This is a genomic window from Variovorax boronicumulans, from assembly GCF_029892485.1.
Lineage (GTDB): Bacteria > Pseudomonadota > Gammaproteobacteria > Burkholderiales > Burkholderiaceae_C > Variovorax > Variovorax boronicumulans_B.
In genome coordinates this window covers 1-57,671 of the sequence record NZ_JARXVG010000001.1, presented here as the reverse complement: position 1 = coordinate 57,671, position 57,671 = coordinate 1, and the positions used below count along the sequence as shown (strand labels likewise).

Here is a 57,671-nt window from a genome sequence, read left to right as displayed (position 1 = left end):
ATTCCGATGATGCAGCCCCATCGCATCGGCGTGGTGCAGGCGCGTGCGGCCGACTTTGCCGCCAAGCACGGCATGAGTCCGGCGTTCCTGCGTGCCCTCTACGAGCTGATCATCACGGAGACATGCCGGCTTGAGGATGAGATCATCGGTGCGCCCTCGACGTCTGCATGAGTCGCTCGTTTTGCGCTCGAGCAAGCGCGCTGGTTCCGGCTCTGCCGGCGCTCGCGCATGCCGCGAACCCCATCAGGTGGCCGTCGAGGCCGAGCCGCTGGTCATGCGGCACCGCCAAGGCGAACATATGCTGATCTTTTCAACGCTGGGCCATAAGGGCAGCAACCATCACTTCGTTCTCCAGCAGTACCTGGGCGCGCATGGCATTGCGCCAGCCTGCCGCATCGTGTTGTTCGATGACTTCCACAGCGGTGCGCGCGCGCTGATCGCCGGCGAGGCGGACTACCTGCTTCAATGCGCCGTGCATCCGGCCGCCGCCGAGATCACAGGCACCTATCGCACGGGCATGGTGGTGGTCGACGCCTTCATTTCTCCCAGTCAGCCCATGGCGCTGGTGCGGTCCATGGGAAGCGGGGAGGGAGCTGGCAAGGTGGGCGTGCAGACTGCGACGCAGAGCTATGCCGACCTTTCCGCCTGGCCGACCACCGTCCACGAGCCGACGGTGCTCGCGGTCCAGTCCGGTCTGACAGAAGGGCGCTACAGCGCGGGCATCGTCTTCACTTCCTTCGCGATGGCACATGCAGAGCGCTTCGAGGTGGTCCAGTCCATCGGCACCGTCTGCGATGCATGGATCGTCTACGGACGCCAGGCCGTCGACGATGGCAGGGCCGTCGTCTGGGACGACAGTCCGGTCGCACGGCAGTTCCGGACGCGGATCAAGCGATCGTCGGAGCCAGGCGGCAGTTGAAGCCGTGGTCCACTGTCGCGGCGGGGCGTAGCTCCGTCGATAGCTAGATCATGGGCTTCCAGCAGATGACGAAACCGGAGGATGCGACGAGGGGTCACGTCCACTCTACGGATCGAGGTCCCCGCCAGGGTTGGCGGAGCCCTGTTAGCCAGCAGGCTTGCTGCGCTTGAGAAGTGACCACATAGGCCAAGTCTCCTTTATCGCGCCCTTGGCAACTTCGGTTGCGGAAGACCGTTCGTATCCCTCCGGACGGTCAATCACGACCACGACGGCGGTGCCTTCGTCGCGTAGGAGCTCCCACGGCCAATCCTGATGCATCGCATCTTCCACGACCAACTCGGCATGGACGTCCTCGTATCCGGGTGGCCGCTTCAACGCAACAAATACTCGGTGATCGGGCGTCATGGTCTGTTCATTCCAATGTGGCGGTGCATCTCATCATTGAAGAATACAGCGACCGTCGTCTGCGCAGATCCGCATCCTCGGCACCTGAATCGTCAAAGATGAGGTGACTGGACGGTTATCCTTCGTCGTCACACGACCCCAATCACGCCGGGCAGTGCCCGTTCGGGCGCGCATCTTGGCCGGCTCGATCCCAGCCGTCTTCCCGCGACGCGATTGGTCGAACAGCTGTGCACCTCGGCCCTGGTGTGTCCCCGAGCGAAATACGCCTTCTAGCGTCGCAAAGGCGTCGCGACCCCCTTTGCGCTCATCAGGTGGCCGAGCGGCAGCGCCACCTCCGACTTGATCTCGCGCAGCACGATGCTCGAGCGCACGTGCGTCACGCCCGGCAGGCTGAAGAGCACCTCGTGCAGAAAGCGCTCGTAGTGCTTCATGTCGGGCACCGTCACGTGGAGGATGTAGTCCGCCGGCCCGGTGGCCGACACGCAGCGGATGATCTGCGGGCTCGCGGCCACCACCTCCTCGAAGCGCTGCACCATCGCCTCGCTGTGGCGATCGAGGTTGACCTCGGCCACGGCCGAGACATGCAGGCCCACCAGTTCAGGATCGATCATGGCCGTGTAGCCGCGGATCACACCGGCCGCCTCCATGTCCTTGATGCGCTTCCAGCAAGGCGTGGGCGAGAGCCCGACGGCCTCTGAAATCTGCTGCACCGTCTGCCGGCCGTCGTGCTGCAGCGCAGAAAGGATCTTGAGGCAATGCTCGTCAAGAGAAACAGAATCGACGTTCATAGCGGTTTCCGAGAGGATTCTTCTTCAAACAAGGGTCTGCGCCAGTGTATTGAAGAAACACTTACTCGGGGTGCGGCAGAACAATTCCGGGCATGAACGCCCCACACAAGACGACCGCGCTTCGACGGCCCGACTACCAGCTCTCCGACAACCTCTGGGCCGATGCCGGCTCGGTCTTCATCACCGGCACGCAGGCGCTGATCCGCATCCTGGCGATGCAGAAACAGCGCGACGCGGCACGCGGCCTCAACACGCAGGGCTTCGTGAGCGGCTACCGCGGCTCGCCGCTGGGCATGGTCGACCAGGCCATCTGGAAGGCGGGCGAGCGCTTCAAGCAGACCGGCATCCGCTTCGTGCCGGCCGTGAACGAGGAGCTTGCCGCCACGCAGGTACTGGGCACGCAGCGCGTGGAGTCCGACCCCGAGCGCACCGTTGAGGGCGTCTTTGCCATGTGGTACGGCAAGGGCCCGGGCGTGGACCGCGCGGGGGATGCGCTCAAGCACGGCAACGCCTACGGTTCGTCGCCGCACGGCGGCGTGCTGGTGGTGGCGGGCGACGACCACGGCTGCGTGTCGTCGTCGATGCCGCACCAGAGCGACCACGCCTTCATGGCCTGGCGCATGCCGGTGATGCAGCCCGCGAGCGTGGCCGAATACCTGGAGTTCGGCCTGTACGGCTACGAGCTCTCGCGCTATTCGGGCGCGTGGGTCGGCATGGCGGCGCTGTCCGAGATCGTCGAGAGCGCGGGCACCGTGGACCTCGACGCCGTGAATGCGCGCGTGGCCGCCTGGGAAGACGCCGACGCCGTGCGCGCCGCCACCGGCCACGCCGCGCCGCCCGACGGCCTGCACTACCGCTGGCCCGACCTGCCCTCGCTGCGCATCGAGTCGCGGCTGGAGGACAAGCTCGCCGCCGTGGCCGCATTCACGAAACGCAACAGCATCGACCGCCACGTCATCGTGAGCCCGCATGCGAAGGTGGGCATCGTCACCTGCGGCAAGGCGCACCACGATTTGATGGAGGTGCTGCGGCGCCTGGAGCTCTCGCCCGAGCAGCTCGCGCGCGCCGGCGTGCGGCTCTACAAGGTAGGGCTGAGCTTTCCACTCGAGCAGACGCGGCTGAAGGAATTCGCGCAGGGGCTCGAGGAGATCCTGGTGGTGGAAGAGAAGGGCGCGGTGGTCGAGACGCAACTGCGTGACATCTTCTACAACGCGCCGCCCGATGCGCGCCCCGTGCTCGTGGGCAAGCACGACCGCGAAGGGCAACCGCTGGTGTCCGCGCTCGGCGAGCTGCGCCCGTCGCGCCTCATCGAGCTGGTCGCGCACTGGCTGGCCGTGCACTTCCCCGACAACCACGACCTCGGCGACCACCTGCAGCATGTGCGCGACTTCACGCCGCCCGATCTGCTGGGCAATGCGAGCGACAGCGTCAAGCGCGTGCCTTACTTCTGCGCCGGCTGCCCGCACAACACCAGCACCAAGGTGCCCGAAGGCTCAACCGCGCGCGCGGGCATCGGCTGCCACTTCATGGCCAACTGGATGGACCGCAGCACCGCGGGCCTCATCCAGATGGGCGGCGAGGGCGTCGACTGGATCTCGCACGCCATGTTCACCAAGACGCCGCACGTGTTCCAGAACCTGGGCGACGGCACCTACTACCACTCGGGCTACCTCGCGATCCGCCAGGCCGTCGCGGCCAAGGCCACGCTCACCTACAAGATCCTGTTCAACGACGCGGTCGCGATGACCGGCGGGCAGCCGGTGGACGGCGTCATCAGCGTGGACGCGATCGCGCGGCAGGTGGAATCGGAAGGCGTTACCAAGGTGGTGGTGGTGAGCGATGCCATCGGCAACTACGACGCCATCAAGAACAAGTTTCCGGCGGGCACCGAGTTCCACGACCGCGCCGCGCTCGACGAGGTGCAGCGGCGCCTGCGCGAAATGCCCGGCGTGACCGTGCTCATCTACGAGCAGACCTGCGCCGCCGAGAAGCGCCGCCGCCGCAAGAAGGGCGAGCTGGCCGACCCGCCGAAGCGCCTCTACATCAACGAGGCGGTGTGCGAAGGCTGCGGCGACTGCACCGTGCAGAGCAACTGCGTGGCCGTGCTGCCGCAGGAAACGCCGATGGGCCGCAAGCGCAAGATCGACCAGACCAGCTGCAACAAGGACTATTCCTGCGCCAAGGGCTTCTGCCCCAGCTTCGTGGGCGTTACCGGCGGCAAGCTGCGCCGCAAGAGCGGGGCGCTTGCGGCCGGGCGCGATGCCTTTCTGCATCGCGTGGCGGCGCTCGCGCATCCCGCGCCGCATGCATGGACCGCCCCCTACGACCTGCTCGTGACCGGCGTGGGCGGTACCGGGGTGGTGACGGTGGGTGCGGTCATCGCGATGGCCGCGCACCTGGAGGGCAAGTCCGCCAGCGTGCTCGACTTCATGGGCTTCGCGCAGAAGGGCGGCTCGGTGCTAAGCTTCGTGCGGCTGGCCGACACGCCCGAGCGGCTGAACCAGGTGCGCATCGACACGCAGCAGGCCGACGCCATCCTCGCGTGCGATGTGGTGGTGGGCGCTTCGCCCGACGCGCTGCAGACCGTGCGGCACGGGCGCACGCGCGTGCTGGCGAACGTCCACGAGATCCCGGTGGCCGAATCGCTGCGCAACCCCGATGCCGACCTGCACGTCGACCTGCTGCTGGAGAAGATGCGATTCGTCGCGGGCGAGGAACAGGTCGAGACCTTCGATGCGCAGAGCCTGGCCGAGGAGTTCCTGGGCGACACGCTGGCCGCGAACATCGTGGCGACCGGCTATGCGTGGCAGCGCGGCCTGGTGCCGCTGAGCCTCGAGGCGCTGATGCATGCGATCGAGCTCAACGGCGTGGCGGTGGCGGCCAACCAATCGGCGTTCTCATTGGGGCGGCTTGCCGCAGGCGACCCTGCCGCGCTCGACCAGCTGCGGGCGGCGCCCCTGCAAGCGCAGGCGCAGCAAGCAGACCAGCGCCCGCTGGACGCGTTGCTAGCCGATGCGCGCCGCCAACTCACCGGCTACCAGAACGCTGCGTGGGCCGCGCGCTTCGAGGCACGAATCCGCGCACTGCAGGCGGCCGAGTCCGCGCTGACGGGCGGCGATGCGGGCCTGCCCTTCACGCGCAACGCGGCGCGCAGCCTGTTGAAGCTCATGAGCTACAAGGACGAGTACGAAGTCGCGCGTCTGTACACGGACGGCACTTTTCTGCAGAAGCTCAAGGACCAGTTCGAGGGTGAACTGAAGCTCGAATTTCACATGGCTCCGCCGTTGCTCTCGCGTCCCGTGCACGGAAGGGCTCCCACGAAGATTCGCCTTGGCGCTTGGATGCTCCCGGCCATGAGGTGGCTGGCGCACGGCAAGCGGCTGCGCGGCACGGTCTTCGACCTGTTCGGCCATACGACGGAGCGGCGCATGGAGCGTGAGTTGATCAATCACTTCGATGGACTGCTGCAGGACATGGTTGGTGAGCTGACTGCCGGCAATCAGACGATTGCCGCGCGTGTGGCTGCCTTGCCAATGTCGGTGCGCGGTTTTGGCCACGTGAAACTTGCGAACCTCGAATCTGCGCGCCTCCGCGAAGCGGAGTTGCTGCATCGCTTCGCGCCGACGCGATATGCAAAGCCGGTGGCCGGTGCACCGGGGGCGGGCCAGATCCGCGGCATAGCGATCGTGACGGGCGCAAGATCCTGAGGGGCCAAGCGGAGTCTGGCAATTCGCCGCTGCAGACAGCCTTGTGTGGAAAGAGGCGCTGTGACGCTCGGACGCCGGTACATTTCCGAGCTCACACGTGGTACGGCCAGTTGCTTGCTCGCTGCGCCGGCAGGCGTCACAGGCAATCTCCGGGCAATGCCGCAAGCGCACGGCTGGCGGTAAAGAAGAAGATCAGGGCCGGCGCACCTTCGGTGCAATCGATCTCGAATACTCCGCGGCGGCGCCAGACAATGAACCACTTGGACGCATCGCGGGGAATCCCAATGAAGTCTCATTGACCGTCTTTCACTTCAAATCGGGCTCAGTCGCAACGAGCGCGGCAGACAAGATCGGGGTCTTGTCTTGAGCAATTGCCGGCAAGGACCATCTTTGGGCATATTTGCCAGCCAACGCCCCGCGTCATCGATCAAGGAGAGGCCGCGATCACGCGCCCACCAGGCTGAACGGAGCGAGGGCAACGGCCAAGGCCACGTACATCGCCATCGCAAGAAGGCATTAAGCAGTCAGTTCCTCGGCCGTCTTGCCACTCTCAAGTGCAGCCTTGAACCAGGCGGGCCGAGGCCCACGCCCACCCCAGACATTGCCTTGATCATCCTTGTACTTCGGGACGGCGCTACCCGGCTTGGCCTTCGGCCTGGATACGGTGGACTTGACCTTGCGACCTTTCGGAGTCTTTGCGCCGCCTGTGTCCACCCCCAAGTCGCTGGCAGTGAATCCATAAATCACGATTGCTTCCTTGATGCGTTCGAGGACGCCAGCCGCTTCCTTTTTGCGAAGCGCATCAGCTTCTTTTTGCAATTGTTGAATCTGCTTTTGCACTTCAAGATATGTTTTGGCCATTGGGTGAATCGCTTTGCAATAAAAAGCGATGTTTATACACCCATGCCAATGACGTGAGACTCGACAATGCGGGTCCTGCGCGGCGGTATGCCGCGCTTGGCGGACTCGGTATTAACCGGGACATCGTTAATCGATACAGGTCAAAGCGACCTAATTCTGATGACCCAGCGGGCCAGTCGATGAGATCCAAAGATGAACGTCCCGCGCGAGCATTCATCTATGCAAGTCGGTGTCGACCGCATTGCATCTGGGCACGATCATCGGATCACCGGCCCCGCTTCGATTCGCTGGAGCAGTTCTGGCAGCGCTACCAGAGCGCTCCCCCTGTCTGGGCGAGCCGCTGTTGCACGCGATCTCTGGCGGGGCGCTCAGATGAATGCTGTCGTGCTACGCGGCTTTCGGCAAAAATAAATCCACTGCGACCGCCCGCGTTCGCGAGCGCATGCGCCGTGGAAGGTGAAACCAGCGCCAGTCGACGCGCACGCGCTGGAAGACCACGCTGGCAGCCGCGTCAGGACGTCGCGCAGACAGGCAGGCGGGGCGTGCCCGTAGAGCTTGGCCAAATGGATCAAGCTCATAACGGTGGCTGCTCGTTTGGCCCTCGTAAACGCCTGCTTCTAGTGAGTAGAGGTCGACGTTTGATCACCCCCGAAATGGGGTATTTACGTACCTTTGGTTTATCGTCGGTCGGGCCGCCGCGTCGGGTTTTGGCATCACCGCATAGGGCGCATGGCCTCAGCGCCCGCGCCACAATCGCCACCAACGGGGCCGCGCCGTCCGCATCTCTAGTGGCCGCATGTCGAGAGTGTCGTAGTTGGTGAATGGCGCACCGGCACGCCTGCGCAATTCAGTCTCGAGCTCGTGCGCTATCCCGCGGGCGTGGAGATCTCCCTCGAGAGCCTTCCTGCGCCACCCGATCGCCATCGCATTCAGCGTCTCGTCGGGCAACTCTTGCTTGGTGGTCATACGTAAATTCCGTCGCTGCTGTTGACCGCTTACGCATGCCCAACGCATAAACGCGGGACTTTGAAACGGCTGGGCATCAAGGCAGGCCGTCACAAGCGCGTGTTTCTCCTGAACAAATATTGAAGAGTGACAGCGGTTGGCGTCGGGGCAATTCCCTGAGCGACTTTTTTTCTCCCCGACCTACCAACGCCAAACCACTGTCGAGATGCAGTGTGCTTGGCCCAGGTGAAATGGAAGTGAAGTCTGTGCAGGAGTTCCGTGAAACGATACCAGCCGTCTTGTGGCGGGCTACCCTTTTGATCCAGCTGTGCATATGCCCGGGCGCCGTAGAGGCGTTCAGCTCGGTTTCACATCGAAGTACGCCTCGTCGGCATCGCCCCAATCGCGGAACGATGCGGACTAGACCGTCGGGACCGTGCCCCCGTCTATCAGGTGCTCGGAGCCCGAAATCGCAGCTCTCGGCAATGCCAGAAAGGTGATCAGATCGGCAGCTTCCTTCGGCTTGCAGGACGGCCGAGCGGAATACCGCCACGCGATTGCATGATGCGCTGTTTGCCGCCCTCGTAGTCCGACCGGCCTGATCGGCAAGGCGTTCGGCCGGCGCCACAGGCGCTTCTGTCTCGATCCATCCGGGTGACACGCGCAGCACGCGCACTCCCTTGGCCGTCACTTCTTTCGACAACGCCTTGCTGTAGGTCGACAAGGCCGCGTTGGCGGCCGCAGAGGCAGTCGTCGACTCCGGCAGTGGCAGCACGCGCTGAATCGAGCTGCGGTGGATGGTGACGCCCGAACCCTGCGCGAGCATCGCGGGCAGCAGCGCACGATCGAGCCGAACGGCCGGCATCCGGTTCTGGTTCTCGTTCAGTTCGGCGAACCACTGCGCATCATCGAGGGCAGCAATCCACCGCCCGGAGCGCCGGAGCCGCCCACCACAACCAGCAGGATGTCGATGCCGCCCCAATGGTCGAGCATCGACTGCGCCACCTTGGCGGCGCCCTCGGCCGTCGAAAGATCGGCTGCGATATGGATCGCGCCCTCGGTTGCCCTGTCCGCCGGCTGGAGCTGCTTCGGGACAGCGGTCTGCCGCCTGATCGGGGCATCCGCGCGAGAGACCTCTCGAGGTCCTTCTGCAGGCTTGTCTGCGCGCATTCGACCTCGCTGCAGCTTGCCCATCACGCAACGCCGTGGGGGTTTGGCGCTCGGAATTCTCGTGGGATGCCTCGCAGGAAAAGTGCGTGCCGTGCAAGCATTGCCAGGCGCATTCGAGGTCCGGATCATGGCCCTTTTTGCGAAGACGTGCGAGCTCCCAGGCACAGGATCGCCATGCGATACAGGTGCTGGACGACGGTACGTTTCGTCCCCTGTGGCTGTTCGTGTCGTTCAAATTCATGAAAACTCTTGTCCAATGCACCGTGACGATGGCCGTGCTCGCCATGGGCGTGTCTTCGGTCACCAGCGCCCAGGTCGGCTACCTGGGGCCGGCAGGCAGCTGGACCCATCAGGCTTGCATGGATCTGTTCGGTGACGAGAACCTCGTCGCGCTCGACAGGGAGGCGCTTTTCAAGGCCTTGCGTGCGAAAACCGTCGCCAAGGCCTGCGTGCCCGTCACGACGTCCGTGGTGGGGACCACGCCTTACCTTGACGACGTGCTGGCCCTGGACGGCGTGCAGGTGGTGGCCGAGTATCCGAAAGAGCTGGGCTACAGCTTGCTGGCCAGGCCGGGCACGCGCCGGCAGGACATCCGCACGGTCATCGCCCATCCCGTCGCGCTGGAAGAGGTCAAGCCCTGGCTCGACAAGGAAATGCCGGACGTCGAGCGCAGGGCTGCTTCCAGCGGAGGCGCCGCTGCGAAGCTGGTGGCGGAAGGCACTGCGTCGGACCTCGCGGCCATGGGGCCGCCGAGCGCAGCCCGTATCTACGGGCTGACGCCGATCGTCAACGGTATCGAGGAAGGACCGCACAACACCACGCGCTGGTGGGTACTGGGGCATGTGCCGCCAGCACCGAGCGGGAGCGACAAGACCAGCCTGCTGCTGACCGTCGACGAAACCGACTTCCGGCGCTCGCTGCGGGCGCTTGCGCAAGCGACCCAGGTCCTGGCCATCTACGAACGACCGGGAAAGAAATCGCTGGACGGCCACCGGTATGTGGTCGACATCGTGGGCCATGCGTCGCAGCCGGAGATCGCCAAGCTGCTGGCGGACCACGCGGAGTTTCGGCTTCTTGGTTCCTATCCTCGAAGGTATTGAACGCCATTGCGCGCGTGCGGGTCAGCGGCCCCATCCAGTCGTCGAGGACGCGGCGGCTTGCGACCGAACGGTCCGGGAAACCTTCCTTGAGGCCCGAATCGCAGCCCGGGAGATCCGGCTCGTGGGCGTGCTGTGGCGAGCCAGTGGACGGCTGGTGCGTCCCATCGTCCAAGACGACTCGAACGCGACGAGTGGTCCTTTCAAGAGAGAACGTGGCGGGGCAGACAGATGGTGAAAACGCATCCGACACTCGGTACATCCCGAATGGTCAGGGCCCGAGATCGGCCTCGACGCTCTGACGGGCGATGGAAAGGCCCAGACCCAGGCCCGACCTGTCATGACTGTGCTGATTGAAGGGCGCGAACATCGTGGCGGCGCTTCCCGGCGGCAGGCCGCCGCAGTGGTCTTCGACTTCAACCAGTACCTGTTCGCCAAGCTCATAGGCCTTCAATGTGATGTCGGTGTGTGGATGGGTGAACTTGAAAGCGTTCTGCAGGAGGTTCGCCAGCGCTGCAAGCAGCAGTTCGCGATTCCCTCGAATCGTCAGTAGTTACTAGTGGGCACTGCTATTCGCCGAACCAAACGACCAGCCACGACGCAACAGCAAGAAGCGTGCATGTGAACACTGAATATGGATGCTCTCGATGGAAAGTCCAAGCGACAATTTCATGGAACGGCCTGGGCATTTGAATCCTTGCTCGCCGATGGCGAGATGAAAGAACAATGCGCGCTTGGCAGCTGTCAGTCAATCCAAATTAAGTGGTACTCCGCCAGCGCAGCGGGCATTGGACTGAAGCAGTTGGTGTCTATCTGCAAGCATGTCGAGCGGTCGGTTGTGTCCTGGGACAGTCAGCCGATGTCAGCAACCCATCGAAGAGGAAAGCTCAACGAGCGTGCTGTCCAGGCCGCGCACCTACGGCACTGGTCCCCGGGGGCTTGGTGCGAGGTTTTGCCAGTTCTGTCGCCCACGGTGTGCTGGCTGCCGGCACTCAAGTACACGAGTTGCGGCCACTCGCGTTTAGCCTCCGCGCCGCTAAGGCACGATCTCGGCGACGCCCAGCAAGTTGCCCTCGCTGTCTCGAAACCACGCGGCGCGCTCCCCGTGGCCCTTGCTGGGATAGTTGCCCTGTATATCCATGATGCCGTTCACCGTGCCTTTGTATTCCTCGAAGACGACACCGCGCGCACGAAGGTCGCGAACGGTCGTTTCGATGTCGTCGACGTAAAAGCCCATCTGGGTGAACGACCCGTCGGACACGCCGGCAGATGCGAAAAGGCAGAAGGTGCCGTGCGAACTCTCATAACGCAGCCCGCCTGGGCGTTCCTCGACGGGCTCCAGGCCCAGCTTGTCCGCATACCAGCGCCGCGCCCTCCAGAGGTCTTGCGCGGGAATGCGGGCTTCGATTCGAGCTCGGGTCAGCATGTGTGGATCTTATGAAGGACCGGGTGCGAGGGTCAACGATTCTTCCAAGGCAAGGCCTGCGATCCCGCCATGCCGCGAGTCCACGCTCTCCCGGTCAGCTCTTCGTTGCAGGCAACTCGCGCGTCACGGCCTTGAGCCGTGACCATCTCGTTCAGGCCTCCCAGCGGCTTATGAACATGCTCGCTTTCAGACTTGCCTTCAGGATCGCTGCCTCGCGGCTGGGTTGAGGCTCGCAAACCAGCGAACGAGGCTCTTGGCCGAATCGAGAGATACGTGCCATTCCGACGAAAGCTCGACCATCGTTGGCGATGACCGACAGCTCGATTTCCCATTCATGAATGTTTCGCGGCGAGGGGAGATGCGAATGAGCGATCTTCTGGGAGGCGCGAAGCGCGCGCCTGTTGGACCGGACGAAATCCGCTCCAATTTCTCGCCACGAGATGGTCGTCTCTCGAATTCGCTTCGTGGCATCAGACAAGGCCCCGAATATCGATCCGGAGCGCGAGCCCAAAGGTATTTGCCCGGAAAGCAGAGCTGCAAGTCCATGCGAGCATTTGCGTAAGAATTTCATCTTGCCTTCGGCGTGACAGGACGGCCGAGCGGAATACCGCCGCACCCAAGGCGGCAACGGGCATTTTGCACTGACCGTGCCATCCCACCGTTCTTACCAGCGCACGCGTACCCCAGCAGATCCGTTGATCGAGCTCTTGACCTTGGCATCACCGCCCGACGACCAGAGCTTGCCGATTTCGGCGTACAGGCTGGTCGTTGGGCCTAACGCCAGCGTGAAGCCGCCAGCCAGTTCGGTGCTCGTGCCGCCAGTGGGCGCTGCGATGTCGGTGCGCGTCGCACCGTTGACGGAGCGCGCGATGTCCGTACCGCTCGAGGTGCGGTAGACGTTGAAGCGGCCGTACGGCTGCAGCGCGCCCATGCTGGTGTCGATCTGACCCTTGACGCGCACGCCGGGCGCGCGCGATCCAGCCGCTGTCGGCATCGGGCTGAACCACGGCACCGAGGATGAGAGAGTCGCTCAGGCCCATATGCTGGTGAATCAGCTGCAGCAGCGGCTCGATGCTCCAGCCGCTGCTGCCCAGTGCAAAGGCCTGGCCGACTTCGATGGACCCCAGCAAGCTGTTGCCCTAGCCGCCTAGGCCTGCGCCGAGCATCGGCTCGACCGTGTAGCGATAGCGGCCCGACTGCACCACGACGTCGGCGTACAGGCCGCTGTCGGCGGTGAAGGTGCCGTACAGGCCCACATACCGGCTGCGCAGGTCGTTGCGGCCGGTGCGCAGGTTGCTCACGCCGCTGGCGAATCCGTTGACGGTCGCATCGCCATCGAGCTGGCCGACGTACAGACCGGCGCGCACGTTAGGCGTGGCCAGCAGGTCGGTGCCGGCCTGGAAGCCGGCGAGGCGTCCCTTGCTCGTGGGCGACACCGTGCCGCCTTGCTGGATGTCGATGTCGGTCGAAAGCACGTGCGCCCAGGCACGGCGGCCCGAGCCGGTCGGCGTGGTGGCGGTGCGCGAGTTCGCACATGGCTGGCTCCGGCAAGACCTCGCGTCCGCGTGCGAACGTCAACTAGAGTACGCGCATGTCCTTCTGCCCATGCGATCTCCTCGCCCGCTCCCTGGCCGTCAACGCTCTCGCTTTCGCGCTCCCCGTGGCGGTCCATGCACAGCCGGCGCCTTCGGACGATGGCGAAACGCTCCCCGCCATCACCGTGAATGCCAGGGGCCGTTCGGAAGCCGCCCAGCAAGTTCCGATCCCGCTGACCTCGATCGATGGCGAGGCCCTTGAGACGCAGCAAAGCTGGCGGCTCGAAGACCTGCAGCAATGGTTGCCGAGTACCAGCATCACCTTCGGCGATCCGCGGCAATCGGCCATCGCGGTGCGCGGCGTCGGCAGGAATCCATCGAACGACGGCCTCGAGGGCAGCACGGGCATCTACCTCGACAACGTCTACCTGGGCCGCGCGGGCATGGCGACATTCGACCTGCTCGACATCGAGCGCGTGGACCTGCTGCGCGGGCCGCAAGGCACGCTTTTCGGCAAGAACACGACCGCCGGCGTGCTGGCGTTGCACACGCGTCCGCCGAGCCGCGAGACCGAGCGCACGCTGCAACTCTCGATCGGTCAGCGCGGCCTTGGGCAGGGGCAAGCCATCTTCTCGGGCGCCTTGTCCGAAGAGACGGCGGGCCGGCTGCTGGTGTACGGCACCCATGAACGCGGCAACATCGAGAACATCTACGACGGCGGCAGCGTCAACGGAGGCAATCGATCCGGCATTCGCGGCCAATGGCTGCTGCGCCGTGGCGACGCCTTCAGCCTGCGCCTGATCGCCGATGCGCACCGCGAGCGCTCCACGTACGGCACCCGTGTCATCTACTCGCTGGGAAGCGGACCGGCGGCGGTCCGCGCACTGGCCGGCGGCGCCAGCGGCATCGTCACCGACCCGCGGCGCTATGCGGTCAACACCGACGGCGTGGAGCGCGTCGATCTCGATCAGGGTGGCATGTCGGCCGAAGCGAGCTGGAAGCTCGGGTCCGGCGCCACCGTCACGTCCATCACTGCCGGCCGCTCATGGAAGTTCGTGCCGACGACCAACGACAACCTCAATATCCCCGTGCTGATCGACGGCGGCTCCCGCGTGCGCCAGCAGCAGTTCTCGCAGGAGCTGCGCTACGCGGGGCCCACCGGCGGCGTGGTCGACTATGTGGTGGGCGCGTTCTACATGCGCCAGCGCATGCGCAACGAGATATTCACCGTGTTCGGTCCGCGGGCGGACATCGTTCTGCAGGGAACGTCCTTGCCGGTGCTCGCCAACGCGAGCACCGTGAGCTTCGGCGCGCTCGACACGGAGAGCTTCGCGCTCTTCTCCCAGGCCACGTGGCACGCCACGTCCAGGCTCGACCTCACGGCCGGCCTGCGCATCACGCAGGAGCGCAAGGACGGGCGCACCCATCGCGGCGACTCGACCGGTGGTTCCGCTGCCACCGCGTTCCTGCGCAATCGTCCGATCGTGCTTGGTGCCTACGACACAGGCTCGCTGGCCATCCGAAAGACCAGCCCATCGGCGCTCCTGAGTGCGAGCTACCGGCTGGATGACGACGCGATCGGCTACGCGAGCCTTTCGCACGGCGAGCGGTCGGGCGGGATCAATCTGGCGGGGCCGGGTGCCGCTCCCGGCCCGCTCGGCGCCTCGTCGCTGATCATCGGGCCCGAACGTGTCGACAGCCTGGACGTCGGCGTCAAGAGCAGCCTCTGGAATGATCGCCTGACACTTAACCTGAACGCCTTCCTGGCAGGCGTGCGCGGCTACCAGACGTCGATGTTCGTGCCCGCCGGCGCAGGCGCGGGCAACTACGTCGAGATCCTCACGAACGCGGGCGATCTCCGTAGCCGGGGACTGGAGCTGGATGCCACTGCGCGACCGGCGCGCGGGCTGACCGTGTGGGCCAACGCCGCCTTCAACGATGCACGCTATCGACGCTATGAGGACGCGCCTTGTCCGTCAGAACGCGCGTTCGTGCCGCAGGGGCGCTGCAGCCTGACCGGACGGCAGGTTGCCGGGGCGCCGCGCTGGACATTCAACGTGGGCGCCGAATACCGCAGGTCCGTGAGCCCCACCACCCAGCACTTCGTTTCTGCGGCGTACGCGTGGCGGTCCGCACAGGACGGCACGCTCGACGGATCGGTTCACTCACGCATCCCAGCCTATGGCCTGCTGAACCTCGCCACCGGTTGGAAGGTCGCACGGGGCAATGAAATCTGGAGCATTTCGCTCTGGTTGCGCAACGCGCTCGACAAGAAGTATTTTCCGACCGTGGCCGCCACCGCGAACGGTGCATACGTGGCATCGGTCGGGACGCCGCGCACGATGGGACTGACAGTCCGGCTGGACTACTGACGGTTCTCATCCGTTCCCTCACAGCGCCAGCGTTCAACCTGGAGTCCGCCTCAGACCCTCACCTTTTCGCGAAACGCGTAGGGTGTCTCTTTTCGCGCCTGCCGCGTCTATCTCGCGTTGAGAAGGCAGTTGATGCTTACCGCATTTATCGCAGCGATAGAGGCATACCCACGGCAGCATGCGCATCCACGGACTGCGACGCGCGCGCTTCAGATGATCGATGTCACACAAGCAAGCGGAAAGAAGATTGAGCATGGAACTCGACGTCGAAAAGGTTATTGATGCTCTCCTTGCCAAAGCTCTACGTCATAGAGGCGCTGCTTCAGTGCTGGGCGAAATTCTTCCCCTGAGTCACGACCATTTCGATACCAAGTTCATGGGGTTCTAGCTTTCTAGCCGCAAGCGCTCAGCGGAAGCCGCCCGCGACGAGACGTCTTGCTCCGAACCTCAAGGAAGCCTCGCTTATCCAAGCCGTGCTGTCACATTGAATCAACGGGTTTGCATGTTTGCAGTCCCCGGAAAGCTTGGTCTCTCGCCGACCAGCCAGACGTAGAGCTCGATCCGTTCAGCATCGTTGATTCCCGTTCGCCGTGAGCTCATCTCTTCGAATTTGGCCAGTACTTCACCCACGTTGGGATGCACCTTCTTCGTCAGATACATCGGCATCTCGGCCCACTTGGGTCCGACACCCGTGGCCAGCCATCGGGCATTGACCCCGAAGTAATCGGCAGTGATGAACAGGTAGGTCGACTCGATCCCACTGCGCTGGCCCGAAAGCCAACCGGTAATCGCCGAGCGTGTTACCCCACAGCGGCGGGCGAGGTCGGCCTGCCACCCCCGGTTCATGTCCGTCGTGAGTTCCTTCAGGCGCTCCGCGAAATTGCCGCTCATGGCTGTGGCCCCGCTGTCTTGCTCCAGATATCGAAAGGGCAGGGCAGCGAGGAGCGCTGCGGCGACACACGACCATGCACGCAGCTTTGCTTGCCTCTGTCACGCATGCCCCATCTACCTTGTGTTCAGAGAGAAATCGAGACCCATCGTAGTTGGTGCAGCAAGACAAGTGCAACCAAGGAGCGGGGGGCCGCCTCGCGCTCGGGGCAGGCGTCTGGCATAAGCGGCGCTGCCTGGGGAGGGGGAAAAGGGTGAGACATGGAATCCAGTGTTGAGGACAGTTCCGTGACGCTGCCTTGCCAAGCCTGCGGCTAGGCTTTCTGAAATGCGTCCCTGCTATTTTTTCATGAGAATTGCTGTTTTTGCTCCCCTCTTGTTGGGGTGTGTTCTCGTGCCTGACGCCCTGCGTATCTGGATGGGAGGAGAAGCGGAGGGGCGCGTTCCTGGTGGAGCGGTTCAATCGATGATTGCGGGGAACGCTCGCGCCTCTTGATTGCCAGGTCCTCTGCCCAGTGGCTCGACCAGCTCAGGTTCGTGCCGAACCCAAAGCCGAATGGGTTGCCCTTGGGTTTTTTCGTGGCAGTTGGAGGGTCGTCACGCGGGCCAACGTCCAGGTCGTCGATCATCCACTGCAGCGCGGGTAGGCCGGCGGCCATTGCTCCCTTGTAGGTGCCCAGCCCTTCGTCGGCGTGTTCGATCTGCGCCCGTCGGATGGGTCCTGAACGGCTTCAGCGAGTACCCAGCCGAACCGTCCGGGTTCCTGCTCTCGACGTACACAGCGCGATGCAGCGAAGCGAGGCGATCAAGGCCTTGCGATTCGTGTCCGTGAGTCCATCTTGCGACGCTCCGATGGAAGCGGCAACAGCACGTGGCTGAATCCAAGGGCTCGCCAGTGTCTAGGGAAGCCGGGGTGATTCACCGATAGGTACGGCGATATGCGAAGCTTTTATAGTGATTCTTCGAAGGCCCTTCCTTCCCGCGCTCGAGGTCATCCTGCGTGACAGCAGAACCGCCCGGTCCGGATCGTGTCGGGCTGTCTTGCTGTCCGTGCGGCATCCATACCGCGTCCGTGTCCTCGTTCTCTCGCTTGCTAACGCGAACATCGCAACTGCGCGCTCTTGCATCGACCGTTTACTTAGATGCAGCGGCAAAGTGCGACACCGCCGTTGGAAAAGGCGCGACAAGATGGGGGCGCGAATTCAGCCGCGGCGATGGGCCTCCGATCGACGACGATGGTGCGCCGTCCGCGGATTCAAGTGATGCGCGAAACGGACCTGGCGCTGTCTCTACAGGCCGTCCAGATCTTCAATTCCGCATTAATGCGCCTGCCGCTCGCCAGGGCCGGATCCCGCGCATCGACGGCCACCAAACGCTCGGCGAGCGCCAGTGCGACACCGCACCGGGCAACGACGCCGCTGCGTACCTGGACATCTCCGGCGGATTCGCCGCGAGCAGGCGGTTGGCGCCCTCGATCACGGAGCGCACGCGGTCGCGGTCCAGGCCGGGTTCGGGCTGCCAGAGCGCGTCCATCGCATCTCGAATTTCCGCAGCCAGCTCGACGCCGATCGCGCCGCCGCCGATGGTGGCGATCGACAGAGTCTCCTGATGCCCGCGCGCCAGCCTGAAGGCCCGCGCGAGGAGTGTCTCGCGAATCCGCATCGCCTGCGGTGGCGTGTTCGGGAACAGACAGTGTCCGTGTGCCAAGCGTGTCGAAACCGTTTTCTCGCTACGTTGCGTCACCAAGGATCGCTGGCGTGTTCAGCGGGAATGAGTGAGGCAGATGGCGCCGTATGTCTGATCGGACGCTAGCCATGCCGTCCAGAGCTCACACTCGTCGATAACCCTCAAATGCAAATTCATCGCAGTAGCCGGTGTGAATTTGTTCACGCTTCCGAGCTTTGGCACGTCTGCGAAAACGACTTGCCTATCACACGGCGGGGGCCTGTGTATATCGTTCGCCAGCTGCCGCCCAATGGGGTACCCGGTCAGACTCCTGAATCTGGGTAACCCCACCCGACCACAGGGGGCGCGCAGCCTTCGCGCGCTGCTCGCCCGCATCCATGCGGAAATGCTGACATGCGCGCCACGTGATCGGGTGAAGCGCATGTCAAAGCAATCTGGGGACGCTGAAGACCGCGAAGAGTGGTTGCATGTCCGCATGCGCCGCGGCCGAGGCAGCACGCCTGTAAAAATCAGTCGAAAGGCTTTGGAGGACCATTTCGGAGTCGTCGGCGACGAACGCTCGCTGGCCTCCCTCTATGCGAGCAATGCCGAGGTCATTCACGGTGCCATCCGCGCCAAGATGGCGACCCTAGGTTCTTCCACCATCGAGAATCCGATAGAGATCCACTCGTCGGACCTGTCTTCGCCGCCAGGCACTGCGCATTCCGCTCGGGGGCCAAGAGCTATCGCCGACGCTGAATTGCAGACAACCCTCGAAAAAATAGCAAGCGTAGGTCAGCAGAACCAACGGGGCCTAAGCAACTATGTCCAATGGAAATCTGCCACAGGCAGCGTCGAGCTTGTCGGCGCGTTCTCGGCCGACCAGCTTGAGCTTATGGCGAAATGGATGAGACGGGCGTTCGGCGATGGCTCGGCGTCAGCGGAAGGTGACGTTGAAGGTCAGCCGTGAAGGCTAAGCTGAACCCGGCGAACGCCTGAAAAAGCGCCCGAGTCGTCGGGTACTAACGGCGGTGGAAAGCTGCATCTTCTTCCGGCGTCAAAGCTCATTGTGCTCAAACGGCACTCCGTCCGATCAGCTCAAAATCTGCCGCCCCCTTTCCCCAACGCAGCCAGCGACGCATCGCCGACCGGTCCGTCCGGTTGAGCGCCGATGGCGGAGGCCAGGGCTGCCCAGAGGCACAGACCGCGTTCAAGTAGCCCTGCTCATCCGTGGATTCCGTCACTATTCACGAAGTCAAGTGAAGCCAAATGGAGCGCGTCTCAAGCGTGGATCATCTTTTGCCTCGTACATTCGGCCGATGTCAAAAAAACGCGTTCCCGCTGAAGGTGAATCGTTTGTGCAGAAGCTTCGAGAAACGGTGCGCTTGGCCGAAGTCGGGGAATCCATGGCAATCCGGATTTTCAACAACGATGGCACTCATCGAGACCTTGTTTTCGGGGGCACCGAAACTCATCGGGCGGCCGCCCTCGCGGACTTGTGCAGGGCGCATCTGCAATGACGACCTTCATCACCCATATCTATGACCTTATGAACCCTGAAGACGTTTTCGACTTCTTCGACGAAATGGTTATTACTCCATCGGATTGCATGGCCCTACGCTTTCATGCCCCGGACGGCTCAGTCAAGGATGTTGTTTGGGGTGGGACATGCGAAGAGCAGGAAGCCGCCACGGCTGCACTCCAGATAGGTAAGGACGGAATCCTGCACTAGCGGTGCAATCTTGTAGCGTATTTTTACCAGAGCATACGGATCCCGAGCGATCCGTTGATCGAATTCTTCTAGGCATTACCGCCTGATGACCAAAGGCACTGAAGTTCAGCTGGAACTTGAGTGCTCGGACATCTGCTCGCGCAGGACCCAACGTCTGATGACACGAAAGGTTGCCACGCCTGCGTTCAAGCACGTTCTTGCATTGCTCGAACGGATTGGACTACCAGTCCTGCTGTGCAGTGTTGCCTGTGCAAGGCACCTCTTGATGATGTCGCTGTCCTTGGCGCCTACCATCATGCGCGTGCGCTGCTCGGCCGCGTGACGAACGAGCGCGCATGAAAAAGCCCGCGCTAGGCGGGCTTCGGAATGTGGTCGTGAACTCTTACGCGGTCCACGCTACGGCAAATTCGTTTGCATGAAGTCATTTTTGTTTTTCTCGTCGTAGTGACTTCGACGCGCTGGTGAGAGATTCAGCTTGCCTGGCCAGGCAGCGCCCACTTGAGTGGTAGGCGATGAGGGATTATATCAGGCTGCTGCGTGTCCTTGCATTCGATGGCTAGGTGGTCCAGTACGTGCCGCCAGTAGCCGGCGGGATCTTCGATCGACAGGCGGTGGAGCGCGTCGTAGTCCGCGGCGCAAGCGCGGCGTGCCAGCGCGGTGAGCGGCGAGCGGGCCACGCGGGCTTCGTCGGGCGTCCAGAGGGTGAGGTCAGGAAACTGCATGGGCTGCTTTCGTCCGACGGTTCATGGGGCCTTGCGGCGCGCGCCGCGGAAGTCCGGCGCGCGCTGGGCCAGAGCTCGACCTCGGCATCCAGCTGCTCGGGCGCCACCACGCGGTTGACCAGTCCCATCGCGAGCGCCTCCTCGGCGCCGTAGCGGCGGCACAGGTACCACATCTCCCTGGCGCGCTTCTCGCCCGCCACGCGCGCGAGCAGTGCGGTGCCGAAGCCCGGGTCCACCGAGCCGACCTTCGGCCCGACCTGGCCGAACACCGCACCGGTGCTGGCGATCGCAAGGTCGCAGACCGTCACCAGCACGTTGCCGCCGCCGATGGCAAAGCCCTGCACGCGGGCGATCACCGGCTTGGGGATGTCGCGGATCAGGCTCTGCAGCTCGTCCATCGGCAGCCCGATGGTGCCGCGCGAGCCATAGCCGCCGGCGCCGTGGCTCGATTGGTCGCCGCCGGTGCAGAAGGCCCGGTCGCCGGCGCCGGTCAGCACGACCACGCCGATCTCTCGGTTCCAGCCGGCGCGGCCGATGGCGTGGAGCAGCTCCTCGGCGGTGCGCCGCGCACGGCGTTGTAGACCTCTGGCCGGTTGATCGTGATGCGCGCCACGCCCTCGTGTTCTTCGTAGAGGATGTCTTCGTAAGGCAGGTTGGAGGAGGGAAGTGATGCGAATGTCACAGAGAAGCCTCCAGCACCGTCAGCGCGCCATCGAACGCGTCCAGTCCCTCGGCGAGCTCGGTGTGTGTGATCACGAACGGCGGCGACACCATCACCACGTTGTAGCGGCCGTAGGCGTGGACGCCGCGCCGCATCAACTCGCCGTAGAACACCTTCATCGGCCCGGAGCCGCCCGCGTGGTGCCACAGCACCAGCGGCTCGCGCGTCTGTCGGTCCTTCACCAGCTCGATGCCGAAGTGCGCGCCCATGCCGCGCACGTCGCCCACCACCGGATGGGCGCGCTGCAAGGCCTGCAGGCCTTCGCGCAGCCAGCCTTCGATCTCGAGCGTGCGTTCGAACAGGCCCTCTTCCAGGTAGACCTTCAGCGCCGCGACGCCTCCGGCCACCGCGAGCACGTGGCCGGCATGGGTGTGGCCCACGTCGAACAGCTCGGTGTCGAAGTGGCGGGCCACGCCTTCGCGCACCAGCACGCCGCCCAGCGGCGTGTACGACGAACTCGCGCCCTTGGCGAAGGACATCAGGTCCGGCAGCACGCCCAGCCGCGTGGCGGCGAAGGCGGCGCCTGTGCGGCCGAAGCCCGTCATGACCTCGTCGAACACCAGCAGGATGCCGTGCCGGTCGCACAGCGCGCGCACGCCCTGCAGATAGCCTTCGGGGTAGATCACCATGCCGCTGGATCCGGTCATGGGCTCCAGCACGATGGCCGCGACGTTGTGCGCGCCTTCGTGCGAGAGCACCTGTTCCAGATGCTGAAGCGCACGCCTTGTTTCCTCGGCGGCATCGATGGTGAAGAAGGGGCTGCGGTAGGGGTAGGGGGTGAAGAACTTCACCATGCCCGGCAGATTGGGCATCGGGTCGCGCCAGCGGTCGACGCCCGTCATCGCGCTGCCGCCGATGGTGCTGCCGTGGTACGAGCGGTAAGCCGTGAGCACCTTCGACCTGCGCGTGACCAGCCGCGCGATCTTCAGCGCATCGTCGTTCGCCTCGCCGCCGCCGGACGCGAAATGCACGCGCAGTCCCTCAGGCCACGGGGAAATGCGATTGAGCAACTCGGCATATTCCGCCCGCACGTCGTTGAAGTAGCTCGACGCCACCCAGCAGAGTCTTTCGGCCTGCTGCTGGATTGCCTTCACCACCTTCGGATGGCCGTGCCCGAGGGGCACGGCCACATAGCCGCTGGTCATGTCCAGGTACGACTTGCCGTCCTGGTCGAAGAAGTGGCAGCCTTGCGCGCGCGTGATGACTGGCGGATTGGGTCCGCCCTGCACCGACCACGAGACCAGCACTTGTCGGTAGGCCGCGGGCAGCTGAGCGTTGGCCTGTCCATGTATCTGAAGGTCCATTGGAGTTCCTGTAGATGAAATAATCTGATTGCCTCAACTGGCAGTCCGGATCGAGCATAGAAACAGGCGCAGTAGCGGACAAATCAATCCTTTGACAGCTGGCCCCCAAAAATATTAAGTCTCATGGCGCGCGAACTTCCTCCCATGCTCTCGGTGCGCGCCTTCGAAGCGGCGGCGCGGCACGGCGGCTTTGCCAAGGCGGCCGTGGAGCTTTTCGTATCGCCGGGCGCGGTGGCGCATCAGGTGCGCCAACTCGAGGAGTGGCTCGGCGTGGAACTCTTTGCGCGGCTGCCTCGCTCCGTCGAGTTGACCGATGCCGGGCGCGCCTACCGCGCGAGCGTGGAGCAAGTTCTCGAGGACCTGGAACGCGCTTCGGCCGAACTGCGCCGGCACGCCGACGACAACGAAGTCACCGTCACGGCCATGCCCTCGTTCGTCACGCGCTGGCTGATGCCGAGGCTGGGGCAGTTCCGGGCGGCCCATCCGCAGATCGAGGTTCGCGTGCTGGCCTCAGTGCCGCCGGTGGAATTCGTGCGAGACCGGGTCGACGTGGCCATCCGGCTCGGTGCTGGACCTTACCCCGGGCTGGCGACCGAGCCGCTGCTGGACGAGCACTTCTTCCCCGTTGCGGCGCCTGCGCTGCTGGCCGAGCACGGTGCGTTCACATCACCCCGCGACCTCTTGAGCATGGTGCTTCTCCACGACGAGTTCGAGCCGCGCATTCCGGAACAGATCGACTGGGCACGATGGTTCAGGGCACAAGGCGTCCTGGTGCCCAAGCGGCTGCAGATTCCGAGGCTGCGCTTCTCGCACAGCTATCTCACCCTCGACGCCGCCACGTCGAAGCAGGGCGTGGCGATGGCTTCGGATGTGCTGGCCTCCGACGCTGTCGATCAGGGGGCGCTCGCGATGGCGTGGCGCGGCGCGGCCACCGGCCCTTACCGCTATCACCTGCTGCAGAACAAGCTGTCCTCGGCACGGCGGCGTCCGGTGCAGTGCTTCGTCGAGTGGGTGCGCGGTGCGGCGCAGGACTTCAGACGCGCAAAGCGAGGCAGCTCTGCGCGTTGGATCGCCTGATCCGAAAAGCGGACGTTCGCAGGCCTTCTGATGCGAGGCCCGAAATCCTCCAGCCCATTGCTCGGCAAGTCGGAGATTCCACACGTCGAGCAGGTTCCGCGGTCCATCAAGGCAGCGACGGTCAAAACAAAACTTGAGCTCTTCCAGTTGATGGCTTTGCGCATGAGCCACGAAGCCGAGGCTGCCGTCGCTGGCTTGCCAACATAGCTACCTCCGGCGTCGCTGGCGCCACCGGCGCGAGCTGGTTCCTTTCGGCCGATCTCGGCTTACCTGCCAGCGTGCGTCTTAATGGGCGCTTTGCGCTGAAGGGAAGGACTGCGTAGGGCGGCAGATTCAATTGATCGTTGGCAAAAAAGATGCAGCACCCCACCGGCGTCTGCTATCTAGCCGCTCCTCAGCGCACGGCAAAGATACTCCGCCAAGTGACGCTTTAGCTCGTCAGCGTGAGAAGCATCTGCTTGTCCGTTCGACAACACGGACATGCGGTTCTTTGGGCCGACATCCGTCATGGCAAGCATCACGCTTCCGGTCAGCAGGGTGTAGCGCCAAAGCCAGTCAACCCTGTTGATCCGCTTGTCTGTCATGCACAGCGCATCGATGAACTCCATCGCGAACGGGTTCAGGTACTGCTCAAAAACTCGGTGTGTCATTTCGCTTGGATCCAACCTGTGCTGAAGGATGAATCGCGCGAGCAAAGCGCCGTGGAGTCCAGGCTCGAAATAGGGCCTGATGAAGCAGTCAACAAGGTCTTCCAGCCGCAGGGACGTCCTGTTCTGACGGGAGACGTCCATGACCCTTGACAGGTCAGCAAGCCTCAGCACCGTGACTCGTTGAGCAAGGCGCATAAAAATTTCTTCAGCCAAGGCCTCCTTGGAACGGAAGTAATAGTTGACCGAAGCGACGTTCACACCTGCCTCTGTGGTGATGTCGCGAGTCGAGGTCTTGTCCACCCCCTGCCGCGCGAAGAGCAGTTCTGCGGCGACAAGGATGCGCTCACGCGCCTCGCCTGCGCTTTGGCCTGCTGTACCTGTAGTTCGAGTCCTCATCACCGCCATTTTAAATGGTTGTTTGAAACACCCGGCCCGGGTTTGCACGGGGACCAGCGGCACAAGGCCTTGCTACATTAAACACTTGTTTCATACAAATGATTGGAGCGCCCGAATGAAGATCGATTGGGATGTCGAGATCGCCACCAGTGATGGGTCGGTCGTCCGCGCCGACATCTTTCGTCCTGATGGCGAAGGCCCGTTCCCCGTATTGATGTCATGCGGCCCTTACGCCAAGGGTTTGCACTTTAGCGAAGGCTTCCCGATGCAGTGGAAGGGCCTGACCTCCGACTATCCCGAGGTCTTACGTGGCAGCACAGGTCGCTATGCGAACTGGGAGACTGTCGACCCCGAGCGATGGGTGCCCTTCGGCTATGTCTGCGTCCGCGTAGATTCGCGTGGAGCCGGCCGTTCGCCCGGCTTCATCGACTGCTGGTCGCCCCGTGAGATCGACGACTTCTGCGAATGCATCGAATGGGCTGCCGCGCAACCCTGGAGCAACGGGAAGATCGGCCTGGCGGGTGTCTCGTACTACGCCAGCACGCAGTGGCAGGTGGCCGCCAGGCGACCCAAGCATCTGGCGGCCATCTGCCCGTTCGAGGGGTACACCAACATCTACCGCGACGCATGCCGGCACGGAGGAATACTCAACACCTTCCTGATGAACTGGTATCCGAATCAGATAGCAAACGTCCAGAACGGCCTGGGCTCGCGCGCCCGCGTCAATCCAAACACCGGGGTCTCGATCGCTGGGCCTGACGAACTGAGCGAAGATGAGTTGCGCGCCAACCGTAGGGATATCCCAGGCAAATTGCTGTCGGCGGAACTCATAGACGACAGCTACTACAAAGAACGCACTCCGGATCTGGCGGCGATCGAGGTGCCGGTGCTTTCTTGCGGGAACTGGGGCGGCCACGGTGTCCACCTGCGTGGCAACATTCAGGGATGGCTGGGCGCCGGGTCCAAGCAGAAGTGGATGGAGTTCCACGGTCGTGAGCATTGGACCGAGTTCTACACGGATTACGGCGTCGCCCTCCAGAAGCGGTTCTTCGATTATTTCCTGAAAGGCGAAGATAACGGTTGGGACGAAAAGGCGCCGATCAGCATGCTGGTGCGGCACGTCGATAGTTTCGTCCAAAGGGCGGAGCAGGAGTGGCCATTGGCCCGGACGCTGTGGACACGAAACTATCTGGACGCTACCGCGTCCCGCCTGACGAGCGAGCCCTCTGGCGTAGATGCGCAAGCGCGATTCGACGGCTTGGACGGCAAGGCAAGTTTCAGCACCGCTCCCTTTGAGCAAGAGACGGAAGTGACGGGTCCGATTGCGGCCACCCTCCACGTATCGACAACGGCAAAGGACGCCGATCTGTTCTTGACGGTCCGCGCCTACGACACGGCCGGCAAGGAGCATCTCATCGTCGCGGCCTCCGAGTTCAATGCGCCGATGGCGCAGGGGTGGCTACGTGCCTCCCACCGCAAGCTGGATCTCGTGAAGTCGCAACCGTGGCAGCCCGTGCTCGCCCATGACGAACTCCAGTTTCTCGAACCCGGGGTGATCTATGAACTGCAGGTCGAAATCTGGCCGATGTCGTTCGTGTTCCCCCAGGGCTGGCGACTGGTGCTGACAGTTGGCAGCACGGACTTCCAGCATGACCTCCCGGGGCCGTGGCCCGAAATCTACGGAAAGCCCCTGCGGGGCTCTTCCGTTCTCCTGCACGACCATCCCGAGGACCGGACCCCGGAGCGCTTCGGAGGGGAAATCACGATCCACACCGGCGGCGCACATCCATCGTTTCTGCTGCTACCTGTCGTGCCCGCAAAACCGTAAAGGAATTTCCATGGCCATCCAACGCCGCGCGATCATTGCCCGCGCAGCCGCCGCATGCGCGGTTGCAACCCTTCAACCTTGGCAGGCCGCATCTGCAGAACAGGCGTGGCCATCGCGCACCATCAAGTTGGTGAACATGGGGCCGCCCGGCACGGCGCCCGATACCTACAGCCGCATCTACGCGGAGAGACTTTCTACGGCCCTGAACGTACCGGTGATCATCGAGAACCGTCCAGGCGTGGCCGGAAATATCGCATCCGATGTCGTGGCCAAGGCTCCCGCGGACGGCTACACCCTCCTGTACACCGTATCGAGTTCGTTCACTGTCAATCCCTGGATCTATTCCAGGCTCAACTTCGACCCCGAGAAAGACCTTCGGCCCGTTTCGCCGCTGCTGTCGCAGGGCGCCTTCATCGTCGCCAACAACGACATGCCGTTCAAGACAGTGAAGGAGCTCGTTGATTACGCCGCCGCACACCCGGACAAACTGGCCTATGGCACCAACGGCGTGGGCAGCTTCCTGCACCTGATCATGGAGTTCTTCAACCAGAGCGCGCACGTGCAGATGTTGCACGTGCCGTACAAAGGCCCTCCGATGACCGACGTCGTGGGGGGTCAGATCCCGCTGTGTGTCGAGCCCGCTGCTTCGGCCATTCCCATGATCAACTCGGGGAAGGTACGCGCGATTGCCTACAGCGGCAGCCATCGCCACGCGCAGCTCCCCCACGTGCCGACCATTTCAGAAACATATCCAGCCGTTGCCGTTGTGGGCTGGCATGGCCTTTGGGCGCCAGCGGGCGTACCAAACGAAGTGGTTCAGAGGCTCAACGCAACGATCACGCGCATCACGCAGACCCCCGACTTGCAGAAGCGGCTCGCGGAGACGGGCAGCGAGCCCATGAGTGCCAGCGTCGATGCCATGACGACCCTGTTGCACCAGGAGAAGCGCACGTGGGGCGACTTGGTCAGGGCCCGAAAAATCACCGTCAACTGATCCTCGAAAGACGCCATGCGCCGCAGCTTCATCGACCTGTCCATCTACCTGGAGAACGATGTCCTGAGTGATCCCCCGTATTTGCGCCGCACATCGACTACGTGACGCACGAGGACTCGCCGGAGCAGATCGCCGCCTTCTTCCCGGGCCTTCGCAAGGGCGATTTGCCTGATGGCGAAGGCTGAGCGGCAGAAACTGACCGACTGCCGACGCACAACGGCAGACATCTAAACGCGCCGCATCAATTCCACAGCACCATGAACAATGCGCTTGGCAACGCGGAGCGCTCCACGGCCGCGGGCGAGGTCGCGCTGGAGTGGCGCTTTCTGCCCGGCGTGAAGCTGGACCTTCGGCGCTCGCCCGGACGATTCGCTCGCAACCGGACGCCGCGTGGACAACTTGTCCGTCAGCGCGCGGAATCGTCAGGAGGCGCGTCATCATCCTTGTAAAAGACATCCCGGCAGACCATCACCAACGCGCAGATGCCTACGAGCACCAATCCGCCGAGTATAAAAAATTCAATGTCTTCCATTCTGCGCAACCATCGGTGATACCGAAGCACATCGGGTTAGGACTTGGCCTTGTGATTCTGTGGGAGGGCCACAGCTCTCCACGGCGGAACTGCCCGACCTACGAGCACGTGAGTACACAGCCATCGCTTTTCAATTGAAGTGGCCGTCAGCAATGCACTTACGACATACGTTCTGAAAGTGGAGGGGCCCGGAATGCCGGTCGATGTCTCAGCTGCGCGCGGTAAGCAGTCGTCGCCAGGGAGGAGCCGAGACTCTAGGCTCTCAATTTCTGAAGAAATACCGCCGCGATCATGGCGGCTGCTCGAGCGTCTTCGACGATGTCTTCCAAGCGCACCCGAGACCCGTTCTCACGGCGAAGATCGAGGGTGTACCGCAAAACGAGATCTCTGTCGGTCCTGAAAGACGGACTGTTTTCCAGAAGCCAGTGATTCACTTCCGAACGCGATGCAAGACGGAACAATGCACTTACCGGGTAAGCAGAGCGGGATTTCCCACCTGTCTGGAGATGTAGGTTGAATCGACAAGGGACCGTGCTCTGCTCCGCAGACAAGCGTGACGACCATGCGGTCCTATGCTCACTCGTGATACCAATTGGCCGGTCTGGCCACCCGGAGCTGCTTGTATGCATGGATGTGAGCTAGCTACGTTTAATGCAAATGAGACAGAATGCCCGAGAGCTGACTATAAATTTGGAAGGCGGGGCTTGGATCGGACACAGCGCTGTTTCTTGCTTCACTTGTGATCCAGAACACACATCCGAATCGGCGCTGTAGGTCCTGGTCGCGAAGTTCGATGGATGAACGGGGGTGCCGTAGAGTTGGACTTTGAAACCAGCGGAGGCGTATCGCCTGGCAGAGGCTGTCGATAGGCCAGCTGCATGGGATGGATCCGCGATCAGACGCCCTTGTGAGTCCCATGAAGCTCAGGCTTCTGTCGCGTTGTGGTCCATTCCGGTCGGCAAGGGCAGAACCTTGAATGGATTGAGCAAGTTTCCCGGGTCCAGGGCTCGCTTGATCTGCCACATCAACGCTAACTCTACCGGCGTCTTGCAGTGCAGGAGGTCGTCGCGCTTGGCGACGCCGATGCCGTGTTCGGCCGAGATCGAACCGTTCTGCCGGTGCGCCAGTCCGTCCACTGCTTGCGAGACCTGCGTGTAGTGGGCGGCAAGGAATTCCGCGGCAGGGGTGCTCTTCGGCCGCAATGGATTGAAGTGCACGTTGCCGTCGCCCATGTGCCCATAGATCACCATGCGCGCATCGGGTGCCAGCGAAAGCACCTGCGCCGATGCCTCGGCGATGAAGTCGGCTATCTTCGACAGCGGAATGGAGATGTCGCACTTGATGCTGCCTCCCTCGCGGGTCTGGGCGTCCGAAATCTCCTCGCGCAGCAGCCAGAAGGCGCGCGCGTCGGCCATGCTGGCGGCCACCGCGGCATCGACGATCAGGCCGCTTTCCATGCCTTGCTCGAGGATCGCCATCAATGTGGCGTCCAGGCCTTCGGCATCGCCGCCCGAGGTCAGTTCGATCAGCACCATCCAGTTGTGCGCGTCGGGTAGCGGAGCACTTTGCTGCGGCATCGACGCCAGTACCAGCGACAACGCCGGGCCCGAGATCAGCTCGAAGGCCGTGACGGCCTGTCCCGCGGTGCGTTTGGCCTGCGTCAACAGCTGCACGGCCGCATGCGGGTCTTTCACGGCAACCCAGGCCACGGCGGCCGCACTTGGCAACGGCATCAACTTGAGAACGGCCGCGGTGATGATGCCCAGCGTGCCTTCGGAGCCAATGAAAAGCTGCTTCAGGTCGTAGCCTGTGTTGTCCTTGCGCAAGCCGCGCAGCGACGAGTAGATGCGCCCATCGGGCAGCACGGCCTCGATGCCGAGCGTGAGGTCGCGCATGTTGCCGTAGCGCAGCACGGCTGTGCCGCCCGCGTTGGTCGAGAGATTGCCGCCGATCTGGCACGAGCCTTCGGAGCCGATGCGAAGGGGGAAAAGGCGCCCGGCCGTCTCGGCCGCGGCCCGTGCGGCCTGCAGCGTCACGCCGGCCTGCAGGGTCATGGTGTCGTTGACTGCATCAATCTCCAGCACCTGGTTCATGCGCCGCAGATTGAGCACCACGGCGTCGCCGGCCGCGTTGGGCACGGCGCCTCCCATGAGCGAGGTGTTTCCGCCCTGCGGCACCACAGGCACACCGTGCTTCGTGCACAGCGCGAGCACCTCGCTGACCTGTTGCGTGCAGGAGGGCAGCACGACGGCCAGCGCCTTGCCGTGATACAGCTTGCGGTAGTCGGTGGTGAAGGGTTGCATGTCGGCCGCCGCGTCCAGGCAGGCCTTGTCGCCAACAATGGCGCGCAGGCCATCGATCACGGCGGTATCGGTGTCGGCCATGGCTCAGTACGCCCCGCGTGTTTCGGGCGACGGGGATGCTGCGGCAGCCGGTGCACCGAGGAAGTCGGCCGCCAGCTTGCGTGCGGCATTGGCGTAGAGCAGAACGTCCACGCCGACGGCAACGAAGGTGCAGCCGATCTCGAGGTAGCGTCGCGCCAGCGTGGGATCCGAAGTAAGTGTTCCGGCCGCCTTTCCGGAGGCCACGATGGTCCTCATTGCCCCTTCGATGGCCGCTTGCACCTCGGGGTGCCCTGGCCGTCCCCGATGGCCCATGGAAGCAGCGAGATCGGCCGGGCCGATGAAGACGCCATGCACGCCTTCGACGGCGCAGATCGCATCGAGATTGCCCAACGCCTGGACCGTCTCGGCCTGCACCAGCAGGCAGACTTCGTCGTCGGCCGCATCGAGGTAGTCGGCGCGCGCGCTCCATTGGGATGCCCGTCCCACGGCGCTGCCCACGCCCCGGATGCCGAGCGGCGGATAGCGCATCGCCGACACCAAGTTGCGCGCCTGTTCGGCGGTGTCGACCATCGGCACCAACAGGGTCTTGGCGCCGATGTCGAGCAGTTGCTTGATCAGCGCCGTGTCACCTTGCACCGCGCGCACCACGGGCTGCGTCCGGTGGGGTGCCACGGCCTGCAGTGCGGCCAGCGTGGAGCGCAGGTCATTGGGGGCGTGTTCGCCGTCGATCAGAAGCCAATCGAAACCGGTGCCTGCACTGACTTCCGCCAGATACGGATCGGCCATCGAGAGCCAGAGACCGACTTGCGGCTGGCGAGCGGCCAGTGCAGCCTTGAAGGGGTTGTGAGCGGGCATGGGGTTGTGTGGGAGTCGCGGTGATTGGATACCTGAGGTCAGTCGAGCTGCCCCTGGCACACGTACTTGGTGTGAAGGTAGTCCTCCAGGCCGTGCACCGAGCCTTCACGGCCGTAGCCCGAGTCCTTCACGCCGCCGAACGGCGCGGCCTCGGCGGCCAGTGCGCCCTCGTTGACGCCGACGATGCCCGTCTCCAGTGCATCGGCCACGCGCCAGATGCGGCTGGCATTGCGCGAATAGAAATACGCGGCCAGACCGAAGGGAGTGTCATTGGCTTGCGCGATCACCTCGGCCTCGTCGGCAAAGGTGGTCAGCGGCGCGACCGGGCCGAAGGTCTCTTCGCAGGCACAAGCCATGGTGGCATCGGCGCCGGCGAGGACGGTAGGGGCAAAGTAGTTGGGACCGAGCGCGGGCAGCCGTGTGCCGCCAGTGAGCACACGCGCGCCGCGCGCCACCGCGTCCTGCACGTGACGCTCGATCTTCTCGACCGCGCGCGCATTGATCATCGGACCGATCTGCGAAGCGGCATCGCTGGCCGGGCCGACATGAAGCGCCGCGACGCGGGCCACGAGCAACGCGGCGAAGCGCTCGTGCACAGCCTCGTGCACGAACACGCGGTTCGGGCACACGCAGGTCTGGCCGCCGTTGCGGAACTTGGCGATCATCAGGCCATCCACCGCCGCTTCGATGTCTGCATCTTCGAACACGATGAACGGCGCATTGCCGCCGAGCTCGAGCGAAAGCTTCTTGAGCGTATCGGCCGAGCGGCGCGCCAGGTGCTTGCCGACGGGAGTCGATCCGGTGAAGGTAATCTTGCGCACGCGCGCGTCGTCGAGCCAGGCATCGACCACCTGCGGCGTTCGTTCACGCGACGCGGTCACGATGTTGAGCACACCAGGCGGCACGCCGGCCTCGGCGGCCAGTGCCACCAGCGCCAGCGAGGTCAAGGGCGTGTCTTCGGCGGGTTTGCAGACCACGGTGCAGCCCGCGGCGAGTGCCGGTGCGATCTTGCGCGCGATCATCGCAGCCGGAAAGTTCCACGGCGTGACGGCAGCGACCACGCCCACCGGCTCCCTGAGCGCGAACATGCGCCGTCCGGGCACCGGTGCCGGAATCACGTCACCATTGGCGCGTGTGGCCTCCTCGGCAAACCATTCGATGTAGCTGGCCGCGTAGGCGACCTCGCCACGGCCTTCGGCCAACGGCTTGCCCTGCTCGCGGGAGATGAGGCGCCCCAGGTCTTCCTGGTGCGCCAGCACGAGATCATTCCAGCGCTTGAGGATTTGCGCGCGCTGCTTGGCCGGCGTCTTGCGCCAGGCCGGAAACGTGGCGTGCGCTGCGTCGACGGCGGCGCGTGCGTGCGCTGCATCCGAGTCAGGCACCTGCGCGATCAGCGCACCGGTGGCGGGATCGGTCACGTCGAGCGCGTGGCCGGGGGCAGGACGCAGCCATTCGCCGGCGATGTAGTTCGCCGTGCGCTGCAACTCGGGGCGCGAAAGGGTCAGGGGCATGGGGACAGACGTGAAGGGGAGAAAAGAAAACGGTCAGCTCACGATGCCCAGGTGCCACGGCACGAACTCGTGGTCGCCCAGGCCCAGCGCCTCGCTCTTGGTCGGCTCGCCCGATGCGTGGCGCAGGATCTGTTCGAAGATCTGCTGACCAAGTTCGGGCACGGAGAGTTCTCCGTCGATCACCACGCCGCAGTTGATGTCCATGTCTTCCTCGAGGCGACGGAACATCGGCGTGTTGCTTGCGAGCTTGATCGTCGGCGCGGGCTTGCTGCCGAACATCGAGCCGCGACCGGTGGTGAAGCAAATCAGCTGCGCGCCGCTGGCGATCTGCCCCGTCGCGGCCACCGGGTCGTAGCCCGGCGAGTCCATGAAGACGAAACCCGCCTCGTCGATGGGCTCCGCGTACTCGTACACCGCGCGCAACGGCGTGGTGCCGCCCTTCATCGCAGAGCCCAGCGATTTCTCGAAGATGTTGGCCAGCCCGCCGGCCTGGTTGCCATGCCCCACCACGCCGTTGAACTGCGCGTTCTGGCCTGCCGCGTAGCGCTCCCACCAGGCCAGGCGGTCAAGCAGCTTCTGTCCGACCTCTGGCGTGGCGGCGCGGCGCGTGAGCATGAATTCCACGCCGTGGATCTCGGGTGTTTCCGACAGGATGGCGGTGCCGCCATGGCGCACCAGCACGTCCATCGCCGCGCCGAGCGCGGGGTTGGCCGTGATGGCCGAGAAACCGTCGGAGCCGCCGCATTCGAGCCCGATCTTCAGATGGTGCGCGCTGACGCGTGTGCGCCGTGCCGCGTTGGCGTCGGGCAGCATCTCTTCGATGGCGCGAATGCCCGCCTCGATGGTCTGGCGCGTGCCGCCCATCTCCTGCATCACCAGCGTGCGCATCAGGCGGCCTGCTTCGAGTCCTTGCGAATCGACCAGTGCATCGACCTGGTTGCGCTCGCAGCCCAGGCCCACGATCAGCACGCCGGCCAGGTTTGGGTGGCGCGCATAGCCCGCCAACGTGCGGCGCAGCACGTCGAAATGCTCGCTGGGCGACGACATGCCGCAACCGCTGGTCTGCGCGAAGGCGGCCACGCCGTCCACGTTGGGAAAGGCCGCCATGCGCTCGGGCGTGAAGTGCGCGGCGATGCGCTTGATGACTGTGGCCGAGCAGTTCACCGACGACAGGATGCCGATGAAGTTGCGCGTGCCGATGCCCCCGCCGGGTCGTTCGAACCCCATGAAGGTCGCGCGCTCGGTGACGGGCACGAAGTCCACCGGGCGCACGTCCTGGCAGAAGGCCGGATCGCGGTAGCTGTCGACCAGCGTGAGATTGTGGCTGTGCACGTAGTCGCCGGCCTGCAGGTCGCGCGAGGCCACGCCGATCACCGTGTCGTACTTCTTCACCTCCTCGCCGGCCGCGATGGCACGCGACGCGATCTTGTGGCCCGCGGGGATCTGGGCTCTGGCGCGCACGCCGAACTCGGCGATCGCCTCGCCCAGGGCGATAGCGCTCTTGGCGACCAGCACGTTGTCGTTCGGATGCAGGCGAAGCAGGGGGCTGTCGTTCATGAGAGATGCGCAAGTGCGCGGAGGCTGCAAGCGGATGGGGAGAGGGAGAAGGAGGGCGTGGGCATCAGCCCTTCGCCATCAGCTCCTTGAGGTTGAGTTTGCGGATCAGCTCAGTCTCCTGCCCGTACACGGTCTGGACGTACTTCTGGTAATCGGGCCCGTCCTGGTACATCACAGGTGCGTCGATGCTTTCCGCCACCTTGCGGAATTCTTCGCTGTTGACGGCTGTGCGAAACGCATCGCGCAGCCGTTTCTCGATGGCCGACGGCAGGCCCTTGGGCGCACCGATGCCGTTGGGCGCTTCCACCACCACGTCGAAGCCGAGTTCCTTCAGCGTGGGCGTGTCCTTGAAGCGCGGCGTGCGCGTTTCGCCCCAGGTGGCGAGCAGGCGCAGCTTGCCGCCTTCCACATGCGGAGCCCACGAGCTGCTGTCGGCCAGCAGGTCGACCTGCTCGCCCAGCACGTCCTGCAGCGCCGCAGACCCGCCTTTGTAGGCGATGGCGTTGAACCTCACGCCGGCAGCCTGTGCGAACTGTTCCATGCCCACGTGCGTGGCGCCGCCGATGCCGGCGTGTGCGTAGGTGACGGTGCCGGGCTGGGCCTTGGCTTGCGCCACCACATCGCGCAGCGACTTGAACGGCGAGCGTGCGGGCACCGCGATGCCGAAGGTCTGGCCCGACGTGCGGGCCAGGTAAGTGAGGTCTTTGAGCGGATCGAGCTGGACGGTGCCGATCTGCGAGAAGCGGGTGACCGAGATTGGGATCTGTCCGATGGTGTAGCCATCGGGCCGTGCGGAGGCCAGGGCCTTGGTGCCGATCATGCCGGACGCACCGGCGCGGTTCTCCAGGGCAATGGGCTGCCCCAGTTCGCGTGCAGCGATCTGGCAGATGATGCGCATGGACCGGTCGGCCGTGCCGCCTGCAGGCCACGGGCAGATGAAGGAGAGAGGGCGTTCGGGGTAATCGGCGGCCAGCGCGCGGGCGGGGGTGGTGGCGAGCGCGGCGGCGCCGAGGCCGCCCAGCACGAGATGGCGTCGCGCCACGTTGCGAGGGGTTTTCATCGTTGTCTCCAGAAATCGTTGTTCGGCAGGCAGAGGGATTCTTCCGGAGACAATGATTGCCATCCAATGAAATAGCGGACTCTCTTCATGAGTTAGAGGTTATGAAGAGAAAAGAGCGACCCACGACTGCCACAAACGCCACGACACCATGAGCCAGATCGACCGCGTGCTTCGTTCCAACCTGAAGCTGCGCCACCTGCAGCTGCTCGTGGCGTTGGACGAATTTCGACACCTGGGGCGGGTCGCGGAGTTCCTCTCGATCACGCAGCCGGCGGTTTCCAAGATGCTGGTGGAGATCGAGAAGATGTTCGAACTGCAGCTGTTCACGCGATCCACCCGTGGCACCGAGCCGACGTCATATGGCGTCACCGTGGTGCGCTTCGCCCGCTCCGTGCTGGCCGACTACCAGCGCACGCGCGACGAGATCGACGCGGTCGCCAGCGGTGGCGTTGGCAGAACCAGCGTGGGCGCCATGGTGGTGGCAACACCCAGTTTGCTCATGCCTGCCATCCAGCGAGTCAAGGAGCGGTCAGCGCTGACCACTGTCATGGTGGAGGAGGGCGACCTGACCAGGCTGCTGCCACGCCTTCGCGTGGGGGAGCTCGACTTGATCGTCGGTCGGCTGGAGCCGGGCTATGCCTCACCGGACCTCGAGACGGAAGCCCTCTACACAGAGCCGATGTGCATCGTGGTGAGCCCGGCGCATCCGTTGGCGCGGGCGCCAAGGCTGAGTTGGGCGATGCTCGCCCAGATGCCATGGGTGGTGCCGCCGCCGTGGGCATCATCGCGATCGAAGCTCGCCCAGATGTTCTACAAGCACCGCCTCGCGCCGCCGACGGACATCGTTGAGACCGCTTCGTTCTTGGTCACGCTATCTAGCATGCATCAGCGACCTGCCATTGGATTCCTGGCGTATAGCGTCGCAGAGCATTTTTCGCGACAGGGAGTGCTCTGCATCTTGAAGATCAAGGTGCCGATCGAGCTTCCGCCAGTGGGCATCATCACCTTGCGGGGTCGCGCGAAAACGCTTGCCAGCCAGATGCTGATGGACTGTTTGCGAGAGACGGCGACATTGCGCTAGGGGCCTTGCTCTATCCGTGCGCCAAGCCTGGACTTGCTGGTCGAGACGGGCATTGGCTTCCTTGTTCACGCTGCTCCAGACCTTTTGCTTCGGATCAGGGCATTGCGGCAACGGCCGTTCCTTGTCGCGGTCGATGCCCCCGCAGCCCTTGGGTGGTCAAGGGCTTGAGCGCTTCCCTAAGCGGAGTCCGCAAGCCGCGATCCGTTCGCACAGCATGGGCTCGTCGAGCAGTGCGCCCGGCGGCAGACAACTCGAAGTATCTCGGCCCGCACAGCTGCGGCGACCTCCGTATGCAGCGGCAAGTGTCTGCGCGACATGACCGGTTGCCGACCTGGGTCACGGGGCCGGGAACGCGCTCGCTAGGTGCGGAAATCAACACTCAAGAAAAAGGCCGCCCTTACTGCACCGGCGTTGTTCCTCGTGTTTTCACGAGTTCGGCGCAATCGTGATCAAGGGAAGCATCAAGGCCGAGTAGGCAACTCCCGACGATGACCAACCTGTTGCCCTCACGCTGGGTTTGCGTCGCCTGGCCGTGTACGCTGCTGCACCAAGATGGCTAAGCCGGACGCATACAGCTCCGCAACTTAGGGCTCAATCGAGCCTGTAAAACAGTCGAAGAATCCACGACATCTGATACGCCAGCATGCCGACCACGAATATTTTGTGAAAGAGCCTGTTTGGCGTCACGCAGCCTGCAACGCAAAGCGCGACGAGAATGGGCGTACGGATCAAGTATTCGAAAGCGAACTTCTGGAAGTGCGCCTCTCCCTTGATGAAGGTATCGACGACGTCCAGCAAGAAAGTTGCGGCCAGCAAGCCGAAGAACCATTCGCGGCGCGCATAGAAATAGTCTTCATAGCTCTCGTAGTCTCGCAAGCTGTCCGGAAACAGCAGCGCACACAGCAAAAAGAGCGTCACGGCGTAGCCGACGATGAAGGCATAGGTCCCGAAGGTCCAAGCTTGGATCTGGAAGAGACCGAATTCCCACCACCAAAAGTGCACGATGGCCAACAAGACAGACGCCACCCAGCCAAGGTGGACCACGTAGAGCCGATATTGACTAGGGTGCTGCACGATACGAGCGAGGCCCAAAAGCAGCCGTGTAAGGCCAAGGCCGATGACCATGCCCATGACCACCCGAATGTGCGGAAAGATGTCGTGAGCGGAGATAACTTGTTGCTGCATGCGGAGTTGACGAGCAGTTGGCTACACGAGGAACATGTTCTGGCTGATGGGGCTGCCTGTCATGCTGCCAGCACCTACTTGGACGGTAAGCCCGGACAACGCGGCAAACACAAGATTACCGCAGCTCAGCGAGGCCGCGTCCCAAGCATGCCCGGCCTGAATGCAAATGTCGCTCGCTGTCTGGCGCTAAGAAGTGCTTGTTTGGCTGCGATCTTGTCAGCCTGAAGGTCAGGGACGTCTGCCACGGGGAGCAGGTTGCGCCACGGGCGACGGCGATGCAGCAGAAGACCCAGCGTCCCGGTGCAGTTCGAACTCACGCCCGGAACCTGCGACGCCGTGCAGGCGTGGATCCAGCGCACTGGCCTGCGATCAGACGATCTCCTGTTCCCGAGCAGAATGCACGGCTCGCCGCACCTCGGCACCCGGCAGTGCGCCCGAATTCTGGGTGGCCGGTCAGAGAGCTTGGATTAGATCCTGCCGACTACGGTACGCACTCGATGCGACGGACGAAGGCGACGCTGATCTACCGGCGGACGAGAACCTCCGCGCGGTGCAGTTGCTGCTCGGGCCGCAGTTGTCGCCCAGGGAGTGTTGTGCCGAAGGAGGAAGGCGGATCATTGCAAGAATAAGTAAGTTGCCAACGTCCATGACGTGGTCGAGAATGCGCCGCGACGCGTCAACGTATATCGCCGCGCAAGCCATGCGCACACCGGGAGGAGACGCAATGAAAGCAAGTAGGCCCGAAGTAGCAGCACGGGCACCCACGCCAGTGGACACGAAGTCTTTCGTACCGCATGTCGCGCAATGCGACGTGCCATTGCACTCTTGATGCCTTCTCGCAGCAGCTCCGCGCCTCTTGCGCGAGGCGTCTCTCTGCCGCGTTTGCGTGACTCTTTATTGAGGCGCGAGCAGGTCTCACTCATCTTTCGCCGTCCCGAAAGGGGCGCTCGTTCTTCACATACAGGACCCCGCCCATGAATCGCGCCTACAAGTCACTTTGGAACGCCGCAACAGGCGCTTGGGTGGCGGTTTCGGAGAACACCAGCGCCTGCGGAAAACGCAGCCGCTCCCGCGTGCATGCAGGCTATGCAGTTACCGCGTTGCTAGCCGTGGGCGCCTTTGCCATGAGCGGCTCTGCGCAGGCGAACTGCACCACGACGGGCAATGTCATCGACTGCAGTGGCGTCTCGGCGACTCCGGTGTACATGGACAAAAGTTCGGTGCTCAACAACACCGGCACGCTCGGACAGTCGACATTGGGAACGACCGGTGTCGCCACGAATGCCACCATCCCCAGCACGATCAACAACGGCGGCACCATCCTCGGTGAAGACGGGATCCTCCTGAACGGCGCCGGCGTCGTCAACAACGCGGGTGGCCACGTCACGGCGTTGCGCACGGGCATCATCGGAAACGGGGCCGCCGCGACACTGAGGAATACCGCGGGTGCGAGCGTCGAGGGTACAAGCGGCTATGGCGTCGTGTTCTATGACGGCGGCTCGGTCCTGAACGCAGGCAACAGTTCCATCGTCTCGAAAGCCGCCGCCGCAGTCGGATTCGGCGCCACCGGGAAGGTGGTCAACGAAGCGGGCTCGACCATCACAGGCGTCGGCTTCGCGGTTTACTTCAGCGCGGGCGACGCGACGTTGAGCAACGCCGGCCAGATGAACGGCTCCGTGGACCTGCAGGGTGCGGCGAACGATGTGACGTTGTCCACGGGCGGCCAGATCGACGGCTATCTGCAGATCGGCAAAGCAGGCAACACAACCTCCACGCTGACATTGACGGGCGCCGGCGCTCAGCTCCACTCGCAGGCGGTGACCGGCGGCACGTTCTTTGGCGGCAAGCTCGTCAAGGATGGCGTCGGCACCTGGACGCTCGACCGCGCCATCGGTGCGAACAGCGTGGACATCCAGGCAGGCACGCTGGCCATGGGGTTGACCAACGTCTTCAGCGCCAGCACGCCGGTGGGCGTTGGCGCCGGCGCCACCCTTGACCTCAGGGGCTTTGACCAGACCTTCGGTTCGCTGGCGGGCTCCGGCAACGTCGCGCTTGGCAGTGCCGCGCTCTCTGTCGGCGGCCCCGGCGTCGACACGGTGTTCTCCGGCACCGTTTCGGGCAAGGGCAGCCTGGCCGTGACGGGTGGCACGCTCGCCTTGACGGGCAACAACACCTTCGAAGGCGGACTGGCGGTGAACAGAAGCACGCTGCTCGCCGGCAGCGACGCCAATCTTGGCGCGGCAGGCAGCAAGGTCAGCCTGAACGATGGCACGCTGCGTGCAACCGGTGCGTTCACGGTGGCCCGCGATGTGTTCATAGGCGGCATCGCGGCGATCGATACCAACGGCTTCGATCTCACGCTGACCGGTGCGCTGCGCTATCAGGGTGTCTACGGTCAGTTCGAGAAGGACGGCCTGGGGACGCTGACTCTGGAGAGCGCGGGCAGCGACTACGTGGACCCCACGATCGTCAACGCCGGCACGCTCGCGCTCAAGGGCGCGGGCATCGTCGGCCGGCAAGACGTTTCCGTGGCGGCCGGCGCGACGGTCGATATCTCGCAGACCACCAACGGCGCGTCGTTGAATTTCCTTCGTGGCGCCGGCACGGTGGCCATCGGCAGCAAGACCCTCACGACCAACAACATCTCGAGCACAACCCAGTTCGACGGCGTGATCCAGGACGGCGGCATCGGCGGCGGCAAGGGCGGGGTGCTGCATATCCGGAACGCCGGAAGCTGGACGCTCACCCAGGCGCAAACTTACACCGGCGGTACCACGCTCGATACGGGGAATCTGTACCTTACTGGCAACGGCGCGCTCGCGGCGGGCACCGCCCTCACGCTGGGCAACGGCGCGTTGTTCGATGTGAGCGGTTCGAAGGCGGCGGCCCTCACCCTGGGCGACCTCAATGGCGGGACAAGCTCGATCGTCCTGGGCGACAAGGCCCTGACCCTGGGCACCGCCAACGACACGGTCTTTGCGGGCGGCATCGAGGGCGCAGGCGCGACGCTCGTCAAGCAGGGCTCCGGCACGCTGGTGCTGGACGGCTTCAATACCTACACCGGCCTCACGTCGGTGCAGGTCGGCAAGCTGGTGGTCGGCAGCGACAGTTCCGCAGGCGCGCGCCTCAGCGGCGCCGTCGATGTCGCCTCGGGCGCGACATTGGGCGGCCGTGGGCGCATTGGCGGCGACGTGGCCATTGCCTCGGGTGCGCACCTCGCGCCGGGCAACTCCATCGGCACGCTCACCATCGACGGTAGCCTGGACCTGGCCAAGGGCAGCGTGCTCGACTTCGAATTCGGCGCGCCCGGCAGCAGCTTCTCGGTGCCGGGGGCTGGCGACAGCGTCGCGGTCGGCGGCAATCTCACGCTCAGCGGCGCCACGCTCAATGTGACGGACACCGGTGGCATGGGGGCCGGTCTCTACCGGCTCTTCAGCTACAGCGGAACGCTCACCCAGAGCAACGGCGGCATTGCGCTGGGCAGCGTGCCGGCTGGCGGCATCCTGTCGCTCCAGTACCTTGCGGCGAGCAAGCAGGTCAACCTGATCAACACGGCTGGCTTGACGCTGAACTACTGGAACGGCAACGGCCTGGCCGATGCGTCGCAGATGGGCGGCGGCAACGGCACCTGGAGCACCACGCAACCGAACTGGACCGATGCGATGGGTTCCGTTACTTCGGTGATGCAACCCCAACCTGCCTTCGCGATCTTCGGCGGCGCGGCCGGCAAGGTGGTGGTCGACAAGAGTGGCGGCGCCGTGTCGGCCACGGGCATGCAGTTCGCGAGCGACGGCTACCGGCTGTCCGGCGACACGATCACGCTGGTCGCCGACAAGGCCGCGCCGGGCCCGGTCGAGGTCCGCGTCGGCGATGGCAGCGCGGGAAGCGCCGCCTGGAATGCGGCCATCGCGAACGTCATCGCGGGCACCGACGGTGTCCTGAAGACCGGCGCCGGCACGCTGGCGCTCTCGGGCGCCAACACCTACACCGGCGGTACCACCGTGCGTGGGGGCGCACTGCAGATCGGCGCCGACAACAACCTGGGCGCGGCCAGCGGCGGACTCACACTGGACGGCGGCACGCTGCGCGTCGCCGGTGCGGGCCCCGTGGCCATCGACTCCAAACGCGCGATCACGCTCGGCGCGGCCGGCGGCACATTGGACCTCGTGGGCAGCTCGTTAGGCGCGGCGGGCGGTATCACCGGCAGCGGCGGCCTCACGGTCCAGGGCAACGGCGGCATCCTGAGCCTGACCACTGCCAACAGCTACGCCGGCAGCACCACGCTGCAGGACGGCGCGAGCATCTTCGTCTATGCCGGCGCCACCCTCGGTCAGGGCTCGGTGCAGCAGCAAGGCAACGGCACCCAGCTTGCGTTCGGCGATGGCGCCGACGCCGGCACCAACAGCTACCGGATCGGCCGCACCGGCAGCGCCGACAGCGGCAATGTGCTGTCGTTCGACGGGACTGCCACGGCCTCCACCGCCAAGCTCTCGCTCAACGGTGCCGGCTGGCAGACGCCGGGCGCGAACACGCTGGTCTTCGGCGGTGCCAGCACCGCGGCCAGCGCCATCATCACCAACCTGGGCGGCACGGTCGACTTCACACAGACCGGCAACGCAGGCAGCGCGACCATCTTCAACGGCGACAAGAGCTTGGTGCGCTTTGTGAACGCCGCATCGGCGGGAAGCGTGAACATCGGCAACCTCGACGGCGGTACCGTGTACTTCGCGGACACCGCCTCGGCCGCGAACGCGCAAATCACGAACGCCAAGGGCGGCACCGTCGACGTGTCAGGCGTGACTTCGAAGACTGGAATCGCCATCGGCACGCTCTCGGGCGCAGGCGGCGTGGTGCTGGGCGCGACGCAGCTTACGCTCGGCGGCCTCAACACCAGCGACGTCATCGCCGGCGTGGTCAGCGACAAGGGCAGCCAGTTCGCGCAGCCGGGCGCGGGCACCGGCGGCTCCATCGTCAAGGTCGGCAGCGGCACGCTCACGCTCTCGGGCGCCAACAACTACACGGGTGGCACGGCGCTGCGCCAAGGCCGGTTGAATGTCGGCCACAGTCAGGCGCTGGGCACCGGCGCGCTGACAATGGACGACGACACCACGCTGGGCTTCGGTGCGAACAACCTGACGATCGCCAACGCGATCCAGCTCACGGGGCAGAATGATCCCATCATTGACACCGGCGCCTTCAACGGCACGTTGGGCGGCGCGATCAGTGGCGGCGGCTTCATCACCAAGCAGGGCACGGGCACGCTGACGCTGTCGGGGGCCAACAGCTACACCGGAGCGACGAACGTCGCGCAGGGGTCGTTGAAGGCGGGGGCGGCGAACACCTTCAGCGCGGGCTCGGGCCACAGCGTGGCGACGGGTGCGACGCTTGACCTCGCGGGCTTCAGCCAGACAGTGGCCTCGCTCGCGAACAGCGGCACCGTCTCGCTCGCCGGCACGGTCGCGGGCACCACGCTCACGGTCAACGGCAACTACGTCGGCACCAACGGCCTGCTCAAGATCGGCACCGCGCTGAACGGCACTGGCCCGTCGGACCGGCTGGTGATCAACGGCGGCACCGCCACCGGCAAGACCAGCGTGCAGATCACCAACCTCGGCGGCCTGGGCGCGTTCACCACGGGCAGCGGCATCGAGGTGATCACGGCGCAGAACGGAGCGACCACCACCGCGCAGACGACCAAGGACGCCTTCGCGCTCGCGGGCGGCCATGTGGATGCCGGCGCCTACGAGTACCGCCTGAACGCGGGCGATGCAGCCGGTGCGGGCGAGAACTGGTACCTGCGTTCGGACCGGCCTGCGGTTACGCCGCCGACGACGCCTGGCGCACCCGTGCTTCCCGTGGTCACCTACCGCGCCGAAGCCTCGCTCTACGCGGCCCTGCCGAGCCAACTGCGCCAGGGCAACCTCGCGATGCTGGGCGATCTGCGCAAGCGCGTGGGTGACGACGACGTGAAGGGCACCGCCACCGTGCCCGGCGGCGCTGACCGCCGCGCCTGGGCCAGAGTTCTCTCGACCGATATCGATATCCAGCAAGGCGGCACCGTCTCGCCGAACAGCAAGGGGCGCCTCACGGGTTTCCAGGCCGGCACCGACCTGCTGACGACGCCGAACTGGCGCGCCGGTCTCTATGTCGGCCAGCTCGACGGCGATGCGCGCGTGCACGGCTTTGCCAGCGGCATCCAGAACCTGGGCGTGGGCCGCAACGACCTGCGCAGCCAGTACGTGGGCATCTATGGCACCTACACCGATGGCGGCTTCTATGCCGATGCCGTGGTGCAGTCGGGCCGCCACCGCTACACGGCGCAACCAAACGCCATGCTCGGCACCGAAGGCAAGGGCAACAGCCTGCTGGGTTCGATCGAGCTGGGCCAGGCCTTCGCGCTGGGCGGCAGCGGCTGGAGCATCGAGCCGCAGATGCAGCTGATCCATCAGCACATGGACCTGAACAACTCGGCCATCGCCGGCGCCGTCGCCACGGCGCAGGCCGACAGCGGCTGGATCGCGCGCGCCGGGGTGCGGATCAAGGGCGAGATCGACACGGGTGCAGGCACGCTGCAGCCGTACGGCCGGTTCAATGTCTACAAGACGTCAAGCGGCGCGGACGTGGCGAGCTTCCTGAACGGCGCGACCCTGACCGATATCTCGGCGCCGACGGGCGGCAGGAGCACGGAGCTGGCCGGTGGTTTCACGCTGGCGCTGGGACAGAAGACCAGCCTATACGGCGAAGTCGGCAAGCTCTGGGCCAGTGGCGGCAATGCGAAGGTAAAAAGTTCGGTGAGTGGATCGTTGGGAGTGCGGGTGAAGTGGTAACGGATCTAGAAAGCTCAAGCCTTCGTTCGAGGCCGGCTTGGACAGTTCGTCTGTGCACGAGGGTGGTCGGGGGGCGCTGGCTGGCGAGTCTGGGCGAATTCGCCTGGCCTTTCGCCTCTCAGTGCATGGAGATAAGCCTCGACGCGTTCTACGGAGCTTCCAACTGCACGGATCGCGATTCTGAGATGCGCTGCCTCACGCTCCGGATGCACGCACCCAGGCGAAGCAGTTCCCCTACATTCCTGTCACAGACACGCTCTCTCTGAATCTCTTGCGCTATCAAATCGGAGATACAGGCGAGTGCATCTGTGGGTGTGAAGCCGAGATTTCACTTGCCGTGGCGTTCACCGTAACAAGAACGTCGGTCTGTTTCATTTCAAGCATTCAGAGGTCAAGTTGCTCTTCGCTGGGCTGATCGGCCTGGTTGCCAGCGTGATCTTGCTGCGCACGGAGGGGCTCAGCACGGGGTCGGCAGCGATCCGACGGATTTAATTGGCCGTCAGCTCGTGATGCCTCGCTTGCGCGCACGGTAGGCCAATTGGGGACGCGTGACGCCCAGGACACGCGCCGCCGCGGAGATGTTCCCGCCGCATTGCTCCAGCGCACGGCGTATCAGCGACTCTTCCATTTGCCTCAGGGCGCCGGAGCCGGCACGGTCCGGCATGGCAGGGCTTGCGGCCGCGGGCTGCGAGGGCAGGGCGCGGGCAGCCCCCGCCAAGTGCCCATCGGGCCGTACCGACAGCACGTTCTTGTCCAGCGTCTCTCCGCTGGTGAACAGGTGGTGGACTTCGAGCAGGCTGCCCTCGGGCGCGAGGATCACGGCGCGCTCGATCAGGTTCTGCAGTTCGCGGATGTTGCCGGGATAGTCGTAGTTCAGAAGCGCCTTGACAGCGGCTTGCGTGAAGCCGGTGGGCTGCCGGCCGTGCTTGCGGACGTAGTGCTGCAGGAAATGGCTCATCAACAGAGGCACGTCATCGCGGCGCTCGCGCAGCGGCGGCAGATGAATGGGAAAGACATTGAGCCGGAAGAAAAGGTCGTCGCGAAACCTGCCTTCGCGCACGGCCTGGCGCAGATCCACGTTGGTGGCTGCGATAACGCGCGTGTCGACCTTGATGCTGCGCGTGCCCCCCACGCGCTCGACCTCGCCCTCTTGCAGCGTGCGCAGCAGCTTGCCCTGGGCTGCGTAGCTCAGCGTGCCGATCTCGTCCAGGAACAGGGTGCCGCCGTGCGCGCGCTCAAAGCGCCCCGGCCGCGCCGCGCCGGCACCGGTGTACGCACCGCGCTCCACGCCAAACAGCTCCGACTCGATCAGCGTCTCCGGGATGGCCGCGCAGTTCACCGCCACAAAGGGCTTGTCGCGCCGCTGGCCAATGCTGTGCAGCATGCTGGCGAACTTCTCCTTGCCGACGCCGGACTCGCCGGTAAAAAGCACAGTGGCCGTGGTCGGCGCCACGCGGTGCAGCAGGTGGCAGGCCGCGTTGAAAGCCGATGAGGCGCCCACCATCGCGTCGCTGTTGCGCGGCGGCGTGGGCAACTCCGCGGCCTGCGGTGCCGCTCCGCTGTGCGGCGGCGCTCCGACGAACTCGCGTGCGCGCAGGTAGCGCATGTCTTCTTCCACATCGTCCCAACGCTCCGCGGACTTTCCGATCACGCGGCAGTGGCTCTCCCCCATCGAGCGGCAGGTGACTTCGCGAAACACCACCAACCGCCCGAACAGCGTGCTGACGTAACCGGTGGCATAGCCCACCTGCATCCAGCACGCTGGCGAGCCACCGATGCCGTAGGCCGCGATGTGCTCGTCGTCTTCGCTCGAGTGATGCCAGATGAATTCGCCCTCGTAGTCCGAGGTCTCGGGGTCGTAGCGCGCGTGCACCAGCTCGACCTTCACCAGGCCTTCCAGCGCATGCAGGCGGGTGCCGGCCATGGCGGCCGCAGCCGGCTCGGCCTCGGGCCATTGCTCGCGCACCAGCTGCGCATCGCGCGCACCGCTGACGTAGCCTGCGCGGGTGAACAGGCCGCGGGCCTTCTCCTGGCCCAGGCTGTCGATCAGCTCGCGCCGCAATGACCCCAGCGCCTCGGTATGCAGGAGCACCATGCGCTGGTCCTGCAGCCAGATGCGGCCGTCGCCAGGTGAAAAGAAAAGGCATTCGCTGATGTCGGCAATCGTCGGGTGCTCTTCGCTGCCTACATGCGAGGCCTCGAAGCGGCTCATTGCACGCGCTAATTCAGCGCCGTCGAAACGGCCCAGTGCTGCGCCGGTGGCGCGCGCCACATCGGCCAGCGAGATCCGTTGCGGGGCCGTCGAGGCGGTGGCTTTGGTCAATTTCGGATTCATCATTTGGTGAAAAAGCGGCCGATCCTTGATCATTTGAAGAAGGCGAGATCAGGGTAATCCAGTTATCTGCAGTAACCATCGGGGCTTCGGGAATTCCCCTAGCGCTCCAATGAAAACAGTCTCATGCGGCGGCATCGCGCCACGCAGCCGCGCCGCGGCTGGTACGTCCATTGCGAAAAGACGGCAGTGCCGCGGGTATTTCCATCCGCAGCCAGTCGATCAACTTTTTCGCAAGAGGTGAGTCATGGGTGTTTCAGAGAAGCTGATGTTCCTGGACGGGGCGGCCTGGGCCGGCAAGGTGTTCAACGGCGATTGGGTTGCGTCCGCAGGCGGTGTGCGCGACGTGGTCGAGCCGGCCACGGGCAAGGTGATGGCGACCGTCGGCATCGCCGACGCGCAGGACGTGGGGCTGGCCGCGACCGCCGCGGCGAAAGCGCAGAAAAGCTGGGCGCAGGTTGCACCGCGCGAGAAGGCCACGGTGTTCCAACGGGCCGCGGCCTTGTTCCAGGAGCACTTCGACGAACTGGCGCTCTACGTTGCCCGGGAGACCGGCGCCATCTTGCCCAAAGGACAGCACGAGGTGCGCGAGGCCATCACTCTGTGCCATCTGGCGGCAGCCATGCCCCTGCAGGCGCAGGGCCAGATCCTGCCGAGCGCGAGCGGCACCACCAGCCTCGCGCGGCGCGTGCCGCGCGGCGTGGTGGGCGTGATCTCGCCGTTCAACTTTCCGCTCATCCTCACCATTCGCGCCGTGGCGCCGGCGCTCGCGGCGGGGAATGGCGTGGTCATCAAGCCCGACTCGCGCACGCCGGTGAGCGGGGGCTTCATCATCGCCCGCGTGTTCGAGGCGGCGGGCCTGCCCGCCGGCCTGCTGCAGGTGCTGCCCGGTGACGCCGCGGCCGGCGAAGCCCTGGTGACCGATGCGCGCGTGCCGATGATTGCCTTCACCGGCTCGCCCGCCGTGGGCCGGCGCATCGGCGAGCTGGCCGGGCACCATCTGAAGAAGGTCACGCTGGAGTTGGGCGGTGCCAATTCGCTGATCGTTCTGGAAGACGCCGATCTCGACATCGCGGCCAGCAATGCGGCCTGGGGCGCCTGGCTGCACCAGGGACAGATCTGCATGGCGACCAACCGCATCATCGTGCACGAGCGCATCGCTGCCGCCTTCACGCAGCGGCTGGTCGCGAAGGCCCAGCACCTGCCGGTGGGTGATGGCGCGAGCGGCCAGGTGGCCCTGGGTCCGCTGATCGACGCCAGGCAGCGCGACCGCGTGCACGCCATCGTGCAGGACAGCATCGCGGCCGGCGCGCAGTTGCTGGCCGGTGGCAGCAGCGACGGCCTCTTCTACAAGCCCACTGTGCTGACGGGTGTGAAGGCCGGCATGCGGGTGTACGACGAGGAAGTGTTCGGCCCCGTCGCCAACATCATCACCTTCAGGACCGACGAAGAAGCCGTGGCCCTGGCCAACAACCACCAGGGCAGCCTGGCGTCGGCGGTGATCTCGCCCTCGATCGGGCGGGCCATGGCCATGGCCGCGCAGTTGAACTCCGGCATGGTTCACATCAACGACCAGACCGTCAACGACGAGTGCGTCAACCCCTTCGGCGGCCCCGGCATCGCCGGCAACGGCAGCAGCGTGGGCGGCCCGGCCGACTGGGAGGAATACACCCAGTGGCAGTGGCTGACCATCAAGCAGGCGGCTCATGCCTATCCGTTCTGAGCGTCGGTGACTGAACCCACAAGGAGACATTCCATGCAGCTTCAAGGAAAAACCATCGTCGTCACCGGCGTGTCGTCAGGCATCGGCGCGGAAGTGGTGCGCGTCGCGCGCTTTGCCGGCGCCCGCGTCATCGGGGTGGACCGCAATGACCCCAGCCTCACGCTCGACGGCTTCGTCAAGGCCGACCTGGGTTCCGTCGCCGCCATCGATGCGGCCGTGGCGCAACTGCCCGAGCGCTTCGACGCGCTGTGCAACATCGCCGGCGTGCCCGGCACGGCGCCCGTCGACCTGGTGGCCGACATCAACTACCTGGGCCTGCGGCACCTGACCGAACAGGCACTGCCACGCATCCCGCGTGGCGGTTCCATCGTCAACGTGGCCTCCATCCTCGGTGCCGAATGGCCGCAGCGATTGGCGCCGCACAAGGCCCTGGCCGCCGCTCAGGGCTTCGAGGCCGGCGCCCATTGGCTGCGCGACCACCCCGTGCCGCAGGAGACCTGCTACCAATACTTCAAGGAAGCGCTGATCGTCTGGAGCGCCACGCAGTCGCAGAAGTGGTTTCTGCAGCACGGCGTGCGGATGAATTGCGTTGCGCCGGGTCCGGTGTTCACGCCGATCCTGGGCGACTTCGTGAGCATGCTCGGCCAGGAGCGGGTGCAGGCCGACGCGCACCGCATGCTGCGCCCCGGTTTCGCCGACGAGATCGCGCCGGTGATCGCGTGGCTGTGCAGCGACGAGGCGCGCTGGATCAGCGGCGCCAACATCCCCGTCGACGGCGGGCTGGCATCGACCTACCTCTGAGCCGCCATGACCCACGCCGCCATTCCCGCCGTGCTCGACACGGCGCCCCTCGATCCGGCACTGGCCGGTTTTCTGGCGCAAGCCGCCGCCCAGGGCAACCCACCGCTGGAGTCGTTGCCGCCGCCGGTGGCGCGCCAGGTCTACCGCGACCTGGCCGCCGGCCTGGGCCTGCCGGCACCGGCCATCGCATCGGCGAACGACCGTGTCATCGACGGGCCCGGCAGCCCGCTGACGCTGCGGATCTACCGGCCCGACGCCCACGGACCGCTTCCCTTGCTGCTCTATGTGCACGGCGGCGGCTTCGTGATCGGCGACCTCGAAACCCACGACAAGGTTTGCCGCACCTTGTGCCATGACGTGGCCGCCGTGGTGGTGGCGGTGGACTACCGGCTGGCGCCCGAACATCCCTTTCCCGCGGCGGTGGACGACGTCGCCTGTGCATTGCATTGGGCGACCGCGCATGCGCGCGAACTTGGCGCCGATCCGTCGCGCATTGCGTTGGCCGGTGACAGCGCGGGCGCACAGCTTGCCACCGTGGCGACGCTGCGTGCGGCCGGCACGATCGCGCCGCGTGCGTTGGGCCTGATCTATCCCTGCGCCCAACACTACACCGAGCCCAGCCCTTCGATGAGCGAAAACGGCGAGGGCAAATTCCTCACCATCGGTGTCATGCGATGGTTCATCGACTGCTACCTCGGCGAGCGTCATGAGTTGGTGCGGCATGCCGACTTCGCGTTGTTGCACGCGCAGGCAATGCATACGCTGCCGCCCACCTGGCTGGCCACCATGGGCCACGACCCCCTGCGTGACGAAGGCCATGAACTGGCACTGCGCATCGCGCTGGCAGGTGTGCCGACCGCGCACCGCCACTACCCCGATGCCATTCATGCCTGCATTCACTTCACCGCGGTATCGGCGCTGGGCATCCGGGTGATGGCCGATCTGGCTGCGTGGTTGCGCTCTCAACTATCGGCAAGTCCTCAGTAGCCGAGCGCCGAGCCGACCGTTGAGAACAGATCATTCGCGTGACCGATGTTTTCGTGAAGCGCACCCCGCAGTTTGCCGCTGAGCCACATGGCGATTCAAGAGTGACAGCGGTCGGCATCGAGGCGGTTCCCTGAGCGGTTTTTTTTTCCTGGCCTCTACCAGCGCCGAACCGCTGTCGAGGCAGTGTGCTTCATCCTGGTGAAGCCGGAGTGAAGTCTGTGCGGGAGTTCTGCGAAACGATACCTACCGTCCTGTCAGGTGCGACCTTGCGCCCTCTGATGAGATCTCGAGGAGGGCAAAGTAATCCTTTCGATGGGCAATCACAGAAATCAAAAAAGGACATTTGATTGCGTCATCGAACATAACGTTACGCTCGTTCCGATCATTGCCGCACCGCGCGATGCATCTGAATCCGAAAGAACTACGAGGCTCACGCATGCATGTCGACGCGACTGCCGTCCACGGCAGGTTCGACCATCGCCAGATCAAGCAACTCGCTCTGCAAGGCGCCGCAGCACTCACGCTGTTGGGCATCGGATGGGCCCAGGCCGCCTGCTCCCTGAGCTCTGAACGCATGCATGCAGACCGCGAAGAAAAACTGGTCGCCGCCCGCAAGGCATACACGGACGGTCTGCTTTATCTGGCCTTTGATCGCTATCAAGTGCAGGCAAACGACGGACATGTCGAAAGCGAGGTATTTGTCGCCTGGATGTTGTCTCAGGGAGTTGGCTGCGAGAAAGACGAGCCAGGCTGCTGCCTACTACGAGCGAGCAGCAGCGCATGGGCACCCGCTGGGCTGCTTCTGCTTCGGCCGCTGGTTGACGAAAGCTGGCGAGCATACGAAGGCCTATCGCTTCTACGCGATGGGTGCAGACAGGCAGCATCTGCCCTCGATGTTTCGGGTCGGCTATTCATTGGCTCATGGCAAAGGCATTTCACAGGATCTTCAACGGTCCTACAAAGTCCTGAAAGAGGCTGCGATGCATGGTCATGCCTTCGCGCTGCGAGAACTGGGTCTTCAAGATCTGCGCGGCAGACGAGGCATTGTTTGGCGGCCTATCGGGCTCGTGGAGATTCTTGCCGCGGTCTGTTGGGGCTTCATGGCCTCCATGGTCAATGACGATTCGGACCTCTTGATCTCCTAGACCTTGCGCTGCCGCACAACCATGCCGCACGCGGCCGTGATTCGCGTTGGCTTCTGGAGAGAAATTTCAGGCCCACGGTCATAAAGGAGTGAAGTTGAAGGCCGAACTCGGGATAGGCGTTGCTGGAATCTTGATCGGATTGATTCTGATGTGGACTGGGCAGCGCATGTGCCGCACGACCTGCTGGATCGACGACGCATTCAAGCTTCTCCTCCCGGCTGCTTATGAGTCCTGGGCAGGCGGGTTGCCGGTGGTTCTGATCGGCGCTGGCTTTATCGGACATGCGATCTACAAGCGCCCCAGAAGATCTGGCTAGGCATGCTGAAATTCTTGACCCAGAACCCGTGGGGCTCTGCAACAGCATTGATGCACTCGAAGCGGGCGCGCATGATCACATCCACTACTACAACCACAAGCGTGTCAAACTCGGGATGCAGAGGCCCAACCCGCTGAGGTACCGGCTGAGAAGCACCGCCCGATCGGCGAAATCGCGACCATCCAACTTCCGGGGGGCAGTTCAAACCCGGGGTGATTCAGAAGGTATAAATCTAACCGCGGGTGCTGCGCGCAGAACCCCGACTGCACATTCACCTTAACCCAGTGCCCAATTGGAGGAAGTACTTCCCGTCACGGCCTGAGCGCATCGCCAGATGTGGCAATGATCTCCCTTGAGCTTAAGGGCGTGAAATCGGGCCCTCGGTGTGCTTGCTCTTCGAGACAGCCAGTTGTTATCAACGAACAATGCACCGACAGCTGTCGTGTTGGCGGAGGAAAGCAAGTGCGGCTCAAGCTGAGAACGAAGACAGCGCTACTCATCACCTCGCTCGTACTTGCCTTGGTCGGTGTGACGGGCTGGTGGCAGTACCGGAATCTGTCCAGCGAGTACGTCAACCTGATGCGCGAGCAGCAGCAGGCGCTGACCGAGAGCGCGGCGGCGGATCTCGACTACAAGCTCGGCGTCCATCTGGGCGCGCTGGCACGTGCAGCCCGGGATCTGGGCATGCACGGCCTCGCGGATCCCGCGGCGCAGCAGCGTTTCCTTGCGGACAAGGACCTGCGCTCGATGTTCGACAACGCCGCGTTGGCGACGCTGGACGGTGCCATCATTGCGATCAACCCTTCCACCACGCGACCTTCGAATGTCGCCGATCGCGACTACTTTCGGCGCGTGCGTGACCTGGGCCAGCCCGTGATTTCGGCGCCGTTGCTCACCAAAGGCGGCCAACAGCCCGCGGTCGTCATGGCCGTTCCCGTCGAAGGACCGGACGGCCGCATCGCCGGCGTGCTGGGCGCGGCGCTGAACCTGCAGCGCGCCAACGTGCTCGGCGACCTCAGCCGCACCACAGTCGGTCGGGGTGCCTACTACGTGATCGTCACACGCGGCCCGTCCCCGCAGGTCGTGATGCATCCCGATGCGAACCTGCTGCTCAAGCCCGCAGGCGCTGCCACCGTCGCCTTCACCGGCGGTACCGAAAATGACCTGGCAACGCGCGCTGCTGTACGCAGTGCCGACTGGGAACTGCGCCTGATTGTGCCGGCGCGCGTCGCCTATGCGCCGCTGGAGCAGGCGAGGCGAAACCTGCTGCTGCAACTGCTCTGGCTGGGTCTGGGGTGCGCGCTGCTGGTCTGGATGGGAACCACCTGGGTCATGCGCCCCCTGGAGGCGCTGAGCAACGCGATCCGTACCCTGCGCCGTTCGCCCGGCAGCCAGGTAAAGCTCGATGTTGTCCCCAATGACGAGCGCGGGGATCTGGCCCGTGAGTTCGATGCACTGATGGCCGATTTGCGCGAGCAGCGGCTGGAACTGGCGGCGGTCACCGGTGCGTCACCCGTGGGCTTGTTCCGTTGCGACAGTGACGGGCGCATGACCTACGTGAACGACGAGTACCTCGCGATTCACGGGCTGGCGCGGGAAGATGCGCAAGAGGGCTGGCTCACGCTCGTGCGCGAGGAGATCCGGGAGACGGTTCGCCAGGAATGGATTCGCATCGTCAGCGCGGCCACGCCGTTGAACACCACGCGTCGGCTCCACCGCAGGGACGGAACCCAGGTGCTGGTGGCATTGAGAAGTCGGCCCGTGCTGGCCGAAGGCCGCGTCCTCGGCCATGTGGGAACGGTGACCGACATCACCGAGCGCACGCTGGCCGAACGCGCCCTTCGCACGCTGACCGCGGTCTTCGACATGACGACAGACTACATCGTCCAGTTGGATGCGGCGGGGCGGCTCATCTACATGAATCCTGCCGCGCGCCGCCGCACGGGGCTAGCCCTCGACGCACCGATCGAACAGCTGAGCGCGGCTGACTTCAACCCGCCGGAGACGATGGAGAGATTCAGGTCGGAGATCGTGCCCGCTGCGGTCAGCACCGGCGTCTGGGTGGGAGAGTCGATGGTGTGGGACGCCGAACGACGGGCGTTTCCAGCCAGCCACATGGTGATCGCGCACCGCGACAAGCACGGCAAGGTGGAATATTTCTCGGGGCTGATGCGCGACATTTCGGCGGCCAAGGATGCGGAGCGCGCTCTGCGCGAGAGCGAGCATCGCCTGCGCATGGTGACGGACCACCTGCCGGCGTTGATCTCCTACCTGGATCGCGACCTGCGGTTCCGGTTCGTCAACAAGGCCTACCAGGACTGGTTCGGCGTCCACGCTGAGCAGTTGCTTGGCCTGAGCCTGCGCGAGTTCTATGGTGACGAAGCCTGGGCGCAGATGGAGCCGCACATGCGTGCGGCACTCGCCGGGCGCCAAGTCACGTACGAGCGCAGGCTGGCGACGCCTGGTGGGCGTCGCGATATCCAGGCCACGCTGGTCCCAGAGCGCGATGAACGTGGCGAGGTGGTCGGCCTCTATACGCTGGACAGCGACATCACCGCGCATCACGAGGCGGAGGAGGCCCTCCAGGAAAGCGAGGCCCGCCTTCGCACGGTGGCCGATGCATTGCCGATGCGTGTGGCCTACATCGATGCGGAGGAGCGCTATCGATTCAACAATCTGGCCTATGAGCGTGGGTTCGGGCTTTCCCGGGACCAGATTCAGGGGCACACCGTCAGAGAGCTGCTGGGCGAGCCCGCATACCAGACTGTGCAGCCGCACATACGCGCGGCCTTGGCTGGCGAGACCGTCACCTTCCAGAGCGAAGTCGCCAAGAGCGACAGCTACTGGTGCTACGAGGCTCAATATATTCCTCAGCCCGCAGTGAACGACGAGACCATCGTCGGCTTCCATGCCGTGATCACCGACATCACGCGGCAAAAGCTCGAGGAGAAGCGGCTGGTGAACCTGGCGCAGATCGATCCTCTCACTGGCCTTGTCAATCGCGCGGCTTTCGACATGCGCTTAGCAGAGGCGATGGAGCGTGCCCGTGCCGCCGGCGCGTTGATGGCGTTGATGTACCTGGACATCGATGGATTCAAGAAGATCAACGATCAGTTCGGCCATCAGACGGGGGATGAACTGCTGCGGGGCTTCGCGGGCAGGTTGTCGCAGGCGTTGCGCTCGGGTGATGTCTGCGCACGCTTGGGCGGCGACGAGTTCACAGTGATCCTGGAGAGCTTGCCCGACGCCGATGCCGGGGTTTCCGTCGCTGCTAAATTGATCAAGGCCATGCAGGTGCCGTTCGTCATTGAAGAGCGGACGATCGTCATCAGCACGAGTATCGGCTTGACGTTCTACCAGGGCGGCAGTGCGACGACCGGGGCGCTCGTCAAGCAGGCCGACGAGATGCTCTATCAAGCCAAAGGGGCGGGTCGCAACAACGTCCAGGTGGCACCTCTGTTGGCGCCCAACGGCAACTAAGCCAGTGTTGCGGGTGGGGCGCGGACAACAGCAATAATAAGAGAAGAAACCCGGCGCCTGGTGCTGGCCGAGCTAATCGCCGACCTGCTGCAAGAGTTCGTACGCCGAGCGGATCAACGCAGATAGACGCTTGGCGCAGTGGAGAACCGCGGTCATTCACCTTCGGCCGACCACGTGGTAATAGCGTGCGACGATGCCCACGAGAGCGCGCCCACGTCCTGCTCACCCTTCCGGGCGTCAGTCATTGACGGTTCTCAGGTCGGGGTGGCCGGTGCGTGAGGCAACTGCACATTCAAGAGCAGGGCGACGCTTCCGGCCAGTCCGCAGAACGCGACCAGTTCGGCCATGCCGCGTTCTCCGAAGTGCCGCTGCACCTGCTCGAACATGTCGTCCGCGACGCAATGGTGTTCGGTGAGCGTCAGGAAGAACCGGCCGGCTGCTTCCACCGAGCCGCCATCCTCCGGAATCTTGCCGGCTGCAATCGTTTCAACCATCTCCGGCGAAAGTCACGGCCGGCAAGGCCTTGGCCGCGTGAGTCTCCCATTGGTGACAGCATTGCTGCCTGTGCGCGGCCATGAGGAAGACGGCTTCCAGCACCCGCTGCGGCAGCGTGCCGGTCCAAAGCTCGCTCGAGAGTGCTCCAGAAGATCCGCAATTCGGGGGCTCCCCAGCAGTGGCAGGTAGGGGGCCGGCACGCGACCGCACCTCCGTTTCGATCAGGTCGTAGGCTGCGCGCTGTTCTGCGGAGCGCAAGGCCTCGGCAGTCGCAGGGAAACGAGTGGCTCCATGCGGGCTTGCGGGCGTCGTCTTAGGCATTGGGCTTGATGTTGCCGGCCTTGACGCTCTCTCTGCACGAAATGGCCCGGATGATTAACACGGGTGCGGGCAGCCTCGGCACCTGCCGCGAGTACTTCGACGCCACGACTCAAAAGCTCGAGATGCTCGGCATACGCGACGCCGGGATGGAGCGCCTGCGCTTCGCAGCAGGCTGAAGCGCCCCTTGGTCGCCGTCGGTCCGCTGCCGGTGCCCGCAGTTCCTTGCGGAGGATCTTGCCCACGGTCGATTTTGGCAAGGCCTCAAGAAAGGTGATGTGGCGGGGAACCTTGTAGGGTGCTCCCGAGCGAGCTCAGGCGCTCGGGAAGGTACCGCAAGAATGGCATGCCAGCGCCTTGGCCACTCAGCAACTGCGCCCACTACGCGAACTCGGGCTGCCCTGCCGGTGCTCTGATCGATATCCAATGCTTTGGTTTTGGAGAAGGAAATTGAGCTGAATTCTGAGTCAATGCATAAGCCTTTATTGTCGAAATGCTTGTTGTCCGTCAGCTCCCCTGCAGGTATCTTATTGTTTCAAGAATGCTTGGTGAGGGGTCGAAATGGGAGTGGGGGAAACGGCCGTGCATCCGCATGGGGAGGGTGGCGCGCGGCCGCAAAGTGCCCCCGAAACAGGGGCTGTCGCGAACCCGTCTCTTGTGGCGCTGTGCACGGTCGCACGCTTCCACCAGATCGCAGCCGACGCGTCATTGCTGTCGCACCAACTGGGCCTGACGCCTTCCGAGCCTGTCGACACTTCCACGCTGCTGCGCGCAGCCAAGCAACTCGGCCTCAAGGCCAAGTCGTCCCGCACGACAACTGAGCGCCTGTCCCTGACACCGCTGCCCGCCCTCGCGGTGCTGCGCAACGAAGACGGCAGCGAGCGGTTCGTGATCCTCGCGCAATGCGATGCCCAGCGCGTCCTGTTGCAAGACCCCGCAGCCGAAACCGCCCGCCCCGTCATCGAACCCCTGGACGTCTTCGCCGCTCACTGGACCGGCGAGCTCATCCTCATCACCAGCCGCGCCAGCCTCGCCGGCGAACTCGCCAAGTTCGACTTCTCCTGGTTCATCCCCAGCCTCGTCAAGCACCGAAAGCTGCTGGGCGAGGTGCTCTTCATCTCCTTCATCCTCCAGCTCTTCGCGCTGGTCAGCCCGCTGTTCTTCCAGGTCGTGATGGACAAGGTGCTCGTGCACCGCGGGGTGACCACGCTGGATGTGCTTGTCATCGGCCTCGTGGTGGTCGTCGTCTTCGAGTCGCTGCTCAATGGCCTGCGTAGCTACGTCTTCAGCCACACCACCAACCGCATCGACGTCGAGCTCGGCGCACGGCTGTTTCGCCACCTCGTGCAATTGCCCTTGGCCTACTTCCAGGCACGGCGTGTCGGCGATTCGGTCGCCCGCGTGCGCGAACTGGAGAACATCCGCAGCTTCCTCACCGGCAACGCGCTCACGGTGCTGCTGGACGTCGTCTTCTCCCTCGTCTTCGTGGCCGTCATGCTGTTCTACAGCGTGCCCCTGACCTTGATCGTGCTCGTGAGCATGCCGCTGTACTTCGGCCTGAGCCTCGCTGTCGTGCCCATCCTGCGCCGACGCCTGGACGAGAAGTTCGCGCGCGGGGCCGAGAACCAGGCCATGCTGGTGGAGACCGTCAGCGCCATCCAGACCGTCAAGGCCACCGCCCTCGAACCTGCCTTCGGGCGCCGCTGGGACAACCAACTTGCCGCGTATGTGTCGGCCAGCTTCCGCACCCAGAACCTCGCCAGCTGGGCGCACGAAGGCGTCAACCTCATCGGCAAGCTCGTCAACGCCGCCACCCTTTGGTATGGCGCACACCTTGTCATGAACAACGAGCTGACCGTCGGCCAGTTCGTCGCCTTCAACATGTTCGCCCAGCGCGTGAGCCAGCCCATCATGCGCAT

General features: G+C 64.4%; 44 protein-coding genes and 4 pseudogenes (1 of these 48 running past the window's edge). 24 read left to right on the top strand and 24 right to left on the bottom strand.

Going from position 1 to position 57,671, the window contains the following annotated elements:
- Positions 1-171, top strand: partial view of a chorismate mutase family protein gene (locus M2282_RS00230; protein ID WP_280806807.1) — the end only. It extends 216 nt beyond the left edge of the window; the window shows 171 of its 387 coding nt (coding positions 217-387); its start codon lies off the left edge, out of view; it ends in the stop codon at positions 169-171.
- A gap of 127 nt (positions 172-298) precedes the next feature.
- Complete coding sequence (locus M2282_RS00225) at positions 299-919, top strand: hypothetical protein (protein ID WP_280806806.1); 621 nt, start codon at positions 299-301, stop codon at positions 917-919.
- A 144-nt stretch (positions 920-1,063) separates the two neighbouring features.
- Here M2282_RS00225 and M2282_RS00220 read toward each other — a convergent pair whose 3' ends face one another.
- Together M2282_RS00220 and M2282_RS00215 are read right to left on the bottom strand one after the other, a co-directional pair.
- Entirely contained in the window at positions 1,064-1,324 is a 261-nt protein-coding gene (locus M2282_RS00220; protein WP_280806805.1) for a hypothetical protein, read from the bottom strand.
- Between the two features lie 269 nt (positions 1,325-1,593).
- The gene (locus M2282_RS00215) at positions 1,594-2,112 is read right to left on the bottom strand and encodes an Lrp/AsnC family transcriptional regulator (RefSeq protein WP_280806804.1); all 519 of its coding nucleotides are present in this window, start codon (positions 2,110-2,112) and stop codon (positions 1,594-1,596) included.
- A 92-nt stretch (positions 2,113-2,204) separates the two neighbouring features.
- On the opposite strand from M2282_RS00215, the gene M2282_RS00210 reads away from it, so the two are divergent.
- Positions 2,205-5,819, top strand: coding sequence for an indolepyruvate ferredoxin oxidoreductase family protein (locus M2282_RS00210; protein WP_280806803.1), 3,615 nt, complete (start codon positions 2,205-2,207; stop codon positions 5,817-5,819).
- 516 nt (positions 5,820-6,335) lie between these two features.
- Here M2282_RS00210 and M2282_RS00205 read toward each other — a convergent pair.
- The 3 genes and pseudogenes from M2282_RS00205 to M2282_RS00195 all read right to left on the bottom strand — a co-directional run.
- Positions 6,336-6,680 (bottom strand): H-NS histone family protein, encoded by a 345-nt coding sequence (locus tag M2282_RS00205; protein WP_280806802.1) that lies wholly within the window; start codon positions 6,678-6,680, stop codon positions 6,336-6,338.
- A 735-nt stretch (positions 6,681-7,415) separates the two neighbouring features.
- Positions 7,416-7,646, bottom strand: coding sequence for a hypothetical protein (locus M2282_RS00200; protein ID WP_280806801.1), 231 nt, complete (start codon positions 7,644-7,646; stop codon positions 7,416-7,418).
- 399 nt (positions 7,647-8,045) lie between these two features.
- Positions 8,046-8,684 (bottom strand): annotated as a pseudogene (locus M2282_RS00195) (oxidoreductase); the annotation flags it as partial.
- A 350-nt stretch (positions 8,685-9,034) separates the two neighbouring features.
- On the opposite strand from M2282_RS00195, the gene M2282_RS00190 reads away from it, so the two are divergent.
- Positions 9,035-9,895, top strand: coding sequence for a prephenate dehydratase domain-containing protein (locus M2282_RS00190; protein ID WP_280806800.1), 861 nt, complete (start codon positions 9,035-9,037; stop codon positions 9,893-9,895).
- Between the two features lie 268 nt (positions 9,896-10,163).
- Here the strand turns inward: M2282_RS00190 and M2282_RS00185 are convergent, their stop codons facing one another.
- The 5 genes from M2282_RS00185 to M2282_RS31025 form a co-directional block, all read right to left on the bottom strand.
- Positions 10,164-10,391: a sensor histidine kinase gene (locus M2282_RS00185; RefSeq protein ID WP_280807694.1), complete on the bottom strand. Its 228-nt coding sequence runs from the start codon at positions 10,389-10,391 to the stop codon at positions 10,164-10,166.
- Positions 10,392-10,928: 537 nt separating this feature from the next.
- Positions 10,929-11,318 carry a VOC family protein gene (locus tag M2282_RS00180; RefSeq protein ID WP_280806799.1) on the bottom strand — a complete coding sequence of 130 codons (390 nt, stop codon included), beginning with the start codon at positions 11,316-11,318 and terminating at the stop codon, positions 10,929-10,931.
- Between the two features lie 151 nt (positions 11,319-11,469).
- On the bottom strand, positions 11,470-11,796 hold the full coding sequence (locus tag M2282_RS00175; protein WP_280806798.1) for a hypothetical protein: 327 nt from the start codon (positions 11,794-11,796) through the stop codon (positions 11,470-11,472).
- A gap of 186 nt (positions 11,797-11,982) precedes the next feature.
- Positions 11,983-12,312 (bottom strand): autotransporter domain-containing protein, encoded by a 330-nt coding sequence (locus M2282_RS31030; protein ID WP_348541715.1) that lies wholly within the window; start codon positions 12,310-12,312, stop codon positions 11,983-11,985.
- Positions 12,313-12,457: 145 nt separating this feature from the next.
- Positions 12,458-12,793, bottom strand: coding sequence for an autotransporter outer membrane beta-barrel domain-containing protein (locus tag M2282_RS31025; RefSeq protein ID WP_348541714.1), 336 nt, complete (start codon positions 12,791-12,793; stop codon positions 12,458-12,460).
- Positions 12,794-12,909: 116 nt separating this feature from the next.
- On the opposite strand from M2282_RS31025, the gene M2282_RS00165 reads away from it, so the two are divergent.
- Positions 12,910-15,225 (top strand): TonB-dependent receptor, encoded by a 2,316-nt coding sequence (locus tag M2282_RS00165; protein ID WP_280806797.1) that lies wholly within the window; start codon positions 12,910-12,912, stop codon positions 15,223-15,225.
- A 253-nt stretch (positions 15,226-15,478) separates the two neighbouring features.
- Positions 15,479-15,613, top strand: a complete 135-nt coding sequence (locus M2282_RS00160) for a hypothetical protein (protein ID WP_280806796.1) — start codon at positions 15,479-15,481, stop codon at positions 15,611-15,613.
- Positions 15,614-15,714: 101 nt separating this feature from the next.
- Here M2282_RS00160 and M2282_RS00155 read toward each other — a convergent pair whose 3' ends face one another.
- Together M2282_RS00155 and M2282_RS00150 are read right to left on the bottom strand one after the other, a co-directional pair.
- Positions 15,715-16,116: a helix-turn-helix domain-containing protein gene (locus M2282_RS00155; protein ID WP_280806795.1), complete on the bottom strand. Its 402-nt coding sequence runs from the start codon at positions 16,114-16,116 to the stop codon at positions 15,715-15,717.
- 1,305 nt (positions 16,117-17,421) lie between these two features.
- A complete protein-coding gene (locus tag M2282_RS00150) occupies positions 17,422-17,856 on the bottom strand; it encodes a hypothetical protein (RefSeq protein ID WP_280806794.1) in 435 nt (144 codons plus the stop codon).
- 364 nt (positions 17,857-18,220) lie between these two features.
- Between M2282_RS00150 and M2282_RS00145 the strand changes: the two genes are divergently transcribed.
- Complete coding sequence (locus tag M2282_RS00145) at positions 18,221-18,748, top strand: hypothetical protein (protein ID WP_280806793.1); 528 nt, start codon at positions 18,221-18,223, stop codon at positions 18,746-18,748.
- A gap of 352 nt (positions 18,749-19,100) precedes the next feature.
- On the opposite strand, the gene M2282_RS00140 is transcribed toward M2282_RS00145, so the two are convergent.
- Positions 19,101-19,295, bottom strand: a complete 195-nt coding sequence (locus tag M2282_RS00140; protein ID WP_280806792.1) for a hypothetical protein — start codon at positions 19,293-19,295, stop codon at positions 19,101-19,103.
- On the opposite strand from M2282_RS00140, the gene M2282_RS00135 reads away from it, so the two are divergent.
- Positions 19,295-19,510, top strand: coding sequence for a hypothetical protein (locus tag M2282_RS00135; RefSeq protein ID WP_280806791.1), 216 nt, complete (start codon positions 19,295-19,297; stop codon positions 19,508-19,510). The genes M2282_RS00140 and M2282_RS00135 overlap by 1 nt on opposite strands.
- Before the next feature lie 790 nt (positions 19,511-20,300).
- On the opposite strand, the pseudogene M2282_RS00130 reads toward M2282_RS00135, so the two are convergent.
- Positions 20,301-20,884, bottom strand: a pseudogene (locus M2282_RS00130) (enoyl-CoA hydratase-related protein); the annotation flags it as partial.
- Between the two features lie 26 nt (positions 20,885-20,910).
- On the bottom strand, positions 20,911-22,257 hold the full coding sequence (locus M2282_RS00125) for an aminotransferase class III-fold pyridoxal phosphate-dependent enzyme (RefSeq protein WP_280806790.1): 1,347 nt from the start codon (positions 22,255-22,257) through the stop codon (positions 20,911-20,913).
- A gap of 123 nt (positions 22,258-22,380) precedes the next feature.
- Between M2282_RS00125 and gcvA the strand changes: the two genes are divergently transcribed.
- Positions 22,381-23,334 carry a transcriptional regulator GcvA gene (gene gcvA / locus M2282_RS00120; protein WP_280806789.1) on the top strand — a complete coding sequence of 318 codons (954 nt, stop codon included), beginning with the start codon at positions 22,381-22,383 and terminating at the stop codon, positions 23,332-23,334.
- A gap of 383 nt (positions 23,335-23,717) precedes the next feature.
- Here gcvA and M2282_RS00115 read toward each other — a convergent pair whose 3' ends face one another.
- Positions 23,718-24,380: a TetR/AcrR family transcriptional regulator gene (locus M2282_RS00115; protein WP_280806788.1), complete on the bottom strand. Its 663-nt coding sequence runs from the start codon at positions 24,378-24,380 to the stop codon at positions 23,718-23,720.
- Positions 24,381-24,495: 115 nt separating this feature from the next.
- On the opposite strand from M2282_RS00115, the gene M2282_RS00110 reads away from it, so the two are divergent.
- The 3 genes and pseudogenes from M2282_RS00110 to M2282_RS00100 form a co-directional block, all read left to right on the top strand.
- Positions 24,496-26,208, top strand: coding sequence for a CocE/NonD family hydrolase (locus M2282_RS00110; protein WP_280806787.1), 1,713 nt, complete (start codon positions 24,496-24,498; stop codon positions 26,206-26,208).
- A 10-nt stretch (positions 26,209-26,218) separates the two neighbouring features.
- Entirely contained in the window at positions 26,219-27,202 is a 984-nt protein-coding gene (locus tag M2282_RS00105) for a Bug family tripartite tricarboxylate transporter substrate binding protein (RefSeq protein ID WP_280806786.1), read from the top strand.
- Positions 27,203-27,217: 15 nt separating this feature from the next.
- Positions 27,218-27,555, top strand: a pseudogene (locus tag M2282_RS00100) (cyclase family protein); the annotation flags it as partial.
- A 1,102-nt stretch (positions 27,556-28,657) separates the two neighbouring features.
- Here M2282_RS00100 and M2282_RS00095 read toward each other — a convergent pair.
- The 5 genes from M2282_RS00095 to M2282_RS00075 all read right to left on the bottom strand — a co-directional run bounded on the left by M2282_RS00095 (position 28,658) and on the right by M2282_RS00075 (position 35,062).
- Positions 28,658-30,118, bottom strand: coding sequence for an FAD-binding oxidoreductase (locus tag M2282_RS00095; RefSeq protein WP_280806785.1), 1,461 nt, complete (start codon positions 30,116-30,118; stop codon positions 28,658-28,660).
- 3 nt (positions 30,119-30,121) lie between these two features.
- Entirely contained in the window at positions 30,122-30,934 is an 813-nt protein-coding gene (hpaI, locus tag M2282_RS00090) for a 4-hydroxy-2-oxoheptanedioate aldolase (protein WP_280806784.1), read from the bottom strand.
- Between the two features lie 38 nt (positions 30,935-30,972).
- Positions 30,973-32,445 (bottom strand): NAD-dependent succinate-semialdehyde dehydrogenase, encoded by a 1,473-nt coding sequence (locus M2282_RS00085; RefSeq protein ID WP_280806783.1) that lies wholly within the window; start codon positions 32,443-32,445, stop codon positions 30,973-30,975.
- Between the two features lie 33 nt (positions 32,446-32,478).
- Positions 32,479-34,002, bottom strand: a complete 1,524-nt coding sequence (locus M2282_RS00080; protein WP_280806782.1) for a UxaA family hydrolase — start codon at positions 34,000-34,002, stop codon at positions 32,479-32,481.
- A gap of 64 nt (positions 34,003-34,066) precedes the next feature.
- The gene (locus M2282_RS00075) at positions 34,067-35,062 is read right to left on the bottom strand and encodes a tripartite tricarboxylate transporter substrate binding protein (RefSeq protein ID WP_280806781.1); all 996 of its coding nucleotides are present in this window, start codon (positions 35,060-35,062) and stop codon (positions 34,067-34,069) included.
- Positions 35,063-35,210: 148 nt separating this feature from the next.
- Between M2282_RS00075 and M2282_RS00070 the strand changes: the two genes are divergently transcribed.
- Complete coding sequence (locus tag M2282_RS00070; RefSeq protein ID WP_280806780.1) at positions 35,211-36,143, top strand: LysR substrate-binding domain-containing protein; 933 nt, start codon at positions 35,211-35,213, stop codon at positions 36,141-36,143.
- Between the two features lie 591 nt (positions 36,144-36,734).
- Here M2282_RS00070 and M2282_RS00065 read toward each other — a convergent pair.
- On the bottom strand, positions 36,735-37,328 hold the full coding sequence (locus M2282_RS00065) for a hypothetical protein (RefSeq protein ID WP_280806779.1): 594 nt from the start codon (positions 37,326-37,328) through the stop codon (positions 36,735-36,737).
- Between the two features lie 197 nt (positions 37,329-37,525).
- Between M2282_RS00065 and M2282_RS00060 the strand changes: the two are divergent.
- Both M2282_RS00060 and M2282_RS00055 read left to right on the top strand, forming a co-directional pair.
- Positions 37,526-37,896 (top strand): annotated as a pseudogene (locus M2282_RS00060) (tyrosine-type recombinase/integrase); the annotation flags it as partial.
- 406 nt (positions 37,897-38,302) lie between these two features.
- On the top strand, positions 38,303-44,155 hold the full coding sequence (locus tag M2282_RS00055) for an autotransporter outer membrane beta-barrel domain-containing protein (protein ID WP_280806778.1): 5,853 nt from the start codon (positions 38,303-38,305) through the stop codon (positions 44,153-44,155).
- Between the two features lie 499 nt (positions 44,156-44,654).
- Here the strand turns inward: M2282_RS00055 and M2282_RS00050 are convergent, their stop codons facing one another.
- A complete protein-coding gene (locus M2282_RS00050) occupies positions 44,655-46,367 on the bottom strand; it encodes a sigma-54-dependent Fis family transcriptional regulator (protein WP_280807693.1) in 1,713 nt (570 codons plus the stop codon).
- Positions 46,368-46,734: 367 nt separating this feature from the next.
- Here M2282_RS00050 and M2282_RS00045 point away from each other — a divergent pair, with 367 nt between their 5' ends.
- From M2282_RS00045 to M2282_RS00020, 7 genes are all read left to right on the top strand, one after another.
- Positions 46,735-48,210, top strand: coding sequence for a benzaldehyde dehydrogenase (locus M2282_RS00045; protein ID WP_280806777.1), 1,476 nt, complete (start codon positions 46,735-46,737; stop codon positions 48,208-48,210).
- Positions 48,211-48,243: 33 nt separating this feature from the next.
- Positions 48,244-49,011: a coniferyl-alcohol dehydrogenase gene (locus M2282_RS00040; protein ID WP_280806776.1), complete on the top strand. Its 768-nt coding sequence runs from the start codon at positions 48,244-48,246 to the stop codon at positions 49,009-49,011.
- Between the two features lie 6 nt (positions 49,012-49,017).
- Positions 49,018-49,998: an alpha/beta hydrolase gene (locus tag M2282_RS00035; RefSeq protein WP_280806775.1), complete on the top strand. Its 981-nt coding sequence runs from the start codon at positions 49,018-49,020 to the stop codon at positions 49,996-49,998.
- A gap of 578 nt (positions 49,999-50,576) precedes the next feature.
- Positions 50,577-51,143, top strand: coding sequence for a tetratricopeptide repeat protein (locus M2282_RS00030; RefSeq protein WP_280806774.1), 567 nt, complete (start codon positions 50,577-50,579; stop codon positions 51,141-51,143).
- A gap of 94 nt (positions 51,144-51,237) precedes the next feature.
- The gene (locus M2282_RS00025; protein ID WP_280806773.1) at positions 51,238-51,459 is read left to right on the top strand and encodes a hypothetical protein; all 222 of its coding nucleotides are present in this window, start codon (positions 51,238-51,240) and stop codon (positions 51,457-51,459) included.
- Positions 51,425-51,739 (top strand): IS3 family transposase, encoded by a 315-nt coding sequence (locus M2282_RS31090; protein WP_432422853.1) that lies wholly within the window; start codon positions 51,425-51,427, stop codon positions 51,737-51,739. Before M2282_RS00025 ends, M2282_RS31090 begins: the two co-directional genes overlap by 35 nt.
- A gap of 182 nt (positions 51,740-51,921) precedes the next feature.
- Positions 51,922-54,939 carry a PAS domain-containing protein gene (locus tag M2282_RS00020; RefSeq protein ID WP_280806772.1) on the top strand — a complete coding sequence of 1,006 codons (3,018 nt, stop codon included), beginning with the start codon at positions 51,922-51,924 and terminating at the stop codon, positions 54,937-54,939.
- A gap of 254 nt (positions 54,940-55,193) precedes the next feature.
- Here the strand turns inward: M2282_RS00020 and M2282_RS00015 are convergent, their stop codons facing one another.
- On the bottom strand, positions 55,194-55,433 hold the full coding sequence (locus M2282_RS00015) for a hypothetical protein (RefSeq protein ID WP_280806771.1): 240 nt from the start codon (positions 55,431-55,433) through the stop codon (positions 55,194-55,196).
- 342 nt (positions 55,434-55,775) lie between these two features.
- On the opposite strand from M2282_RS00015, the gene M2282_RS00010 reads away from it, so the two are divergent.
- Both M2282_RS00010 and M2282_RS00005 read left to right on the top strand, forming a co-directional pair.
- Entirely contained in the window at positions 55,776-55,931 is a 156-nt protein-coding gene (locus tag M2282_RS00010) for a hypothetical protein (RefSeq protein ID WP_280806770.1), read from the top strand.
- Between the two features lie 478 nt (positions 55,932-56,409).
- A partial coding sequence (locus tag M2282_RS00005) for an ABC transporter transmembrane domain-containing protein (protein ID WP_280806769.1) occupies positions 56,410-57,671 on the top strand: 1,262 nt, incomplete at its 3' end.

Coding starts and splice junctions, on each gene's coding strand:
- M2282_RS00065 (WP_280806779.1), bottom strand. CDS start 37,328: ATGCAGCAACAAGTTATCTCCGCTCACGACATCTTTCCGCACATTCGG.
- M2282_RS00125 (WP_280806790.1), bottom strand. CDS start 22,257: ATGGACCTTCAGATACATGGACAGGCCAACGCTCAGCTGCCCGCGGCC.
- M2282_RS00155 (WP_280806795.1), bottom strand. CDS start 16,116: ATGAGCGGCAATTTCGCGGAGCGCCTGAAGGAACTCACGACGGACATG.
- M2282_RS00115 (WP_280806788.1), bottom strand. CDS start 24,380: ATGAGGACTCGAACTACAGGTACAGCAGGCCAAAGCGCAGGCGAGGCG.
- M2282_RS00040 (WP_280806776.1), top strand. CDS start 48,244: ATGCAGCTTCAAGGAAAAACCATCGTCGTCACCGGCGTGTCGTCAGGC.
- M2282_RS00105 (WP_280806786.1), top strand. CDS start 26,219: ATGGCCATCCAACGCCGCGCGATCATTGCCCGCGCAGCCGCCGCATGC.
- M2282_RS00055 (WP_280806778.1), top strand. CDS start 38,303: ATGAATCGCGCCTACAAGTCACTTTGGAACGCCGCAACAGGCGCTTGG.
- M2282_RS00145 (WP_280806793.1), top strand. CDS start 18,221: ATGTCAAAGCAATCTGGGGACGCTGAAGACCGCGAAGAGTGGTTGCAT.
- M2282_RS00085 (WP_280806783.1), bottom strand. CDS start 32,445: ATGCCCCTGACCCTTTCGCGCCCCGAGTTGCAGCGCACGGCGAACTAC.
- M2282_RS00070 (WP_280806780.1), top strand. CDS start 35,211: ATGAGCCAGATCGACCGCGTGCTTCGTTCCAACCTGAAGCTGCGCCAC.
- M2282_RS00210 (WP_280806803.1), top strand. CDS start 2,205: ATGAACGCCCCACACAAGACGACCGCGCTTCGACGGCCCGACTACCAG.
- M2282_RS00200 (WP_280806801.1), bottom strand. CDS start 7,646: ATGACCACCAAGCAAGAGTTGCCCGACGAGACGCTGAATGCGATGGCG.
- M2282_RS31090 (WP_432422853.1), top strand. CDS start 51,425: ATGCGATCTACAAGCGCCCCAGAAGATCTGGCTAGGCATGCTGAAATT.
- M2282_RS00095 (WP_280806785.1), bottom strand. CDS start 30,118: ATGGCCGACACCGATACCGCCGTGATCGATGGCCTGCGCGCCATTGTT.
- M2282_RS00160 (WP_280806796.1), top strand. CDS start 15,479: ATGGAACTCGACGTCGAAAAGGTTATTGATGCTCTCCTTGCCAAAGCT.
- M2282_RS00035 (WP_280806775.1), top strand. CDS start 49,018: ATGACCCACGCCGCCATTCCCGCCGTGCTCGACACGGCGCCCCTCGAT.
- M2282_RS00165 (WP_280806797.1), top strand. CDS start 12,910: ATGTCCTTCTGCCCATGCGATCTCCTCGCCCGCTCCCTGGCCGTCAAC.
- M2282_RS00135 (WP_280806791.1), top strand. CDS start 19,295: ATGACGACCTTCATCACCCATATCTATGACCTTATGAACCCTGAAGAC.
- M2282_RS00015 (WP_280806771.1), bottom strand. CDS start 55,433: ATGGTTGAAACGATTGCAGCCGGCAAGATTCCGGAGGATGGCGGCTCG.
- gcvA (WP_280806789.1), top strand. CDS start 22,381: ATGGCGCGCGAACTTCCTCCCATGCTCTCGGTGCGCGCCTTCGAAGCG.
- M2282_RS00190 (WP_280806800.1), top strand. CDS start 9,035: ATGAAAACTCTTGTCCAATGCACCGTGACGATGGCCGTGCTCGCCATG.
- M2282_RS00180 (WP_280806799.1), bottom strand. CDS start 11,318: ATGCTGACCCGAGCTCGAATCGAAGCCCGCATTCCCGCGCAAGACCTC.
- M2282_RS00215 (WP_280806804.1), bottom strand. CDS start 2,112: ATGAACGTCGATTCTGTTTCTCTTGACGAGCATTGCCTCAAGATCCTT.
- M2282_RS00075 (WP_280806781.1), bottom strand. CDS start 35,062: ATGAAAACCCCTCGCAACGTGGCGCGACGCCATCTCGTGCTGGGCGGC.
- M2282_RS00030 (WP_280806774.1), top strand. CDS start 50,577: ATGCAGACCGCGAAGAAAAACTGGTCGCCGCCCGCAAGGCATACACGG.
- hpaI (WP_280806784.1), bottom strand. CDS start 30,934: ATGCCCGCTCACAACCCCTTCAAGGCTGCACTGGCCGCTCGCCAGCCG.
- M2282_RS00220 (WP_280806805.1), bottom strand. CDS start 1,324: ATGACGCCCGATCACCGAGTATTTGTTGCGTTGAAGCGGCCACCCGGA.
- M2282_RS00205 (WP_280806802.1), bottom strand. CDS start 6,680: ATGGCCAAAACATATCTTGAAGTGCAAAAGCAGATTCAACAATTGCAA.
- M2282_RS00110 (WP_280806787.1), top strand. CDS start 24,496: ATGAAGATCGATTGGGATGTCGAGATCGCCACCAGTGATGGGTCGGTC.
- M2282_RS00050 (WP_280807693.1), bottom strand. CDS start 46,367: ATGAGCCGCTTCGAGGCCTCGCATGTAGGCAGCGAAGAGCACCCGACG.
- M2282_RS31030 (WP_348541715.1), bottom strand. CDS start 12,312: ATGCCGACAGCGGCTGGATCGCGCGCGCCCGGCGTGCGCGTCAAGGGT.
- M2282_RS00225 (WP_280806806.1), top strand. CDS start 299: ATGCTGATCTTTTCAACGCTGGGCCATAAGGGCAGCAACCATCACTTC.
- M2282_RS00080 (WP_280806782.1), bottom strand. CDS start 34,002: ATGAACGACAGCCCCCTGCTTCGCCTGCATCCGAACGACAACGTGCTG.
- M2282_RS00045 (WP_280806777.1), top strand. CDS start 46,735: ATGGGTGTTTCAGAGAAGCTGATGTTCCTGGACGGGGCGGCCTGGGCC.